The sequence below is a fragment of the Nostoc sp. DedSLP03 genome, from assembly GCF_034530815.1.
In the GTDB taxonomy this organism is placed as follows: domain Bacteria; phylum Cyanobacteriota; class Cyanobacteriia; order Cyanobacteriales; family Nostocaceae; genus Nostoc.
Genome location: NZ_JAVRCK010000048.1, coordinates 1 through 57,671 on the forward strand (window position 1 = coordinate 1; position 57,671 = coordinate 57,671).

A 57,671-nucleotide genomic window follows, 5' to 3' on the forward strand; every position below is an offset into this window, starting at 1 on the left:
GAAGTATAGGAAAATACCCGTGTTTAACTGATTCATCCCGCATTTATGCAACGCCGCTTAATTTACTACTTTTAGTTATCCCCAATTCTAGAATATTGAGAGTTTTTGCAGTCAACTAACCCATTTTTTGCACCACACTCAACATGAAATTAATCCGTTGCTCAAAGTCTAGATTTTTGATTAATGCGATAAATTCGTCTGTTTCACCAGGTAGTTGATAGTCGGACGGCACTGGAATGATGGTTCCATTTTCCATTCCTTGTGCCAGCAGTAACCAAACGTCTAATCTAGCGTTAGCAGTTAGAGCATTATAGGATTGACTAATATTGTTAGCTGCACCATTAATGATGTCGCGTTGTGCTTGCAGTTGCTCTTCATGAGACAACTCTAGAAATTGGTCAAACAGTGTTTGAGCAGGAACTTCGATCCTTGGAGGAGGTGCAGGCTTTAGCTGGTCTTTAAGATCGAGATAACCGAACCAAAGTAGGGCTAGCTGAGTATCTACATCAAAGCGTTGAAAAGTTTCTAAAGCTGGTCTTGTTGCTTCATCAATTGTGTAAGTCATAAAAACTCCAACTAAGTTAAAAGTATTCTGCTTTCAATACTTCATACAACTTAACGAACAAATATAGATAGATAACCCTACTTAGGGTAGGTATAGGACTTATTACATAAGACAGATAGAGATAACTGAAATTGCTAGTTACAAAAATGCCTGTTTCGATGTATGTGAAAGTTAAGTAACGTCTGTGACTCTCAGCGATCGCTTGAAGGGGTTCTTGATTATGTAGTATAAGATGTAGCAATGAATATTTGCGTCATACTGTAGTGCGATGGCGTACCCGCCCTTTCCGGTGGCGACATCAAAGGAAAACAAACAATCATGTTAGATTTGCTGATTCAAAACGGGTTAATTTTCGATGGCTTAGGCTCTCCACCTGTTCGCAGAGATATCGGCATTCAAAACGGCCGCATTGTCACCCTCACACCCTCCTTAACTACCCCAGTGCGTGAAGTGCTTGATGCTTCTGGGTTATGGGTGACACCGGGATTTATAGATATTCATACTCATTACGATTTAGAGGTAGAAATTGCACCAGGATTGAGTGAATCAGTGCGTCATGGTGTTACCAGCGTGGTTATTGGTAACTGTAGCTTGTCTGTTGCGATCGCCCAACCCCAAATCCTGGCTGATATTTTTCAGAGGGTAGAGACACTTTCCCATCGGCTGATTGCAAAATGGCTACAAAAGTCGGTTTTCTGGCAGACACCAGCAGAATATTTACAGCATTTGCAACAGTTACCCCTTGGCCCCAATGTTGCCCCAATGTTTGGACACAGTGCCTTACGCGCTTATGTGATGGGATTAGAACGCAGCTTAACGGTTCAGCCAACAAAATTTGAACTAAAACTGATGCAGCGCATAGCCAGAGATGCAATAGATGCTGGCTTTATTGGTATTTCTATTGATATGTTTCCCTGGCATCGGATGAGTGGAGAATGGCAAGGTTGTACAATTCCCTCTCAACACGCCAAATTTAAAGAATATGCGATGTTAGCAGATTTGTGTCGGCGGTGCGATCGTGTTTTTCAAGTCACACCCAACTTACAAAGACTCGCTTCCTTTGTCGATATTCTGCGTATGGGTTCAGGTATTGGACAAAAACCACTGCGCCTAACAGTCCTCTCAGCCTTAGATGCCGTACACGATCGCAACCTATGGCGAATATTTTCCCCTCTACTTTTTATTTGGAATCGGCTTCTAAATGGTAATGTGCGCTTTCAAACCCTAACGGAACCTTTCACCATTTACTCTGATGGATCTGTGACTCCCTTATTTGAAGAATTCTCCACAGGCGCACAACTCAATAACTGTCAGTCACGAGAAGAAAGACAACAACTATGGGCATCGGAAGTTTTTCGTCGTCAATTTCGCCAAGAATGGCTGAGTAAACGGCGTAAATCATTCCATCGTCGCTTGGATTTGATGGAAGTTATTCACTGTCCCGAAGCAAGTTGGCAAGGGTTAAGTTTTGCCCAAATTGCTCGTCAAAAGCAACAAGAACCAGTAGATTTATTTATCCACGCATTACAAAAATACGATACAGATTTACGCTGGGTGGCGACAGGAGCGAACGATCGCCTAAAACCCCGTTTAGCGATGATGCAGCATCCGCATATTTTGCCTGGTTTTACCGATGCTGGCGCTCACGTGCGTAACCTGGGCTACTATGATGGAGCTTTGTCTTTGCTCAAACAAGCATTTGCAACGAAGTTTCTATCACCGGAAGCTGCGATTTGCCGCGTTACCGGCGAACCTGCTGGTTGGTTTCGTCTTGATACGGGAGTTCTCAAAATTGGTGCGAAAGCCGATATAGTTTTACTCGATCCTAATGCTTTAAATCAGCCAATTAGCCCGCAAATGCAGATATCAGATCCCGTTTTAGATGGTGAACCTCGGATGGTTAAGCGCGGTTCAGATGAAATTGTGCAAGCAGTTTATATTAATGGAGTTCGGGTTGTTTGTCGGGGGAAAGTGAGCGATCGCTTGGGGCGTGAAAAGTTGGGAACGGTTTTGTTTCCTTGTTGAATTATTTCACGCAGAGGCGCAGAGACGCAAAGAGAGATAAAAAGCCTATAATTAATCATAAAATCAGGGATTTATGCTGTAAAATCACGTAAGTCCTAGTTGTTTATTTTGGATAAACTTTATTTGAAACATAAATATGCATGAGTTAGCATTAGACAATAGGAAATTAAAAGAATTAATTAAGAAGTGTAGACATTTCTCAATCAAGCCTCTTGACCTACCTAGCTATGAAAGAGGTATCAAGCAGAATCAAAACGTTAGGGAATTGCTCTCTGAGCTTGTCGATGCAGCTGTTCAAGATTTATTGGCTTTGTCAAGTGACGAAAAAAAAAGCTTAGTAAAAAGCTTTCCTCCTGCAATAGGGATGTTTTCAGATTTAGATACTTCTCAAAATGATGAAAAGGAATTAAGGAAAATTGCAGTTTATTACATTGTTGCTGAATTGCATCGCAGCAATTTTTCATTCAAAGCAATAGTTAATGAAAATATTGACAACAGTACAGTTTTCCAAATTTTTCCTGAACTTAAGGAAAGGTTAGACAAAGATAACTTGTTATTTCTTGATGGTGAACTGATAATGCATGATTATGGTATTGAGTACAAGGACTATATTATTCAATACCATCGTTTTTTACGGAGTAGATACCTTTCATACTCAAACTCAGGTTTTTTAGGGCGATGGATAACTTATTATCAAGAAACACAATCACTCAATCAATTCAGAATTGCAATAGATCACCACAGTACATTGAAATCAAAAGAAGAATACGATCAGATACTAGAATTCGATACTTGGTATGGGCCGGCATTTGATCCAGAAAAATTAGATGACCCGAATTATGTTGGGTTAACACTTTTAGGAAGAAATAAAAACTCCCTTTTTGAATATGAGTATAAATTACATCGAACTGAATTCTTCTGGAGTTTTAGAGATGGTATCAAAACATTTGAGACAGAAGAGATTTCTGATGATGGTCAGTGGTATGACTGCTACTACTTCAATAAGTATGTTCACAGTGAGAGAAACGTTACCCAGAAAGTTACTCGTCACGTTGATGGAGCCGTCAAAGTTTATTTTAAAACTGATTATGCAAATAGAAAGAGTGCAAACTTGCCAAATAAAGACAGTCACACAAAGATAAAGCTTTGGAGAATAGATGGCAATGTAGACCTTGAGAATTGGATTAACTTAATTACTTTTTTCTATAAGGGTAATGAGATGGTATACGAGTATTTTGATCCAGTTGGTTTTGAGGATAAATTTGAGTTACGTGTTAGAGATTTTGAAGCTTGGAAGAAGCAACAAGAGAGTTAAAGAATTATTGCTACCAAATGACTATTAAGGTATAAATTCTATTATTCGTTGGTAAGTATTATTGTTTTAGTTCATGTGGGAGGCTAAAACCATCAATAGTATAAATTCAGGGGATAGTTTAGATCAAAAGGAATCATAAGTTGCCGTGAAGGAAAGCATCTACATTGAAACCAGCATCTTAGGTCATTTGACCGCCAGAGCAACAGACAACCTCATTCTTGCTGCCAACATCAAGATCACACAAGACTGGTGGAATGAAAATCGTAGTTTATTCATTCTCTATGCTTCAGAAATTGTTGAGGATGAAGCAGCTAAGGGAGATCCAGCGATCGCATCTCAACGGTTGAGTATGTTACAATCCTTGATGCTGCTTGAACTAACAGAAGAGGCTCTAGAGCTTGCTCAAGCATTCCTCAGCCAAAGTAATCTCCCACCAAAAGCATCAAACGATGCTCTACACATAGCATTGGCAACAGTGTATGGCTTGGACTATTTGCTAACATGGAACTGCAAACATATGGCAAATGCCCAAATCCAACGCAAATTATCACAAATTAGCTCTGAACTTGGGTATGTTTTACCAGTCATTTGTACACCTTATGAACTCATAGGATATAACCAGGAGACTTAATCATGTACAAAAACGAAATAGTTGAAGAAATTCACAAGTACAGAGAAGATTACGCTCAATCCTTTCAATATGATTTGCAAGCTATATTTAACGATTTACAAAGAAAACAAACCGAACACAAGCATCGACTGGTAAGACTTCCAATCAAGCGGGGGTCTAACAAATCACTGCATCCGAACGCAAGCTAGATCCTACAACGAAGCGATCGCTGATTAGGAACGTTACTGCGATCGCTATTCTTGTAGCTTGGGTTAAGTAACGCAACCCAACACTAATATTATCGCTATGAAGAGAAATTTTATTCAATTCTATCCAACCACTGTTTTGGATTGCGTTTTGCATGAAAGCAAGCAAGTACAAAAACTGTATCTTGGTCAAAAACGTAGAGAATTATGTATGGAAATCGGCGGATTAATGCTCTTCTTACCTGTTTGTGGATGACTTGGGAAGCAAGGGGTTGTCGTCCAATTCCCGAAAGACAAGCATCAACAGCACGGACGAATTCAGAACCTAAACCTGGATTTTGAGATTCGTACCACTCAAAAGCATCCCGAATATCATATTCTGCTTCTGGCTGAATAATCAGGTTATAGTTCATTATGAGAATCTTAACCGTTTTTTAACCTCTTCCCAACTAGAACCAGTTGTAGGGTTTTTTTTGTAATTTTCTAAGCGTCGATCTAATTCCTGTTGTTGTGTTGAACTCAAGGGCAGTTCCTCTTGCTGTTCTAAGATACTGTCCCATAAATCTTCAGCCAGTTGGATACGTTCTGCAATGCTGAGTTCAGAAATATCAAATTTCAAGAAGGGATGGAGACTCATGAGTACAGAGTTATGGTTGAGCTTTCGCCTATTTTACAACATAGTGTGATACCTACGGCAGATGGAGCGATCGCTTTATTCAGCAATTGTGCCTCACAGATAATCACTTCTCAATAGACCTCTTGGCAAAAGTGCTTTTTGCTTTTTGCACTCTTAGGGGAAAAGGGTAAAGGTTAAAGGGGAAAGGGAAAATAACAAACCTTTCCCCCTTTCCCCCGCCTCTTATCCCCTTCTTGGGGTTCCACCTTCCCCTTTTCCCGACAAATGCCAAGAAGTCCAATAACTTGTAAAATTTAAACAGTGAATAATTCCTCGATTCTTATGAATGTAAAACTTCAGACCGACGAAGATAATCTACAGGAAAGCACTAGTATAAACATAAATAAAGAAACAGAAGACGAAAAAGTTCTATGTCCTCATTGTCAGCGCACTGCTACTAACGGTATTAAATGTAAAGGTATTTGTGTAGCTGACAATGACTATTAAAATATAAATTCTATTACTAGCTGGTAAGTATGATTGTTTTAGTTTATCTGGGAGGCTAAAACCATCAATAGTATAAATTAAGGAGATAGTTTGGATCAAAAGGAATTATAAGTTGCCGTGAAGGAAAGCATCTACATTGAAACCAGCATCTTAGGTCATTTGACCGCCAGAGCAACAGACAACCTCATTCTTGCTGCCAACATCAAGATCACACAAGACTGGTGGAATGAAAATCGTAGTTTATTCATTCTCTATGCTTCAGAAATTGTTGAGGATGAAGCAGCTAAGGGAGATCCAGCGATCGCATCTCAAAGGTTGAGTATGTTACAATCCTTGATGCTCCTTGAACTAACAGAAGAGGCTCTAGAGCTTGCCCAAGCATTCCTCAGGCAAAGTAATCTCCCACCAAAAGCATCAAACGATGCTCTGCATATAGCATTGGCAACAGTGTATGGCTTGGACTATCTGCTAACATGGAACTGCAAACATATGGCAAATGCCCAAATCCAGCGCAAGTTATCACAAATTAGCTCTGAACTTGGATATGTTTTACCAGTTATTTGTACACCTTATGAACTCATAGGATATAATCAGGAGACTTAATCATGTACAAAAACGAAATAGTTGAAGAAATTCACAAGTACAGAGAAGATTACGCTCGATCATTTCAATATGATTTGCAAGCTATATTTAACGATTTACAAAGAAAACAAACGGAACACAAGGATAGACTGGTAAGACTCCCAATCAAGCGGGGGTATAACAAATCACTGAATCAAAATGCAAGCTAGATCATCCTTATTAATGTAGGCAGCAGACTCAATAAATCAGTCTTGATTCTCATCAGCTTTTGAAGACAGTAGTCTTGAACCATTGTTTGTAAAGCGACAAGCCCATACGATATCTGAGGAAACTCACATCTTTTCATGAGTGAGATCAACTATAATCCTAAACAAAAGGTAAGAAATCGGATTAATAATCAAATTTTGGATCATCCTTTTACAAACTATTGGGATATTTTTATTCTTAAACATCAACATCCAATTAATATTACTTTACACATTTTAGGAATATTATTTTTTTACAGTTTACTCTTTTATACTTGGAAATTGCAAAATTTTTGGTTACTCTTCGGATTACCGTTAACTCAATTGTTGGGATTAACTGGACATTTTTTATTTGAGCGTAGCCATATTGATTTACAAGATGCTGTATTTTCTTGGCGGGCATCTTATTGTTTAGGTAAAATGTTATTTAGGATTTTGACGGGTAAATATCGAGATGATATTTGCCAACAACAAGAAATATTAAATAATTATCTATCAAACAATTATGAAAGTATTCAATAATTGGAATGTGATTGCTAAGGGTTGGTATATTGCCTGTCCTAGTCATGAAATCCCTAAAAAAACAGCAAAATCTGTAGAAGTATGCGGTCAAAAAATTGCCATTTTTAGAGGTGAAGATGGGCAAGTACGGGCTTTGGATGCTTATTGTCCTCATTTGGGAACAGATTTAGGAATTGGGAAGGTTGATGGTAATTGGATTCGTTGTACATTTCATCATTGGGCATTTGATGAAACAGGAATTTGTCAAAATATTCCCTGTCAATCAGAAATTCCTACTCAAGCTAAATTGCAAGCTTATGCAACAGAAGAAAAGTATGGATTTATCTGGATTTATCCAGATGCTAAAGCACCAGAGGGAGTGGCTGATTTTGATGAATTGAAGGGAAAAGAAATTGTTGCACAAGCTGATATTGCATTTGCCAGAAGTTGCCATCACCATATCTGTATGATGAACGGGATTGATGCTCAACATTTAAAAACAATTCATCATTTAGACATTAAAATGGATTTGTCGCTACATCGCAGTGAATTAGGCACACAAATAGACTTTACAATGTGGGGACAATTCCCTCAAACTACTTGGAGAGAAAAGTTAGGTCAAAGATTTCTTGGTTCTACATATCAATATTCAATGCGTTATGCTCATGGTTGCATTGGTTTGTTAACAATGATGAAAGATGTCAGGCTTTTTCCCCCACTGTATATGATATATGCTTATACTCCAATTTCACCTGGAAAAACGATAATTCAACCGATTTATGTAACTGAAAAACGTCAAGGTATTTTAGGGTATCTGCAAAGTCAATTTTTGTTATTTTGTACTCGGTTAGCTTACTATATGCTTAGAGATGAAGATGGCAAAATTTACGATAATATTCGCTTTAATCCGAATTTACTCCTTAATATCGATCGGCCATTAGCTGAATATATGGAGTATGTAAATCAGCTAGAACCGTCTCGATGGTCAAAAAATAGGGGTGTAAAATAGTAGACTGGGTTAGCGATCGCTTAACTCAACAAAAGCTTTGATAATGTTGCGTTTTGTTTCTCAATCTAAATACATCTTAATTATTTTGTATTTTGTAGAGTAGGCGATTTCCATTAACTCTTATTGAGAGAGTGCAAGATGTGAATACGGAATTGTAACGTAAATAACCATTCTGGAATCTGTCACATTACACCGTAAATTTACCATAATGGTCGATAAAGTTTTAATTAAATATAATACAAATCGAGTTTAAGTAATTTACGAGTAATGAAGAGTTTGCTGATTCCTGTTCAAAATTTGCAGCCAAGCGATCGCACCGCCATGTATGCGTTACTGCAAAATCACTTCCAAGGTATAACCTGGGATGGGTTTCAAATCGATCTAGAGCGCAAAAACTGGGTTTTGTTGTTGAGAGATGAAACATCCAATGCACTCAAAGGATTTTCAACTTTGATGTTATGCCAAACGACTTTTTTAGGAGAAAAAATTAGTGTGGTGTATTCTGGCGACACTATCGTCGATCCTAGTGCTTGGTCGAGTACAACACTACCACGTAGTTGGATTGCCGCCATCAATTTTCTTCGTCAACACTATGCAGAAAATAAACTTTACTGGCTGCTAATTTGCTCTGGTTTTCGCACTTATCGTTTTCTCCCTACTTTTTGGCAAGATTTCTATCCGCGTTATGATGTCACAACACCTACTGATGTTAAGCATCTAATGGATAATTTGGCACAGGAATATTATGGTAACTTATATCAAGAAGCAACTGGGATTGTCCGGTTTCCGCATCCCCAAATTTTACGGGAAGGGCTGATTGAGATTCCATCAGGACGACAAACTAATCCTCATATTCAGTTTTTTGAGGAAAAAAATACTGGCTATCGCTTAGGTGATGAATTGGTTTGTTTAACTGAAATTAAATATGACAATCTCACCCGTTCTGGACAACGGATGTGGAAGTCAGAATCATCATTAAAGTTTGTGCAAAATTGTGTTCTTATTTAATTTTTATGTTATCTACCAACCCACACTTAAACTTTAATAATCCAACACAATTTATAGAGGGATGGTACTGGACATTACCATCAAAAAAATTAAAGCTTGGCAAGGTAAAAGCTATAACTTTGCTAGGTAGAAATATAGCAATTTATCGGGGAGTTAGCGGTCAGGTAGTAGCTATAGATGCTTATTGTCCACACATGGGCGCTCATTTAGCAGAAGGTAAGGTAGAAGGTGATGGAATTCGCTGCTTTTTTCATAATTGGAAGTATGACAGTCGCGGAATTTGTGTAGATGTTCCTTCTCTCGGAAAACCGCTACCTGTGTGTATTAAAACTTGGCATACCGCGGAAAAGTACGGCATGATTTGGGTTTGGGTGGGAGAAGAAAAGCCAAGTTCGCTGCCTTTTGTACCAGAACTAGAACAAACAGATTGCGATTATATATTGGGGACTAAATTTGTCAAAAACTGCCATCCCAATGTCTTACTAATTAATGCAATTGATGCTCACCATTTCAATACAGTACACAATTTACCTTTAGAGATTATATTTGATTCTCAAAACCTCAACCCCAACGCTATTACCTTCAGCAACACTACACGAGGAGGGGATGATTCTTGGTTAATTCGCCTGATTCGTCCTCTATATCGTAAGGAAGTTACTTATAGTATGTGTTACTGGTATGGCAGTACTGGCACTGTGACGCTAGGCCCAGATTTTCTGCATTTCTACATTATATTTACACTGCGCACGATCGAAGGTGGTAAAACTGAAGGGCAAACCATTCTTGTTACTCCTAAACGTCCGGGATTTTGGGGATGGGTTTTAAATCGTGGTTTGTTATGGTTAACTCAGCAAGTTGGTAATTACTTTGCAAAAGGGGATACACAGGTATTTCAGACAATTCAGTTTGATTTAAAGACTCCTACTAAAGCAGATCGATCTATTCTGGAATTTATTCAGCACGTTAATCATCAGAAAGCTTTAACCTGGGCAACTTGGGACACTGTTAATTATCCAAATATTCAAACTGTATCAACACCTAACCCTGAACATGGATTCAAAATATAAAATTGTTGGTTTTGACCTACCATACACAAATTCTGATGACCGTTTGCGACGGATATTAACAGCAGCCTTATCTAATCAGAATAATTATCATAATTATCCACAATTAAATTATTGGGATGCTAAATTTTTTAACTTACATAAAGTCAAAATTTTTCAAGAATCTAATATTACTGAACAATCTGCTATTCTGGAACTTGCCAACCGCAGTCTGTTAGAAGAATCATATTTCATAGAAAAAGCAGGTGTTGGCTACATGGCAAAAATGGTACTGTTAGCCGAAACAGTTGAAGAACGAATGCTTTATGGACTGTTTACGGCTGATGAAGCTACCCACCTTCATCAAATTAGCCATTTTTTACCAGCAATGGAAGTAACTAATACGGACGATCCGTTTTTACGCTTACTATCAGAAGTGGTTGAAAGTGCAGATAAAACAGTTTTATTGTTTGTGCTGCAAGTCGTTTTAGAAGGATGGGGTTTAAGCCATTATCGGCGTTTAGCAAAGGAATGCCGCTATCCATTTTTAGCAGAAATTTTTGCCAGTTTTTTACAATCTGAATCCCGTCATCACGCTACGGGAACTACCTTGTTTAATCAAATTACTGTTTCAACATTCAGTCAAACAACAATTCTTGATGTATTGGCACAGTTTTTGTTTATGGTACAGGTGGGGCCGCAAAGCTTACTAAGAGCAATCGAACAAGTAAAAGGACATCTGACGCGATCGCAAAAAATCCAAATTTTAGAAGAACTAGATACAGAGACTCACAGTGGAACCCAATTACAAATATTGCGATCGCTCATGGGAGGAAAATCAGCCCAGTCTATCCTGCAAAATTTAGAAGAACGCGGAGCTTTTGAACCACTCCCCGCCCATCAATGTGTGTAATAAATCTCAATCTTATCTCTGCGTGAAATAAAAACGGATATGGAAAAAACTATTCATCGCAAATTACAAATTAACCACACTCGCAACAAACAGCAAGACCATACTGCTTTAATGGATGAAGCAGTTAACAATTTTCGCTATGAAGATTGTCAAAACGAGTATTGGAACCCAGAAGAGTTTTCCCTGCTATACGGTACACCTTTATGGGAACAGTCTACTCAACATCAGCGTATAATTTTGAACCAACTTTATTGGGTCGCTTACTACTCACAAATTGTTTCTGCGGAAATTGCAACTATCTTTTTCAATCAAACCAGTGCAGCCGGACTTTACGCCCAAGAAGATTTCCGTTTAATCTGCGATACCTTAGATTTGGAATCCGCCCAAGAGCGATCGCACATTAACGCCTTCCGTACAATTGCCAAACAGGTTGAACAAGCGTTATTTGGAGAACTTATCTTTACCTACCCCATGCGCGGCCCCTTTACAGAAACGATGGTTTATGCTGACACCAATGCTCTAAAAACTTGGTGGAAAAAAATTCAACTTCAATACTTTGGGCTAATTTCTGCGAATAATACTTTTTTAGCTTGTCAGTATTTCACTGTTCGGGGAGTGCGGACATTAAATGGCAAGTTAGTACAGCACAAACTCAGTAATTATTATCAAAAACATCCCCATTCTGAAGCGGCTCCCATTCCTGCTAAAGTCTCCTATTATCACTTCATGGATGAAAGTTTTCACTTCAATAGTTCGACAATTATATCTCACGATGTTATCACTTGTCTTAAACCCCCAACTGCATTTGAGCGACTCGTTGCTAATTTAGGATTGTGGGGATGCCAGCGCGATCATTTTCATTTTTCGGCTGTGATAAACGGGATTTTTTGGTACGATCCGGCGCTGTATGGCAAGATTTATCGGGTGTTGCGATCGCCTATTTTTGGTATGAGTGATAAGGATGCTAAGGAAATGATGCGGCGTTGTTTTACGGAAGAGTCAGAAGGATTACAGCGCAGTTTTTCAACTCATCAAGAGGCAATGAAATCTTATCAGGTGTATGTTGAAAAGCTCGATTATCTTTGGCAACGGAATCGGGATATGTCGCTGATGGCTACTAATTCAATTTCTCGATATTTGGCAACTCAAGAAAGGGCTTTTCAAGGTTTTGAACAGCAAGAATATTTGTTTATATCTCACGCAGAGGCACAGAGCCACAGAGAGGAATGGAATAGTGTTGTTTAGGTAAGATTGTTGCGTATTATGGCTGACTTCTGTAAAATATCGTTTCCAGGAAGTGATTTTATTCCTATCACTCTGGAATGTCATCAAAGTTTGTCTGAACATCTCACGATTCAGAATTCACCTGTTTTGTTTGGGTGTCGGACTGGTATTTGTGGCACTTGTTTAGTTGAGGTTATTGGTGATATTCCTCCTCCTCAACCTGATGAACAGGAAATGCTGGAGACATTAGCAGCTAATTATCCTCATGCGCGGTTAGCTTGTCAGGTTTATGTTACAGAGAATGTTGAAATTCGTAAGATTTAGATGGTGATTTAAAAACAACTAAAAGAGCAAGTATGGATTGGTTAAAGCGCGTCGCAGAAATTCGTAAAACTTGTAATGTGCCAGCACCAGCCCGAAATGTTGCTATTGCTAGAGTATGGGTAGATGAGACGTTTACCGAGCTATTCGCCTTTAGTGGTAAGCTATTGCGAGAGGGAGTGGTTGTTTTACCGAATCAACCGATGTTTAAAACCTTTAAAGTTACCGGCCACCGAAGAGATTTAGACTCAGAGTACAAAATATTAGAAGCAATCGCCCAAAAATATACAAATAATAGAGAAGTAAACGGTAAGATTGAGTTATTCACCGAGAGAGAGCCATGTGATTCGTGTGAGTATGTCATTAAGCAGTTTAGGCAAACTTTCCTGAACATTCAGCTAAATATATATCACGGAAACATTGCGTAAAGGAGTCGGTATAAATGTCAATTCGCAATTTACCCGAACCACTTCAGCTTATTTTTAACGAAAATCAGCTTTTACCATGTTCAGATTTGGAAATAATTCAATTTGAACAACAACAAGGTATTACTTTGCCCAGTAATTACAAAGACTTTCTCAAGTTGATGGGGCATGGTGCAGGTAAGTTTTTACATGGTTCAGATTGCTTTTACCAGCATCTACCGCAAATTCAAGAATGGGCTAAACAACTTTTGGTAGAGAATGATTTTCCTGAAGCTTTACCAGAGGATGCTTTTGTATTTTTCATGCACCAGGGTTATCAGTTTAGCTTTTTCAGGCTTTCAGAAGGTGATAACCCACCAACTTACTCATATTGCGAAGGGCAGGAAGAGACTTATTTTGTTAGAAGTCATGATACCTTTAGTGACTTTCTAGCGGTCGAAATAGAGCTTTATTTAAAATCTTCAATGTCTTTAGCGAGTTAGATATTTAGCACATCCAATTGACATCAGTTTTCTTTTTATCCAAGACTGTTTGATTTGTAGCAACGAAAAGCGAATTTAAAAAGCTTATTTTACGGTAATGTTCAAATTTGCAGACTGGAAGGATGAATTGGTTAAACTCAATTTAGAGACTTAGATAAAATCATGGAAACTGTAAATATAGATCGATCTGAAACGAATCTCTCACAGCTTTTGCTGCGGGTAGAGCATGGAGAAGAAATAATTATTTCTGATCGAGGCATTCCCATTGCCAAGTTGGTTCCGTTTCGCACTTCATCAAATCGCCGCGATAGTTTAGGACAGGATAAAGGGCGTTTTGTAGTGCCAGAGGACTTTAACGCTCCTTTACCGGATGAGATGTTGGCAGCATTTGAGGGCGGTGAGGAGTGAAACTTTTGCTAGATACGCAGTGTTGGTTATGGTGGTTTGCCCAACCAGAGCGTTTGAATGAGGAGGCGATCGCACATATTGTTGATGAAAACAATGAATTATGGCTATCAGTTGCCAGTATTTGGGAAATAGGTATAAAAGTTGCTATCGGCAAGTTGCCACTGCCAGATCCTTTAGACAGTTATATTTCTAGTCGGATGGTACAGTTGGGAATGCGATCGCTAGAAATTACAGCCATGAATTGAATATTTCAGGGTTGCTCATCTTTATCATCAGCTTGTGGCTCAATGTTTGTAATCTGAATTCTACTTCTATCTTCTGAACAAATTTCCGGTTGTTGTTGACAAACCGTTTTCACTAAATCAAAAGAATCCTTAGAACAAAATACAAATCGATTACTGTTGTAGATTTGTAATCTATTGTAATGTTCAACATCTTCTAAAGTAAGTGGAAAAAGTTTATTGTCTTGATTAGTGAATTTATGAAAGTGTTGTTTTTCCCGCATAATCAGAATAGCTTTATTATTGATAGGAAAAGCAATTTCAATCCCCTCAGAAGCAATACCACTAGAAGATAGATAAGGATGTCGAACAACTGGATGATCCGAGGTAAATAAAGGTTGTCCTGTGTCATTTACTCCGATTATCCAAATGTGGCTGTTGAATATTTGTGCAGCTTGTTCATAATAATTAAGGATAAATTTGGTGTGTATGACAGCTAAACCTTCATCGTACATTGAAGATACAATAGATGTACATTCATCAAAAATAAGAGATTTGATTCCAGAAACTAATTTTTGATCAATATCAACGGAAGCTAATTCCTCAAACTGTTTGATTTGCTCAAGAATTGTCTCTTCTAAAATATGGTTTGTCAGAGGCTCTGTTACTTGACGCATTTCTACTATAAACTTGCGAAACTCTTTTGTTCTGAGAAATTGAATAGCAACTACGCAAGCTAAGTCTTGCCTTTGATCTTCCGTTAAAACGTTTATTGAGTAAATTATTGTTGACTGATTAGGAGTGAGTCTTAAGCGATAAATTCCATCTATCTTTTTTTGAAGATGTTGGAATAATCTACTTTGTTTCGTTTCCAAGCCTGAAAATATTTCCTCAATAATCTGTATATTTTCTGGTTGCGTTGCACTTTGAGGAAAATCGTAAAAGGCTCGTTCACTTGCAATGTTTTTTACATGGGTTGGAAAACTGCGTTTATTAGGCTTGTCGAAGACAAAAATTTGAGACCTATCAGGGCTAAAGTTTTTCAGATATGACTGAGGGACGTAGTGCTGATTGATAACTTTCGGCATTTTATTCATAAAAAATAGATTTGAGTACAATTGCAGCTACATCACTATAATTAATGAAAACTTTCTCCGCTATATGTTTCCCTCGAAACTCCCCACCATGCAATTTGCAGATTTCTGGTATATTGTCGCCCTCAGCGAACAGTTACAACCTAACAAGGTATTATCACGCACCGTTTTAGGAGAATGGTTAGCGATATTTCGCGGTGAAGATGGACAACCCGTAGCTTTGCGCGATCGCTGTTTACACCGCAATAGCCGTCTATCATCAGGTAAAATTTGTGATGGTGCTTTACAATGTCCCTATCATGGTTGGGTATATGACGCGGTTGGAAATGTTATTGCTGTTCCAGCCGAAGGAGGTGATTTCAAACCTTCCCCACAGCGTCGAGCCAAGTGTTACGCTACCAAAGAACAAGATGGCTATGTTTATGTGCGGTTAGCCGATACGTCAAGCGTTGCCCCAAGTATTGAGACTGAACCCTTTTCTATGCCTCACTACGGACAAACGGGATGGGAGACGGTACGGGTAATTAACCGTTTTGCTAATAATGTGACTAATTGTGCAGAGAACTTTATTGATATTCCCCATACGGCTTTTGTTCATCCTGGGGTTTTCCGTACTTCCCGCCAACAAAAGTTAGAAATGACTGTAGAACGCTGCAATGGTTCGGTTTTGGTGGAGTATCGCAACGAAAACAGTAATTTGGGATGGTACAGCCGTTTTCTGAATTTGCAGGGTGCAGAGATCAAACATAGCGATCGCTTTTATATGCCAAATATTACCTCTGTAGAATATAAAATGGCACATAATCGCCATTTGTTCATTACCAGTCAATCTATTCCAGAAACCGATAATTCAACTCTGGTTTACACCGATGTCACCTATAACTATGGTATTTGGAATAAGTTAGCGCGTCCCTTTGTGCGGTGGACTGCTCAACACATTATCCGCCAAGATGTGGAAATTTTGGGTATTCAGGGGGAAGCGATCGCTAAATACGGGACACAATTTTATAATACGCCTGCGGACACAATTCATATATTTGTCGAGTCAATTATCGCAGCTATATCTCGTGGAGAAGATCCGCGTCTATTGCCAAATCAATCGGTAAAAGTTACATTTTGGGTTTAAAAAATCATATCATTTCCGCATAAATTAGTTATGATTTACCCAGTGATTTTTCCTTGTTTAATCCATCACAGCTAACACAGCTTTTGGCAATAACTTATCTTTAAACCAAACAATTCTGGCAGGGACATCATTTAATTTTACTCCCGCCTTTTCTAAATTAAGTCGTTCGGAAATTGCCAAAATCAAATCATCACGTCCAGCCCGCCGCACCTGAGAAAACTTCTTTTGTAAATATTCTGGTCGCCAATAACCAACAATTTCTAACAAGAAGGTGCGTCCATCAGGATGCACCAAGCGAAAATCAGGAATCATTACACTACCAGGAATTGGGATCAAATCAACTTCTCGCTCTAGTGCCCAACCACTTTTCAATGCATCCCATTTATCAGCAAAAGATGCTTCTAACATACTATCGTAGGGCTTACCTGGTGGATAGTGGGATACCAAACCACATTCAGAATTGAGAGTAAAACGTCCAGTTTTCCAGGTATTTGTATAAGCGTCACGGGTTTGGAGAATCGAAGAAAGACTCCATTTAGTAACGTGAAGTAAAGCCGGAATAAGTTTAGCGATCGCTAACCCATATCGCGTACTAGGATTAAATAAACTCGTCGGGCCGTCAATGGTAATTGTAAACCCGTGGTCAGCATCACCTTCAATATAAGCCATCAATTGAAACAACTTTAAATAGCGAAATAACAACTTATATTCTCCGGGAACATTTCGGTGAGCATTTAACACCAGTTGACTGGCCTTATAAAACACACCTTGCACCTGAGATAAGTTATATCTATTTAATAAATCTGGCGCTGTTGGTGCATCAAACACTGTCAAAATCTTATTCTCAGATAAATCAGCATATAGTCCATTCCGAACCTGTTCTAACAAAACTTCTCGCTCAAATTCTTGAGTTAACTCATCAGCAATTTTACTCAAAGTAACTTGGGTTGATTCCCGACTAGAAACCGACTTTGCAGCCAACGAAAATACCCGTTCTCTTAACATTTGTGGTTCCAAAGGACTAACTACCTCAAAAGTGCAAAAACTGCTTTTGAGAATATAAGCTAACCCCCGCTTCACCCGATAATCTGTAGAATCTCCTTCAAAATCAGTCAGTTGTCGCTCAAGCACACCTTGAGTCTTCCCCACTGCTGATTGAAAATAATTAATTAACTCAATCGCCAACTCCGAAGTTGCTCGATCAATCTTCAGTCTCTTCGGAATGATCTCTTCCCCGTTTTGGCGATGCATCAGTAAATCTGTCGGTAACATCTGCTGAATTTTGGATTTTAGATTTTGGATTTTGGATTTTAGATTTTGGATTTTGGATTGAATAATTAATTTCTAACTGTTCCGCAGCCTTCAAACTCGTTTCTTTCCCACTCCCATACACAACCTGTAACTTCCCCTTCCTCTCTTTTTCTCCCCCTGCTTCCCCTGCCTCCCCTGCTCCCCCTGCTCTCCTCTCCCCTCTCCGCCTAGCCGAAGTCCCCTCCTCACTCGTATCCTCTGCCACCACCTCATACAAAATCGCCTGCTTATTCTCAATATTTCCCTTCCGTAAAACCCTACCCAACCGCTGAGTATACTCCCTAGCCGAACCAGTGCCCGATAAAATAATTGCAACAGTTGCCGCCGGGACATCAACACCTTCATTTAACACATGAGAAGCAACCAAAGTATTATATTTACCCTCGCGAAACTTGGTTAATATCTCATGCCGTTCTTTCACAGGAGTTTGATGAGTAATTGCCGGAATTAGTAACTCTTGAGAAATGCGGTAAACCGTCGCATTATCCGCAGTAAAAATCAAAATTCGTGATGGATAATGTTCTGCTAATAAATTATTCAGAATTCGCAACTTTCCATCAGTACCCAAAGCGATGTCTTTCGCTTCTCGATGCGCTAACATTGCCCTACGTCCAGATTGCGATCTAGCACTCATTTGCACGAACATTTGCCAACCTTGCAAACTCCCCAAAGAAATCTTTGATTGCTTCAAAAAGTCATTGCGAGTTTGAATTAACTGGTTGTATCTTTCCCGTTCAAGTTGCGATAACTTTACCTTAATTTGGACAATTTCATGTTCTGCTAACGCCTTCCCTGCCAAATCTTCAGCGCGTTTGCGATATACTTCTTGACCAATGAGGATATTTAAGTCAGCGTGCTTGCCATCAGTACGTTCCGGTGTCGCGGAGAGTCCCAGGCGATAAGGTGCGATCGCATATTCTGCAATTACTCGATTAAAATCTGTTGGTAAATGATGACATTCGTCAAAAACAATTAACGCATATTGATTTCCCAACGTCTCAGCGTGAATTGCGGCACTATCATAAGTTGCAACTAAAATTGCCGTTCGATCCCGCGAACCACCTCCTAGCAATCCCACCTCAGCATCGGGGAAAGCCGCTACTAAATGTGCATACCACTGATGCATCAAATCCAAAGTTGGCACTACAATCAGCGTCGTGCGCGGCGTTGACTGCATCGCCATTTGCGCCAAATAAGTCTTTCCCGCCGCTGTGGGAAGCACAACCACCCCTTGTCTACCCGCTAGTTTCCAAGCTGCTAGCGCCTCAGTCTGGTGGGAATAGGGTTCCATTTCCAGAGTAGGAACCAAATCTACAGGATAAAATTGCTTGGCCTCATCGATAAAATTCACATCTTCCGCTTGTAGCGCTTCCACTAGCGATCGATATCTAATTGCTGGGATGCGGAATTTTTCAACTCTATCATCCCACGTAGCATAGTCCATCCAACCTTTACCGCGTGGTGGTGGATGCAAAATTAATGTGCCACGATCGAAATTTAATGTAGGGGTACGAGCCATTTGAGAGTGCTGAGTGCTGTTAGCGGTAGCTGGGCGTTTAGCCCGTGCTGAGTGAGGAGTTAAGAGTTAGAAGTTAAGAGTTATTTTCTCTCATCTCCCTCATCCCCTCACTCCCTTGATTACTAATAACGCAAAAAGTGCATGATTCATCCAATTAACTCCGACAAAACCAACTAGATGCGCTCATTAGTCACGGAATGTCCTATGGTAAACCAACAATAACCTGTCCGAATTTTACAAAGAACAGCGACAGAGCTTTTTGCTGAAACATCTGTAATTGCAGGCGCAGATTATATTAATAGCTGGGTTGACTTTTATTACTTTTTTTCTTTGGGTAAATTCACAATTAGAAGGCAAAATATATGCTTTTAAAATTGTCTATGACGGGCTACGCCTACGCATTTTCTAGCTGATTTTGGGAATAATCTTTTAGCTAGCTGCATAAAAGGAGAAGCCACATTGAGAGGAACACGTTCCCTTCTAGCGCCTTATGCTGTGGCACTATTGGCTGTTGGTAGCGTATTGCTATTAACACTATTGCTACAGCCACTACTCAAACCAAGTATTTTTCTGCTATTTTTTGCTGCCGTGGCGGTTAGTGCTTGGTATGGCGGTATGGAAGCAGGGTTACTGGCTACTGCTTTGTCTACTTTAGCCGTCAGCTACTTTTTCTTAGAACCAGTGTTTTCGCTCTTGGTTGTAAGTCTTGACAACATACTGCGTTTATGCTTATTTGTGCTGGTAACAACAATTATTAACTTGCTGAACTCAGAATTACGCACTGCCAAACAACATCTTCAAACGAGTTTGCAGAAACTACAGGTGAGCGAAGCCAGATTTAAAAGGTTGGTAGAGTCCAACATTATTGGGGTAATTGTAGCCAAGATGGACGAGGCGATGCCTACGGTGGTCACTGAGCTTTGTCGAAGTGCGGGCTACACCTACGCAGAAGCTAATGATGCTTTTTTACGAATGGTAGGTTATTCTCAGGAGGATTTGCTAGCAGGACGAGTCAGATGGTGCGACACGATCCCACCAGAATATATTGAAACTAACAACAGTGCGATCGCAGAACTCACAACTAAAGGCGTGTGTCAGCCTTTTGAGAACGAATACATCCGCAAAGATAAGAGCCGCGTTTCTATTCTGTTAGATTCTGCTTTATTAGAAAATAACCAAAATGATATTATTTCTTTTGTGATTGATATAAGCAAACGCAAACAAGTAGAACTTGCCCTTTCTAAAAGCGAAGAACGCTACCGTACTTTTTTAGAGCAGAGTTCAGAAGGTATTTGGTGCATCGAACTGGAAGTACCAATTTCGCTAGATTGTCCAGAAGATGAACAAATTCAACATTTTTACCAATATGTTTACTTGGCAGAATGCAATAATGTTATGGCACAGATGTATGGCTGTTCTCGTGCCGAAGAAATTATCGGTGTCAGATTAGGAGACTTTCTTGTTGCCTCCGATCCACATAATATTGCATACCTGCGTAACTTTATCCGTTCTAACTACCGACTAATTGATGCCGAGTCCCATGAAATAGATAAGCAAGGTAATTCCAAATATTTCTTGAATAATCTAGTGGGAATTGTTGAAAATGGGTTTTTAGTAAGAGCGTGGGGAACTCAACGCGACATCACAGAACGCAAACGAGCCGAAGCTGCACTCCGTCAACGAGAAGATGAACTGCGCCTAATTACCAATGCTGTGCCTGTCAAAATTTCTTATGTTGATAGCGAGCAGCGTTATCGCTTTAATAATAAAGAATATGAAGACTGGTATGAGCTTCCTGCTTCCGAAATTTCTGGTAAACATATTAGAGAAATTTTGGGAGAGTCGGTTTATCAATCTATTCTTCCTTATGTAGAAGCAGTACTTTCAGGAGAGCAAGTAACTTACGAAACCCAATTACCCGATAAAGATGGCACAAACCGTTACGTGAATGTCACTTACATTCCCCAGTTCAGTCAGGAGGGAAGAGTTGCAGGATTTGTTGCCCTTGTCACAGATATTACACTTCACAAGTTAGCAGAAGCAGCTCTCAAACAAAGCGAGAAACGGTTAAAAACACTTACCGAAAAAGTCCGCGTGATTCCTTGGGAGGTAAATGCCAATACTGGGAATTTTACTTACGTAGGGCCACAAACTGTTGAGATTCTAGGCTATCCGTTGTCAGACTGGTACACCGATAATTTCTGGGAAAAAAATATGCATCCAGAAGATCGGAAGTGGGCTATTCAGTATTGCCAAGAATCTTCTCTATCACTAAATAATTACGAATTTGAATACAGAATGTTGGCTGCTGATGGCAGAGTTGTCTGGCTTTATGACATTGTAAATGTAGTGCGGGATGAAAATGGCCCACAGTTACTGCATGGGTTCATGATTGATATTAGCGATCGCAAGCAAGCAGAGCAAGAACGCGAAGAACTGCTGAAACGCGAACAAGTAGCACGCGCCGATGCCGAAACTGCAAACCGAATGAAGGATGAGTTTCTCGCCACACTCTCCCACGAACTCCGTACACCCCTCAATGCTATACTGGGCTGGACACAGCTACTTAGAACTCGCAACTTCGATCTAGCTACTACTGGCCGGGCACTAGAGATAATTGAACGTAATACTAGATCCCTGGCACAATTAATTGAAGATGTTCTTGATGTATCACGAATTATTAGAGGCACACTCCATTTAAGGAGGGAGCGGGTTGAACTTGTATCGCTTGTAGAGGCGGCAATTGATACTGTGTATCCAGCAGCCCAGGCTAAAGAGATTAGCATCAAATGTAAATTCGACCCGAAAGTGGAGATAGTTGTGGGCGATGCCAACCGCTTGCAACAGGTTGTGTGGAATTTGCTCTCCAACGCCGTCAAGTTTACACCCAAAGGCGGCAGGGTTGATGTGCAATTAGAGTGTATTGAATCTTACGTGCAAATTCGGGTGAGTGATACGGGAGCAGGAATTGCTGCCGAATTTCTACCCCATGTATTTGAACGCTTTCGTCAAGCTGACAGTTCCAGCACGCGATCGCATGGCGGACTAGGATTAGGGTTAGCGATCGTCCGTCACTTGGTAGAATTACACGGTGGTACAGTGTTAGCCGAAAGTCCAGGAATTGGACAGGGGGCGACATTCATTGTCAGTCTATCAATGAAAACTATTTAGGATGGAGGCAGAAGGCAGGAGTTCTTTTATTTTGAATTTTGAATTTTGAATTTTGAATTTTGAATTGGTATTAGTGTTTCCCAATCTAAATCTGATGCTATTTGAGCAAGTTTATCTAAATCAGTCAGGTTATCTAGATAGGGTAAGCAGCCTAAAACTGGCGTGTTAGTGAGTGATTGAATCAATTGAGATGGTGTCCAGTCGGCTATTTCTGCATCCGTTCGTCTTTGTACGCAGTTCAAAACAATGCCTTTGAGATTGACGCGCGATTGTCTAGCTAATGCTACATTCGCCACTGCTTGAGCGATCGCACCCAATCTCACTGGTACTACCAATACTGTTGGTAAACGCCATTCCCCCGCTAAATCAGCTACCGTTAATTCTTCAGTTATTGGCGAACCTAAACCTCCCAAGGCTTCTACAAGTACAAAATCACGCTGCGATCGCAACTTAGACAAAGCTTGCCACACAAGTGCTAAATCTACTTGGCGATTTTCCTTTGCTGCTGCTATGGGAGGAGCCAGAGGTGCTTGAAAGTATAAAGGTGTGATTTCTTCAGCAGATTGTTCTAGCACGAATAGCTTTTGATACCACTCGCGATCGCCAATCCCCGACTGAATCGGTTTCATAATTCCCCAGTGACGCTGCGGGTAATATTTTTGCCAATAAGCTGCTAAGGCTGTTGTTAAAACAGTTTTACCAGCTTCCGTATCAGTTCCAGTAATCAGTAGTGTGTTTAACATTAATTTCTTTGGCCAGAAAATGGTTGGGTTCCATCAGTCGGCGGCAAAGTCGGCGCTTCAGTAATGGTCGGAAGTGGCAAGGGTGTTTCTGTGGGAATTGGCAAGGGTGTTTCTGTGGGAATTGGCAAAGGTGTCTCTGTAGGAAGTGGCAAGGGTGTTTCTGTGGGAATTGGCAAGGGTGTTTCTGTGGGAATTGGCAAAGGTGTCTCTGTGGGAATTGGTTTGACTGGTTTTTCTAATGCAACATTGAGATTGTAATTGCTTTCGGCAACACCTGAAAGCAGAGTTAACTTAATAGTATATCTACCAGTAACCAACAATGTGCCTTGATAAAATGTGACTTGTTGGGCAGTATTCTCAATTGGTTGTCCATTGGGACTTAAGACTGTTAGCAAAATGTTGCTTTCTGGGTCAATAAACGTGTTTAATTTAGTACCTTCTCGTCCAAAAAAGCTGTACTGGATAATTTGATTTGCTTTGAGAGTACCTTCAACCCTGGTTGGGTTAGATGTTGTAAGCTTGAGGCGCTTAGTAGATATAACAGGTGGCTCGTTAGTTGGTGTGAGTGTGGGTGTGGGTGTCGGTGTTAGTGTCGGTGTCGGTGTGAATGTAGTACCACTAGAAATTACTGGTGAAGGAAAATTTTGTGGAAGCGTCTCGTCTGATGTTTTTGACTGACTGCGGATGGAACTGACTAATGCCCAAGAACCAAATCCTGCTACGATCGTGACACCAATGGCAATTGCGGCGATCGCTAACGGATTATCCAAAATTGAGTTTGTGGGACTTGATGGAATTACAGGAGCGGTTTTCTTGGGCGAAGTTGCTGGTGCTACTAAGTCAGGACGGCGACTAACTGCCATTGTCTGCAAGTTAGACACATTCACATTCGGAGGATTGACTTCGTGTAAAGGTTGTAGTGCTTGAGATACACTAGTAGCACTTTGATAGCGATCGCTCGGTATATGATTCAACATTCGATTCAACACTAGAGCAAATCGCGGGTTCACTTTTACCCACCGCTGCCAATTCCAAGTTAGTTGGTTTTGATCGAATAGATCCTTTGGTTCTTTACCAGTCAGCAAAACAATCGCGCTTACCGCTAATGCATACAAATCACTACTAGGATAAGCTCCCCCTGTTTGCATTTGTTCGCTGGGAGAGTAGCCTAATTTTCCCACGGTGGTTTCTGGCAGGGGATTATTTGGCGATTGTAAACGCGTTGCCAGTTCCTTCACTACCCCAAAGTCAATTAACACAGGTTTCGCATCACTATCTCGCAAAATAATGTTTTCTGGCGAGATATCCCGGTGAATAATTCCTCGACTGTGAATATGCTCTAAAACAGGCAACAACAACTCTATTAGCTGCAATACTTCAGCCTCTGTGAAAGTTTTACCCACAGCTTGACGTTCAGCCAGCAGAGTGCGGTACGTCTGACCTGCAACGTAGTCCTCCACCAAAAATAAGCGTTGGTCTTGCTCAAATCTTTCCCGAAATTTTGGCACTTGTGGGTGTTCGATTTGATATAAAATGGCAGCTTCTCGGTGAAAAAGCTCTTGTGCCCTCTCCCAATCCAAAGCCGACCTTGCTGTTGAATTCAATTCTTTGATCGCGCAAAGTTCGTTAAAGCGCCTCTGGTCTTCTGCCAGATAGGTTCTACCAAATCCTCCTTGTCCGAGAATTTGAATTATGCGGTAACGGTTTTGCAAGACAGTGCCAACTGTAATCGGTGGTTGCATGATCGGTTGATTGAGTGTAGTAGCAACTGAGGAGGAAGTCACCCACAAAGATTAAGTCCAAGAGGCGACGGACAGTTACCTGCGGCAATATTCTACTATACTCAACAAGTAGACTGTACCAGAGCAAGGTTGTTTCCTACTGCATAACTCCTCAATTCAATTTCTCTGCCTGAGAAAACGATAAATTTTGAAATATTCAAAATTAACTTGAAAATCGAAGTTATACAAATCACTCATCTCTTTTTCAATCAATACCTGTGGAAAAATAAAAATTGCAATCGGCTAACTGTGCTTGTGTAAGCCAAGCTTCTGCACAATAAAATAGGTAGCGAGCGTCTTTATAAAGAATAGTGTTATAGCGTTTCCTAGTCTGCTGAGGTACAAATCTCTGCGTGCCTTTGCGCTTTACTTTGCGTCCCTTTGCGTTTGAAAATATTATCTATACCTCACGTAACTGGTAATCGCTATATTTCACTCAATAATAATTTATTTAGCACTACAAATCTTGATTTTGTCAATTCTTATTTAAGCTAGATGGCGTTTCTCTTCGATCCTAAATTTGGACTAGTGCATCAAAAAATTTGAAAATTTTTCATCTGCAAAGTTCTCAAAATTATGCCATTGAGCTATTTACCGAATTTATTCCCTCGGCGATCGCTCCAATATCCAAAATTACGATTCGTTTGAATCGCTGGGCAGAGGCAGTTCTCGCTGCACCCAAGTAGAGCGATCGCAACCACTCAAAAATCAGGTCAAAAATCAGGCATACCCAAAAGTCCTAATTTTATCTCAGCAATAATACGGTCACTAACTAGTTCAGATGTGATTGGTAGCTTATACTTGACAGAATGTTCGCAGACAAATTCAATATCATTGATATTGAACAATTTTTCTATATTCAACTACAAACTTTTAAGTAAAAATATTTACACCAAGTTACTTAAGTAAAATTACTTTTATTAAAAAGTATTTAAGTATCAAAAAAACATATTTATTTAATCTTTATCTAAAAACTTGCTAGTGCGTGGATAAATTTTGTCCACTGCCAGCTTTTTTTTTTAGGCTTTATAATAACTGTCACTTTTGTCAATGCGTAGATTATAGAGTAATAAGCTACTTTTTGACTACTTAGTTACAAGTGCTATACTGTGTGAGAACAAACTTTTTAATATCAACTAAAGTTGTCAATGCTTTACTGTCAGCTATCAATGAGGTAATTAGAAGAACTTAGCACACCAATAATGTTTAAGCAATTAGGCTTATTTACCTCAACCAAAAAATTGAACTATAGACCTAGTGCATCGACTTGATGTCAGTTAAGCTATGAATAGCTTGTTTGCCAAGAAGACTAGATAAGTAGCGAATAATAATTTCATGGAAAAATGTTTAAATTTTGTATGGAAGCTTCAACAAAACTTACAGATGTTTTTTTAGGCTATTTCTTGGTTAAATCTATTAAATCTCTAATGATAATATTACTATGAATGCACATAGAGGATCTGCTGTGCTCAGTTCTGCAACTTTCAAAGTGCAACCATCTGCAACAGGACTGAACGATAATCATCGCCTGCGGCTGTTTTCTGGCTCTGCCAATTTACAACTGTCTCAAGAAGTCGCTCGTTATCTGGGCATGGACTTGGGACCAATGATTCGCAAAAGATTTGCGGATGGAGAACTTTACGTTCAAATCCAAGAATCTATTCGAGGTTGTGATGTTTATTTAATCCAACCATGTTGTCAACCCGTCAACGATCATTTGATGGAATTATTGATTATGGTTGACGCCTGTCGTCGAGCTTCTGCGCGACAGGTAACGGCAGTAATTCCCTACTATGGTTATGCTCGTGCCGATCGCAAAACGGCAGGACGAGAATCAATAACCGCCAAACTGGTTGCTAACTTGATCGTGGAAGCAGGTGCCAACCGCGTTCTCGCAATGGATTTACACTCGGCTCAGATTCAAGGGTATTTTGACATCCCCTTTGACCATGTTTATGGTTCACCAGTATTGCTGGATTATCTAGCAAGCAAAGAACTGCCCGATCTGGTAGTTGTTTCTCCTGATGTTGGTGGTGTAGCACGAGCTAGGGCATTTGCAAAAAAACTGGATGATGCTCCACTGGCGATTATTGACAAACGTCGTCAGGCACATAATGTTGCTGAAGTGTTAAATATCATTGGCGATGTTAAAGGTAAAACAGCAGTGTTAGTGGATGACATGATTGACACTGGGGGAACGATCGCAGAAGGAGCGAGATTACTGCGTGAAGAAGGAGCGCGTCAGGTATATGCCTGTGCAACTCATGCGGTATTCTCTCCACCAGCGGTGGAGCGGTTGTCTAGTGGTTTGTTTGAAGAAGTTATTGTCACCAATACCATTCCCATACCAGAAAACAATCGTTTTCCCCAACTAGTGGTGCTGTCAGTAGCTAATCTCTTGGGAGAAACTATCTGGCGAATTCATGAAGATACTTCAGTTAGTAGTATGTTTCGCTAACTACATTCCCGTTACAGGGATAAATTACCCACATTGACCCCTTGATTGGGTGCAGTGTGGGTTTTTGCTTTTAATGTATCTGCCTTGTTGTCAGGAGAAATGGCAACGGTGTTATCTGTCCTGCAAGTAGGTTTAGCTGCCACTGAACATCAGGAATTTATGCAAAAGTTAAAATAATTCGTAATTCGTAATCAAGTTTTGTAACGGGGATTTGCTCTGCATGGGAACGAGAGACTCTCTACTTCCTTAACGATATAACCAAACTCGGAGCAGTGAAAGCAACTGCTCGGTATCTACAGGTTTGGTGATGTAGTCAGAGGCTCCAGCTTCGATGCACTTTTCTTTGTCACCTGGCATGGCTTTGGCAGTTAAAGCAATGATTGGTAGTGAGCGAAACTGTTGTTGTTGGCGGATGGCACGGGTGGTTTCGTAACCATCCATTTCCGGCATCATGATATCCATCAATACTATATTAATCTCAGGATTAGCTTGCAGTCTTTCTATGCCATCTCTGCCATTTTCGGCAAATAGCACTTGCATTTGATAGCTTTCTAAAAAGCTGGTCAGGGCAAAAATATTTCTGAGGTCATCATCTACAATCAAAATTTTCCGATTAGCCAGTACCGGGTCAGTTTGATGGAGTTGCTCTAGCATTTGCCGTTTTGGTGTGGGCAAATTTGCTTGCACCCGATGCAAAAAGAGAGCAGTTTCATCTAACAACCGCTCTGGCGATCGCACATTTTTAATAATAATTGTTTCTGCTAGTCCCCGTAGCTGGGTTTCTTCTTGTCGGCTGAGTTCTTTGCCGGTGTAAACAATTATCGGCAGTTTCAAAAGCCTAGGTTCAAGTTTTATCTGCTCAATTAAGGCAAACCCGCTCATATCGGGCAGACCGAGATCCAGTACCATACAATCAAAGTGTTGCGATCGCAAAATCGCGAGAGCTTCTGCCCCTGTACCGACTGCTGTACTCTGGACATCGCCATTACCAATCAGTTCGATAATACTTTGGGCTTGTACGGGGTCATCTTCTACAATTAAGAGATTTTTTACCTGACGCTCAATAAAGCCTTTAATCTCAGTCAATACCTGAGTTAGCGCTTCTGGAGACACGGGTTTTTGGAGATAAGTAATTGCTCCTAGCTGTAATCCCCGTTGTTGTCTTTCATCAACAGAAAGTATGTGTACTGGTATATGTCTGGTATCTGGTTTATGTTTGAGACGATCCAGCACCGTCCAACCATCCATCTCTGGCATGTGGATATCTAGCATAATTGCATTGGGTTTAAACTGTTCTGCCAGTGCTAGACCTTGTTTGCTTTGTAAAGCAACAATAGTTTTAAAACCCTGCTGACGTGCCATATCTAGTAAGATGCGGGCGAATTTATCGTCATCTTCGATAATTAGCAAAATGCGATCGCCTGGTTGAATTATTTCTCGGTCATCTGGAATCTCGTGGGGTAAGCTGGGAAGTACTTTCACTGATGGAGAGATATCCACAGTTGTGGGTCTGTTTTCCACAATTGGCAGTTCTTTTATGGTCGATGCTGTGCGCATCGGGGTGGTTGGCTCAAGGGGTGGTGTGGTGATATTTTGACTATTCTTTTGCTGTTGTTTGGGCAAGTAAAGGGTGAAAGTGCTTCCCTGTCCTGGCTGGCTGAGTAGTTCAATTCTCCCTCCCAACAGTTGAGCTAATTCACGGCTAATGGACAAGCCCAAGCCAGTTCCGCCGTACTTGCGGCTAGTTGTGCCATCTGCTTGCTGAAATGCCTCGAAAATGATCTTCTGCTTTTCGGCTGGAATGCCTATGCCCGTGTCGCTGACGGCAAAAGCGATTGTGGAATTATCAACTTGGAATATTTGTAACTTTACACCTCCCTGTTCTGTGAATTTAAAGGCGTTAGCTAAGAGATTTTTCAGCACTTGTTGCAGACGTTTGGAGTCGTTATAAATTGTCGGGGGTAACTTCTCATCCCGTTCAATGGTAAAACTGATTTCTTTATTGTGGGCAACTTGCCGGAAAGTCTGCTCTAGAGATGTTTCCAAATCTGCAAGAGCAATTTGCTCAATATCGAGCGATATAGTACCCGACTCAATTTTTGCCAAATCAAGAATGTCATTGATTAATTCCAGCAAATCAGTTCCAGCCGAGTAAATAGTCCGGCTGTACTCTATCTGTTTGTCGGTCAAGTTGTTAAGCGAGTTATCTGCTAACAGCCTTGCTAAAATTAATAAGCTATTTAACGGTGTCCGCAATTCGTGAGACATATTCGCCAGAAATTCTGACTTATATTTGGAAGACAGGGTCAGTTGTGCAGCTTTTTCTTCCAAAGACTTCCTCGCTCGCTCGACTTCCTGGTTCTTGCGGGCCACTTCCCGATTTTGAACTTCTAACAATTCTGCTTTTTCTTCTAGCTCCTCATTTAGTTGTTGCAATTCTTCGTTAGATTGCTTGACAAGAAATTGTGATTCTTCTAACTCGTGCGCCTGTTCTTCCAGGCGTTGATTGCTTTGTTGTAGTTCTTCTTGCTGGGTTTGCAGTTCTTCTGTTAGAGCAACAGACTCTTCAAGTAGTTGCTGTGTTTGCAATTGTGAGGCGATGTTATTTAAAAATACACCCAGATTTTCACTCAACTGCTCTAAAAATGTTAGGTGCAACTGGTTAAAAGGCCCAAAAGAGGCAAGTTCAATTACAGCATTTACCTCCCCCTCAAATAGTATGGGCAAGACAATAATATTTAGCGGTGGTGCTTCTCCCAAGCCGGAAGTGATGCGGATATAGTCACTGGGAACTTCTGTGAGGAGGATTCTTTGTTTTTCTAGGGCGCATTGTCCCACTAATCCCTCACCCAAACGAAACTGATTTGCTAGGTTTTTTCGCTCTTTATAAGCATAACCACTCAGCAACTTCAGCACAGGCTGGTCGTTTATGGAGTCCATCACATAAAAAACACCCTGTGATGCCCCAACTAGTGGTGCTAAATTCGACAATATCAGACTAGACACGCTTTCCAGATTTCGCTGCCCTTGGAGCATCTGAGTAAATTCAGCTAAGTTAGATTTGAGCCAGTTTTGCTCCTCATTTTTCTGAGTCGTGTTTCGCAGATTAACGATCATCTGGTTGAAGGTGCGCGTCAACACGCCAATTTCATCTTGGCGATCGCTATCTGGTAAACTTACCGATAAATCCCCATCCGCCATTTTTTCTGCCAAATCAGATATTTGCTTCAGGGGTACAGAGATATGTCTAGTCAGGGTGAATCCAATCAAAGCTAAGAGCAAAGAAAAGAAGGGAATACTATAGACAATGCTGGCGAGGGTTTGCCGACCAGCTGCTTGTGCCTTCTCAGAACGCTGTTTTAGCAGTGTATTCTCTTCATTTTTCATCGCCTGGATAACTTTCTGGATATTATCCATCAGTCGCTTACCCTGGTCTGTCAAAACAGCTTTCTGAGAAGCTTCTAAGCCTTGGCTTTGCCGTAGCTCTATGACATCTTTCATTACAGCCATCCTCTCGGTTAGTAGTGGCTGCAAAACATCAAGCCGATTTTGTTGGTTGCGGTTATCTGCCGTTAACCTTTGAAGTTCTTTAACTTTTTGATTCAGTACTTGAATGGCAGCGTTATAAGGTTCTAAATAGCGCTGTTCTCCAGTAATAATGTAACCGCGTTGGCCTGTCTCAGCATTTGTCAGTTGCAAGTTGAGGTCTTCTAGCTGACTTAACACCTCGTAAGTATGGCTTTCTTTGCGCGAAGTTTCAATTAGCTCATTGGTGCTTTGGTAGGAGATTAGACCAATGGTGGTCAGAGTTGCCAAACTCAAGACAAAACTTACTCCAATCTTGGGCCCAATCTTCAAACGGTTTAACATTACTCCACGCAGGTATTCAAATTATTTCTGTTTTGAGACTATTTAATTATGTTTTGGCTATGCAAAATCAATAGGGGATATTTAGTTTATCTAGGATATACCTAATTTTTTGCACACCAACTATTATCATTTGTATCCTAACTTTTTACAAATGTAATGATACTTAAGTAAGTATATAACTAAATACTAATATTTTTATTTAAGATTTTGACAATAAGCCATTCAATAGTATAACTTCTTTCAAAAGAAGCAATTACTTGATTATATTTTTAATTTAATATTGCTGGGGATAGGTAAAAATTTTTGCTTAGATGCTTAAATTTTCAATTTAACATTAGCTAAAAAATGATATCTTTAAAGTTATATTGTAATGGTTCAATAACTTTGAAATTAACAAAAAGACTGGATAGTAAAATTAAACAGCCTAATTAGTAAAATTCAATTAATTAAAACGTAATTTATCTAGACACTAGATATAGTGTATTTCGCAATTGGATATGACATCTATGCCATTATACATCAATCTACACAAACCGTAACCTTAGCGATCGCCAGCAGCATTTCCCAGGAAAGTCAAGGTTTTAAAAGACAACCTATACCCATAGAAGTAGATAAATTATAGTACAAAAGTATTGTTAGGAATATGCACAATCATGGTATGTTGAGAAATCTGGTGATATTAACTTGACGTTTAACTAGAAGTTGTTAATCACCTGGCGATCGCTTCTAGCTGCATCAAGCTCGGATTGACTATAAATACTAAAATGTTGAACCTTATTACTCTCTAAAATAGCTCTTGCACCTGCCACATAGATATCAGTGCCTTTTAGTACTAATAAGTAATGACCAAGAGTCAGATGATGCTCATAATATTTAGTCAGCTCATCAGAAATTCCTAAAGTAGTATATTTATCTTGGGAACTGCTGATATTCACCCCAGAAATATCACCCAGATTGCTTGTATTTTTCACAACTATTGATATTTGACTCATGGGGAATTCAGCGGTTCTCAATTCAGTAACCGCTGCTTGTGCGTCTTGATATCGATAAAAAATACCGAGTGCATATTTGTAGCGATTATTTGGGGTCGAGTATGGCTCAAAGACTCCCCATTGTTGAATATCGCGGCGATTAAAGATCCTCTTGGCAAGACGAATTTCTATGTCTATACCGGTTACTATCACCAAATAGTAACCTTTACAGACAAGATCGCTATAACCTTGTGCTTGCCTTTCAGAAATTCCTAAACTTAGGAACAAACTGGATAAACCACCTGCTAAAGTGGTAGCGATCGCTGTTACTTCCGCTCCGGCTAAGATGACTGGGCCTATACCAGGAATTACCAGGAGGACTATATCGACTGATAAGCCACTAGTACCCCCTAAAGTATCACTAGCAACGGCTCCAGCAGTATCTTTTAAGGATGTATTGCCAGTGTTTTTGATGATTTCAACACCAGCAATATCACTTTCTTCTTCTGTATTCCGTGCAATAACAGAAACTTTGTGCATTGGAAAATTAGAAGCTTTTAGTTCCTGAAGTACCAATTGTGCATCGGAATACCCAGCGAAAACTCCTATAGTTCTTCGCTCTTTCTCTAATGTCATTTTACTGGTTTATTGCAGTTAGAAGTGATTCCCAAGATTGTTACCTCAGTTTGAGGTATTTGAGGTAATTACACAGCGCGACGAGTTAGTAAACCCCAAAGGAAAATTAGTATCATTGCACCAATAACAGCAAATAAAATGCTTCCTAGAGATAAAGCTCCGGCAGATGCAGCTGCTGCCGAACCACTTCCTAGTAATACTTGACCCAAATAACCACCGAATACGGCTCCAAGGATTCCTAATATAATGGTAGAGATAATACCGCCACCTTGGGTTCCAGGATAAAATAACTTAGCTAACGCACCTGCGATTAAACCCAAAACCAACCAAGCAATAATGTTAGTCATCGAATTTCTCCTTCACTTAAAATCGGCTTTATTTGCATTTGACTATTTCATATTAAAGTTTACTTCTAAAATTTCCGATCTATCTAAAGAACTAATATCATAAATCTTTAGACATCATTTGAATATTCGCCAAGTCATCTTTGAGGATGAATATACAAATTAGTCACATTCTGTACATTCAACTATTTGTATAGCAGTCCTATTTGACATCATACAAGATGTAGATAAGGAAGCTAACCGCATTCTAGATGAGAGACGACGTGTAGCTAGCTTGCCTGTATGGGTAAGCGTAGGACTTCTTACAGAAGTGGGTTAAAGGGTAACGGTATGGAATTTTCCCTTCCCTTTAGCACCCCAACCGGAAAGCAAAAGTTACTTTTCAAGATGTCTGTAGTATTTCGTAGAGAAGGACAGAAAAGGAAAAAAAATAAAGAAATATAGACATTTCACATCTAGATTTCTGATTTTCAAAAAAGCGATATCAGTCGTTCAAGGTTCAGAACTGGAGACTATAGAAAGAGCTAGTTGATATAGTTGGCGACGGGGAAGGGAAGTAAATTTTGCTAACTGACGGCTAGCTTGCGATCGCGATATTCCTTGATTAATTAACTGTTTCAATTCGGCTATCAATTCTGCTTCTGTCAGTTGGGGCTGACTGGCTGGAATTCCCGCTACTACTAATGTATATTCACCTTGGGGTTCTCGTTGAGTGTAGTAAGCGATCGCTTCGGCAATTGTCCCCCGCCAAAATTCTTCATACAATTTAGTTAACTCCCGTCCTAGCACAATTTGGCGATCGCTTCCCCAAACAAGAGCTAAGTCTTGCAAAGTATCTCGTAAACGGTGCGGCGATTCATAGAAAATCAAAGTGCGAGATTCTGTTTGCAGAGATTCTAAATGTTCTTGTCTGTGTTGAGTTTTCGCTGGGAGAAAGCCTTCAAAGACAAATCGATCTGTTGGTAGTCCAGCTGCACTCAAAGCGGTAATTGCTGCACTAGCGCCAGGAATGGGAACTACAGGAATTCCCGCTTCAATGCAGGCTTTCACTAGTTCATATCCAGGATCGGAAATACCCGGCATCCCCGCATCGCTCACCAGAGCGATCGCTTTATTATTAACTAAATGCTCTAATAATTCTGGAATACGGCTGGTACGATTGTGTTCGTGGTAACTCACTTGGGGGGTTTTAACTTGAAAATGCTGTAAGAGTTTCCCCGTATGACGCGTGTCTTCCGCAGCAATGATATCCACAGTTTGCAAAATTCGTACCGCCCGAAAGGTGATATCTTCCAGGTTGCCAATTGGTGTACCGACAACGTAAAGTGTTCCTGGTTTTGGATCGGTTTGCATGAGCAAGAGTTAGGAGTTAAGAGTTAGGGGTTAGGAGTTAAGAGTTAAGAAGTCAAAATAATAATTTACGTCTAATACGAATTGAGTATTGACCACATTTCATACTCAAATTTTGTTTTTTTGACCCGATGAGAGTTTCTAATATCATGTCCGCCAAATTACCCATAATAAAAGAACTCCACCCCCAACCCCTCCGCGCCTGCGGGGAGAAGAGACAAAGCACAGCTTTGGCGGGGTGGGGTTCTTCGGGTTTAATAAGCAATCAAGCGGACATGATATAATTCATCAATTTTCAGTGATTTCGGGTATTTATGGTTTTTGAAGACGCGAGAAATCGCGTCTCTACATCTGGGTTTTGTTGCTTATCTTGCGTGCTATCTCATTTCAATAATCTTAGTCCACTAAGGGTAACTAATACTGTGGAACCTTCATGGCCAATGACGCCGATGGGTAGGTTAATATTTCCGAGAAAGTTGCCGACTAAAAGCAACATAATGAAACTCAACGCTACAACTATATTTTGTCTTACTATGGCTTGCGATCGCCTGCCCAAATGCATCGCTACAGCAATTTTTTCTAATCTGTCTGCCATCAGTACGATATCTGCGGTTTCCAATGCCACATCGCTACCAGATACTCCCATCGCTATACCTACAGATGCTTGCGCTAAAGCTGGTGCATCATTAATGCCATCGCCTACCATTGCCACAGTTTGATATTGTTGCTGTAAACGGCGGATAATATTCAGCTTATCTTCTGGTAAAAGTTGGGCATATACCCGATCGATTCCTACTGCTTTGGCGACACTGTAAGCAGTTTCCTGATTATCCCCGGTTAACATGACAATTTGTTCAACTCCCAGTTTCTTTAATCGGCTAATGGTTGCGGCTGCTTCTGCTCTTACTTCATCTGCAAGAGCAATTACACCCATCACCTCTGCCCCTCGGTCACTGAGCGTAGCCGAAGTGCTGCCCCCCTGCACCCCTGCTCTTTTTCCTTTCTGTGCTACCCAAACCACAGTTTTACCTTGTTGCTCCCAAGATTGAGCCTTTTTTCGCAGTTCTTCAGGTAAATTTGTGACATACTGCTGCACAAAAACGGCATTACCCACAATCACTTGTTGTTCTTGAGCAATTCCGACAATTCCTTGTCCGGGTATGGCTTGCACTTGGATTGCATCAACCAAATCTAAATCGCCCTTCGGGTTCAACGGTTTCGACTCGACGGGAACCGCCAATACTCGAACTGTTTCACTAGCCGCCTGTACAATTGCCTTACCGATGGAATGTTCTGAATAAGATTCCACACTAACGGCAGCTTTTAACACATCTTGTTGCGTGTATTCACTAGTGGAAAATACTTGAAATACCTGCACCTGTCCTGTTGTGAGAGTACCAGTTTTATCAAATGCGATCGCTCGGACTTTGCCAATCTTCTCCAACTGCGCCCCATTTTTAAACAAAATCCCCTGTCTTGCACCATTGGCGATTCCCGAAAGCAGCGTGGGCATAATTGCAGCCATCAACGCGCAGGGAGAAGCCACCACCAGGAAAGTAAGAGCGCGATAAATTGTTGTTTCCCAATCCCACCCCCAAAGAAATGGGGGTAAAGTTGCCAGCAATATCCCAGCTACTACAATGACTTTGGCATATCCTTTCTCAAAGCGATCGATAAACTCTTGGGAAGGAGGTGCTTCTGTTTTTGCTTGTTCTACCAAGCGAATTACACGCTGGATTAAACTGCTTTGGGCTGGTTTGTGTACTTTAATCTGCAATGCACCATAGCCGTTGAGCGTACCAGCAAATACTTCTGCGCCGACTGTTTTCTCTACAGGTAAAGACTCGCCTGTAATTGCAGCTTGATTGAGGGTGCTGTAACCAGATAAAATTATCCCATCAGTAGGAATTAGCTCTCCGGGTTTGACAACAATTTCATCACCCACTTTTAGCTGACCGATCGGAATTTCCTCTTCCCTTCCCTGAAGTAAAACCCTTGCTGTATCTGGTGTCAAACTCATCAAACTGCGGATACTCCGCTCAGTTCGCGCCATTGTATAGCCTTCTAATGCGCCACTGATAGCAAAGATCAGAATCAAAATTGCCCCATCAATAATTAAATGATATTCTCTTCGCCATAAGCCGAGACTAGCAGCACCAATGGCGGCGACAATCATCAGCAAATCTACATCGAGTTCTTTTTCTTTGAAGAGGGTAGTCAATCCTTCCCGCGCACTTTCGTAACCACCAATTACATAAGCGGCGGGTAGTAGCAGGAACGCCCATCCCAACCAACCGAGATGCAAGGCGAACCATCCGAAAAGTAACAGTAAGCCACATAAAAAAGCGGCTACGGTATCTGCGTGTTCTCTGGTGAATTGGCTAAAACGTTGGTGATAGAGCATGAGAAGTGAATTAATAAGGACTCTCTCACGCTAAACCTTGACATTGATGTTAATGTCAAGGCTTATAATGATTTTGAAACGCAAAGGGGCGCTGAGGGAAGCGCAGAGGTACGCAAAGTTAAATTTTTATCTTTGTTCTTGGAGCGTTTTTCAAAAGCGGGATGTGGGTAAATGCGGCGATTTAACTGTTACGTTTAAAATTGCACTAGTAGGAAAAAATCTATGCTAAAGCGAATATATATTGATAACTTTCGCTGCTTGGTCAATTTTGAGATGAATTTTGACTCGATTAACCTGTTTCTTGGTGGTAACGGAGTAGGTAAATCAACTGTTTTTGAGGTCTTGCGAAAAATTCAAACTTTTGTGAGCGGTGATTCTAAAGTAGAGGGAATTTTTAAATCTATTGACTGCACTCGCTGGCAGACTTTGCCAATTCAACGTTTTGAGCTAGATATTGCTGGAAATGGTGGATATTACAAATATGAACTTGCCATTAAACATACTCAAGAAAAAAGCCGTATTGAATATGAACGTCTTTGGTTTGATAACCAACCTTTGTTAAAATTTGAAATGGGTGAAGTTCAACTTTTTAGAGATAATTATTCAGAAGGGCCAAAATACTCATTTGACTGGTCGCAATCCATGTTGCCCTCATTAATGCCAAGACCTGATAACACAAAACTGACTTGGTTCAAAAAACGTATAGAAAGATTTATTATCGTCAAAATAATTCCTAGTTTGATGGTTGATGGTAGTGGAGATGAAGAAATACAATTGACTTATAGAATGGAGAATTTTGTTTCTTGGTATCGTTACATTTCTCAAGATCAGGGTAAGGTTGCTGAACTGATGAATGTTCTAAAAGATATATTAGATCGTTTTGTAAGTTTTAAATTTGAACAGTTCAGTGAAAATTATCGAATTTTAAAATTACGAATTTCAACAGATGAAGATAGGACAAAGATTATTGATTATCGCTTTGGTGAATTATCCGATGGTCAAAAAGTGGTAATTGCTCTATACACCATTCTCTATTGCACTGAATCTGAAGATTATACACTTTGCATTGATGAGCCAGAGAATTTTTTAGCTCTGCCGGAAATTCAACCTTGGCTAATTCAACTTTATGATTTTTGTATTGACGGAAAAATACAAGCTTTACTAATCTCTCATCATCCTGTATTAATTAATTATCTTCTAGCTTCACCCATAGGTTATTGGTTTGAGCGTCGAAGTAATGCACCTGTACGAGTGAAACCAATTAGTAATGAAGAAACTGAAAATTCGGGATTACCAATTTCAGAACTGATTGCGCGGGGCTGGCTGTATGACCCAGAATAGAGTACAGATAGTAATCTTGTGTGAGGATCTACAGCAGCAAGTTTTTGCATATCATTTTTTGAAAAAGCGAGGCTTTAATATAAATCCAAAAAACATCACAATTAGAACTTCCCCAACAGGTAAAGGTGCAGGAGAGCAGTTTGTTAGAAAGCATTATGCAGCAGAGGTTAAAGAATACCGGAGAAAAAACTATCGTTCAGGAATGCTAGTAGTATTGATTGATGCAGATACTGCGACAGTAAAGGCAACACTAAAAGAATTAGATGATGCACTGATAGAAAATTCACAGGAACTTCGTAAGCCTAATGAGAAAATAGCAATCTTTGTGCCAAAAAGAAATATCGAAACTTGGATACATTATTTACGGACAGGAGAAGTTGTTGAAGAAGAAGGAGAAAAATCAAAATATCCAAAATTTCCTAAAAATGAGGCAATTTGTAAACCCGGTGTTGAAGAATTAGCAAACCAGTGTTCTCAAGGGAGTTTAGATGAAAATGCACCGCCATCTCTTCAGGCGGCTTGTGGAGAATTACAAAGAATTTTGCCGTTATTAGAGTAAATTTATGAATGCTGGTTGCTTAACTATTAAAGAACTCACTGATGCAGTGGGCGGCGGTTTGACTCCGCGCATGGTGCGCCATTATCATCAATTGGGACTGTTACCGCAACCAGTGCGATCGCCAAGCAATTACCGTCTCTATACCCAAAAAGATGTCCTCCGGTTGCAACGGATTGTCGCACTCAAGCAGCAAGGGTTTCAGCTAAACCATATCCGCAATATTTTGGAAGTGGAACCAGAAGCCGACACAACGGTTAACCTTATGGGACAACTCCAGCAGCAATATCGCGCGGTGATGCAACAAATTTCTCAACTGCGACAAACTGCATCAGCATTAGAAGGATTATTGGGACGCGATCGCCATTGTCAAATTATCCAGGCGGAAGTTTTGGCGCAACTGAAGTTACTTGATGTTGAAACCCAAGCTGGATTGGGAGGATTGGAAAATCTCTGGAGTGGTTTGGATGCCGAAATTCATACCCATTCAGAAGCTTTTACTGAATCGCTACAACGTTTATTACCTGATTTGTCTCACCGTTCGGAAATTGAACAGCACTTAATTTCTCAGTTGGTTTTGGCTTGTGGCGATGTCAGTTTAGTATCCTTTGTGAAATTGAGTCGAGATGCGATCGCCGCTAGTCGAAAAGCTTTATCTGCAAGTTGTCAAATTGTTGTCGATACTCAAACGGTTGCTGCTGCTTTAGATCAAACCCGATTACTTCACTTGGGATGCCGCACCGAAACCTTGATTGATAACCCCCATATTACCACTGCCACAGAAGCAGAAGTTGCTTTTTGGCAGCATCGAGAATGGCGAGAAAAATTGCTGCAAGTAAGTAATGGTTGTGTGTTGATAGTTGGTTATGCTCCCTCAGTACTTCTGGAAGCTTGTAAAGCGATGTCTACGACGGGCTACGCCAACGCTAACCAAAAAATTCAGCCTGCATTAGTAATTGGAATGCCCATTGGCTTTAGTCATGCTCCCGCGGCCAAGCGACAACTGATGCAACAAGGGATACCTTATATTACAGTTGAAGGGACTTTAGGAGGTGGCGCATTAGCTGCAACTGCCCTAAATGCTTTGGTGGAGTCACTAATAGATAAGCCAGATTGTCATTGTTATCTCAAATAAGTGCTGAACAAGAAGTAGGGTACTTGCAAGTAAAAAAATATTCCATAGCAGAGGGACAAGGAAGACAAGGGGGACAAGGGGGACAAGGAAGAAAGAAGTCTAGTTGAGTAGACAAATTGGATAATTTATTTTTTGGAGTTCCCTAGTCATTAGACTTCTTGGCATTTGTAGGGAAAAGGGTAAGGGGGAAAGGGTAAAGGAAAAATAAAAACCTTTTCCCTTTAACCTTTCCCCTTTTCCCAACTCATAACTCATAACTCATAACTCAGACTCAGCACTACTAAAAATAATATTGTTAAATAATATTGAATTTGCTACACTTTACCAGTTTTAGTAATTCAATAATTCATAATCGCGGCCATCAACTACCAACTTGTGTATAAGTTGCAATATAACTTAGAAGAATTTATAGTAAACAGACTTTGGCAATTAGAGTATAAATTATCATGCTATCCAAGCTAGAGCGAAGTATAAATCAGCATAAGTGCTTTGAAGTAATTAGAACTAAAGATAACTCAGATGTATAATTAGCCCGTCTCCTCCATTATCTTTATAAAGATCGCGATTTAGGACTGGCAGGCTTTCTATTTTTTACTTTAATTAAGGGGCTTATGTGGCAACAAGAAAAAAAAGATACTTCGATAGTCAGACTGTTATTATGGGTTGCTTTAGCTACAACCCCGATGGCAGCATCTCTGGTGATATCAGCACCGATGCTGGCACAATCGACACCTGAAGCTACCTATTCGCCACTGCCACAAACAGTGCAGAATGAACCGATAGTGCGGATTGACGGTTCCAGTAGCTTGAGTGCAATCAACCAAAGCCTGAAAGAAAGTTTTGAAAAACAGTTTATTGGTAAAAAGGTTGAAGTTGCTGCTAACGGCACTGAGAAAGCGCTGAAAGATTTGCTAGATGGCAAAATCGATATAGTCGCAATGGGGCGCGGGTTGACGCCAGCAGAAAAAGCTCAAGGACTAGAACAAGTTCGTTTGCAGCGTGAGAAGATTGCGATCGTGGTTGGTGCAGATAATCCTTTCAAAGGAAGCTTGACTAATAGGCAATTTGCCCGGATTTTCCGGGGACAAATTACAAATTGGTCACAAGTGGGAGGGCCTTCAGCCAAGATTCGATTCATCGATCGCCCAAACACGAGTGAAACTCGCAATACTTTTCGTACTTATCCAGCTTTCAAAACTGCTGAATTTGCTACAGGGGCTAATGCTACCCAAGTAAGTGACGATAATACCGCAGAAATCATCAAACAACTGGGCAAAGACGGTATCAGCTATGTATTAGCTAATCAGGTGTCAAAGTTGAAAGATGTGCGAGTTCTGCAATTACATCAAGCCTTGCCAGCTGATGCGAGATATCCTTTCTCGCAACCTTTAGTTTACGTTTACAAAAAAGATCAGAGTTTAACCACAGTAGATTTTCTTGGCTTTACCCTAGCACCCGCAGGACAGCAGGCTATAGAAAAAGGTAGAGCTGCCGAAGCCGAGGCGATCGCAGCCAGTGTCTTACAACCTGCTGTTGCAGCTTCTCCAGGTGGCGAAACGACACCAGCGCCTACGCCTTCCCCTAGTGCCACTAGTTCTGCATTTGGCGAACAGCCCTTTGTGGCTGCACCTACACAAAGCGCTCCAATTGTAAATAAAGAAACACCATTGTGGTTGCTGCTACCTGTCTTTTTTATAAGTGTAGGTGGCTCTGCACTATGGTGGATTCTGAGAAAACCCCCATTGCCCACCCAAACAACAGACAATTTACCAGCATCAAATCCTCATCCACCCAATGGAGAAACGGCGGCGCTTGATGCCAGCACAGGTTCCTCCCTGAATGGAACGACGCTGGAGGAACAGACAGTACCGCACTTCCCAGAGCAAGAAAACCCCGATCGCACTCCCTTCAACATCTACGCTCAAACACAATCCGATCTGAACCAAAATGCTACTCAGGAGACAGCAAATTTAGTACAAGAAACAAGTAATGGTACTTCTAACCTCTATGAAGGCGCGACATCGGGCGTAGCGAATGGTCCAGAAAAGAATAACTTAGGAGCCGCAGCTTTAGGTGGTGCAGCTATAGCAACAGGTATCGGGACGGCTACCTGGTCTACCTTTAGCAATAAAGAAACAGAACCAAATGCCATTGATGAGACAGCTAACCAAAGTAATTATACGGAGACATACACTCCGGAGTCTGATGAAATTGCATGGGATATAGAAGCTCCGGCGGCTGTAGTAAATACTTCATATCCTTACCCAGGTAATATTCCAGAAGAGTTGTCTGATGGGGAACTGCCTTCATCTGAGGTGACAGCCCCACTCCCGGAATTACCAGATGTGCCACAAGCATCATCTGATTTTGGATACTGGGACACAGCAATTAGTGAAGATGAGGCAGAGGAGGAACTTCAGGCAGAATTGAACTGGCTAGAGAGTATCACCTCAACTGAAGATACAGCCTCAATAGATGAATTGCCCTTAGTGGAATCCGACGAAACGACAGCCGATGTGGAAGCATCAGAGACAGATACATCTTCACTGCTCGATTTACCGGAATTTCCAGAAGATGTATTGAGTCAAGATGCATTGAATGTGGTAGCGGATGCAGCCGAACCCACTTTAAGTTTCCCAGAGTCAGAACTTCCTGCCGAGCCGACTGTTGGGGAAGCTAACTCCACAGATTTGGCCGCAGCCGCAGCTTTAGCAGCAGGCGCGGGAGTTGGCGCTTGGGCTAGCACTTTCGGAGCGGATGCTCCAAATGAGACGATTGCAGTTGATGCTGATGAAGAAAGTAGTATTGTGCTCACACCGCATACTTATACATCGGCTCATGTCTCTTGGGAGATTTCCCCAGCCAAGAAAGCAGAACTGTGGCAACAAGGCGGTACTCAATTGGCAGTGCGGCTGTATGATTTGACTGGCATTGATTTGAGTTATCAAACTCCGCAGCTGGTGAAGCAGTATGAATGTGCAGAGGCAGCACACGATCGCTTTGTCGAAATTCCCCAGACCGATCGCGACTACATCGCTGAAATTGGCTACCTCGCTTATGGCGAACACTGGTTATTCATTGCCCGTTCTGCAATTGTTCGTATTTTCAGTCCTGTGAATCCAGATCCGATAGTTGATGATCTGGCAATGGCAGGCGAAACAGCTAATGGTTTGGTAGATACTCAAGAAGAAAGCAGTATTGTCCTCACACCAGATAGTGATGGATCGGCTCATGTCGCTTGGGAGATTCCCGAAGCCAAAAAAGCAGCCCTGCGGCAACAAGGCGGCTCTCAATTGCTCGTGCGGCTGTATGATGTGACTGGCATTGACTTGAGTTATCAAACTCCGCAGCTGGTAAAGCTGTATGAATCTGAGGAAACAGAAAACGAAGGATTGGTGGACATTCCCCAGAGCGATCGCGACTATATAGCTGAAATTGGCTATCTTGCTGATGGCGATCGCTGGTTATTCATCGCCCGTTCTGCGATCCTTCGTGTCTTCGGCCCTGTGAATCCAGATCCCGTAGTTGATGATGTCGCAATTGCGGATAAAACAGATGTTGATTTGGTAGATACTCAAGAAGAAAGCAATATTGTCCTCACACCCCGCACTTCCCAATGGGCTGAAGTCTCTTGGGAAATTTCCGAAGCTAAAAAAGCAGCACTGCGACAACAGGGCGGCTCTCAATTGGTAGTGCGACTGTATGATGTGACTGGCATTGATTTGAGTTATCAAAATCCTCTGTTTGTCCAGCAGTATGAATGTGAAGAGACAGCACACGATCGCTTTGTGCAAATTCCCATCAGCGATCGCGATTACATAGCTGAAATTGGCTATGTCGCTGATGGCGATGCCTACGGCGGTAAACTACGCTGGTTATTCATTGCCCGTTCTGCGATCGTTCGTGTCTTTAGTCCAGTGCCCACAGAGCCGACAACAGATTCCACTGTTGAAAATGTTGTACCATTAGTCAGCGAAACCGCTGTTGGCTGGGCAAATGTCGAAGCAGAAACAGCCCCAGAAGAAAGTAGTATTGTCCTCACACCCCGCACTCCCAAGTGGGCTTATGTCTCTTGGCACATTTCCAAAGCTCAGTCTGAAGCACTACAACAACAGGGCGGTTCTCAATTAGCAGTGCGGCTTTATGATGTGACTGGCATTGACTTGAGTTATCAAAGTCCTCAACTTGTCCAGCAGTATGAATCTGAAGAAGTAGCACGCGATCGCTTTGTGGCGATTCCGGTGAGCGATCGCGATTACATGGTTGAAATTGGCTATATTGCTGATGGCGATCGTTGGTTACTTATAGCTCGTTCCGCTAACGTTCGGGTATTCAGTCGTCCCCACGGAGATTTTTGGTTTGTGGCTGATGCTGAGTTAATTATTCACGGAGCAACTCAACCAAATACAAATGTAAACATTGGCGGTCATGCCATCAAAATCAAACCCGATGGTACTTTCCACCTACGTCTTCCCTTTTCAGATGGTTTAATGGACTATCTCATCACGGTAGCTGCTGATGGAGAATCCACAAGAACTATTCATAAGAAGTTCTCTCAGGAAACTTCCGAAAGCTAACATTAGCCTGAGTTCGATGAACCCTCACCCCAGCCCTCTGCCACGGGGAAAGGGAGGAGCAACGAGAAATTAGGATTTTGGCTCCCCTCTCCGTGTCGGAGAGGGGTTGGGGGAGAGGTCAAAAAAGGCTTATCGAACTTACGTTAACATTACTCTGAGTTATCCCCTCTAACCCGATTTTCCCTTTTTAGGGAGTATAGGAAGGGGGGATTTTATTATGCCAATTTTTCCGCTAATTTCCTTTTCATCCCCGTTAGGGGAAGTGGTTATGTAAAGTCCAAAAAATGCGTCATCTTCTATAAGGGACACATTACTTGTTTCCATCCCCGTTAGGGGAAGTGGTTATGTAAAGCGTACTATTTTACCACCGTTGAAGACTCAAATCTCAAGTTTCCATCCCCGTTAGGGGAAGTGGTTATGTAAAGTCTAGGTTCACACGAACTAGAAGAGAAATAAGTTTCCATCCCCGTTAGGGGAAGTGGTTATGTAAAGTTTCTGGTTCACAAGAACCAGAAGATACTGAAGAGGTTTCCATCCCCGTTAGGGGAAGTGGTTATGTAAAGTAGCTGTTGGTTTTACAAATGCAGGTGCAGAATTAAATGGTTTCCATCCCCGTTAGGGGAAGTGGTTATGTAAAGCATTAATCATGGATTTTTCTCTATACGATAGAGGGTTTCCATCCCCGTTAGGGGAAGTGGTTATGTAAAGAGTACAACATATAGCAATATATTCAAAGCAAAAGTTTCCATCCCCGTTAGGGGAAGTGGTTATGTAAAGCACAACAAGAACCAAAAATGCCCTAAAAGCATTTCATTTTCGTTTCCATCCCCGTTAGGGGAAGTGGTTATGTAAAGAGTTACCTTTTGGAAACCTTACTAGGACAGGGTTTGGAACCCCCTAATCGACGCATCTCTGGAAAACCGGAAAAAACTTTCCCAAATCGCTCCATTTTGCAGCCTGAAAGCCTTACTGCATAAGGCATCGACGCATCTCAACGAAGTTATAGGGTTTTCAAGGTTCGGGCGAGATGCGTCGATAAGCTTCAACACACTCCCTAAAAGTAAAATATATTACTTAAAATTGTCAAGGTTTTAACAAAAATTTAGCATTGGGTATCTGTTGATCTGGAAAAATTACTTGAGTTAGACATTTCCTAAATGCTAACGTCTACAAGGTGACACAGGATTTGGAGCGATTTTTTTAACTATGAAACATAGACATAAAGTAGCTTTTAGCTTGACATCGCTGATTGGTCTTAATTTAATCTCTAGCTTAGTCATATTTGATGAGGCGATCGCCGCACCACCGAGAACCCCAGATAAAAGTGTGAGTTGCGAGATTTTAGTTGTGGGTGGTGGACTTTCCGGTGTCGCCACAGCTTACGAAGGTTTGCTAGCAGGGCGAACAGTTTGTCTGACGGAAATTACAGACTGGCTGGGAGGGCAAATTTCTGCTCAAGGGACATCTGCGTTAGACGAACGCCCAACTCAACGAGCTTTGAAATTCTATTCTCGCGGCTACCTAGAATTGCGAAACCGCATTGGGCGTAAATACGGTAAGCTTAACCCCGGTGACTGCTGGGTAAGTGAATCGTGTTTTCTTCCCCGCGATGCTCACACTATTTTGACCCAGATGCTTAAAGATGCCGAAAAGCAGGGCAAAGGGAAATTGCAATGGTTTCCCAACACAGTAATTAAGGATTTGGAAATCGCTGCTGATGGCAAAATAATTAATAGTGCGATCGCAATTCAACATCAACCACCAAAAGGCGCACCACCTCTCAATACTTTTACGTTATCTCAAAGCATTGAAGATGCTTATCGCTACGAAAACTCGTCTCGGTTTACCAAAACGATTGTTCGTTTTATCCCCAAAGCAACGGAAAAGAATGCTCCTAAATGGTATGTCGTAGACGCTAGCGAAACTGGAGAAATTATCGCCCTTGCTGATGTTCCTTACCGATTAGGTATTGATGCTCGTTCTTACCTAGAACCTTCTGCTTCCAGCGCTAATAATGACCCCTATTGCCCTCAAGGTTTTACCTACACCTTTGCAATGGAGTCCACCAAGGAACCGCAACCGCAGACAATGCCTGCATTTTATCCCGAATATGCACCATATTTCAGCTATGAATTAACGCGACTGGCTAGCTTTGATTTAGTTTTTACCTATCGTCGCATCTGGAGTCCAAAGAAAGGGAAACCAGAAAAATTCGGCGGTGTCAGTTTTGATGCTCCGACACCAGGGGATATCTCGATGCAAAACTGGACTTGGGGTAACGACTACCGCCCCGGAACAGCCCAGGATAACTTAATTTATACCCGCCAACAATTACAAGCTACCGGACAGTTAGAACCAGGGGGTTGGATGGGAGGACTGCGGACAGAAACTCTCCGTAAGGCTGAGGAAAATGCTTTATCTTTTTATTACTGGCTAGTAGCTGGAACTACAGACTCTCAACTAGGGGATGGTGTCAAGAAGCCGCAAACTAATAACCGCTTTGTTTCCGGTTTAAATTCACCAATGGGGACAGCGCATGGTTTATCAAAATATCCCTATATGCGAGAAGGACGGCGGATTATTGGCCGCCCCAGTTGGGGACAAGCCGAAGGCTTTGGGATTGGAGAAATTGATATTTCCCGCCGAGATTATAATGATGAGTATTACTCCAAGACTCTGCCAGCAGATATGTATCGTCGGCTACGAGCAGCAGTTGCAGGTTTAGAAGCAATATCAGTAATTGACGGTAAAATTCCACCAGACAAAGCAATGCGACGGACTCGTTCTACCATCTTCCCCGATGCTGTGGGTATTGGTCACTACGCCATAGATTTCCATCCTTGCATGGTGAATAGTCCCCCAGAAGCCCCTGGAAACACAGAACGTCCCGGCGAAAGACGTGGTGCAGGTCAAGCTTACCCCTTCCAAATTGCTTTGAGAGCAATGATTCCCCAAAAAATTGATAATTTGATTGTAGGTGGCAAAAGTATTGCCACTAGTCATATTGCCGCTGCTGCCTATCGAGTACACTCATTTGAATGGTCATCTGGCGCAGCTGCGGGAACTGTAGCTAGTTTTGCACTCAAAAATGCGATCGCACCTTACCAACTAGTTGATGATTTGCCTAAACAAGAGCCACAACTAGAAGCACTCAAACGGCTTTTGCAACAAAATGGCAACCCTACCGCCTTCCCAGATACATCTATTTTTAACGAAAACTGGGATAATTGGAAATAGTTTGTCATTGGTCATTGGTCATTGGTCATTGGTCATTGGTCATTGGTCATATCAAGTCCGGTTAATCACTTATTACCGAATCTGTGCAAAACAAAAGCCTCTTCTCCCAGCAAGAACTGCGGTATAAATGATAAGTCTTTAGCCGGGCACGATATCATTGGTCATTGATTAAGGACAAATGACAAATGACAAATGACAAATGACAGATGACAGATGACAAATGACAACAGAGTACTAAACAATGAACTAAACTAATTACTTGTAGTGTAGTTTTGTAAAATTATCTTGACCAATTGTTTTATGGTTATGACACTTTCAGCAGATGTTTACGGGATGTCCACAGCACCAACTATAGCTCCTGAACGGTCTAATCAAGTTATCCGTAAGACTTATCCAAATTACAAAGTGATTGTATTAAACGATGATTTTAATACATTCCAACATGTGTCTGAATGTTTGATGAAATATATTCCAGGAATGACTGGCGATCGCGCATGGGATCTGACTAATCAGGTACACTATGAAGGTCAAGCGATCGTCTGGGTCGGGCCCCAAGAACCTGCAGAACTCTATCACCAGCAGCTGCGCCGAGCAGGTTTGACAATGGCACCTCTAGAAGCAGCTTAATTATTATGGGCAAACCCTCCGTAGATCCTCTCCGCACGGCTTCTCTACGAGACGCTACGCGAACACAAAAAGCTGCCAGACTGGTTTGGAATCACTCAACACACCTTTCTGGTCTGATCCCCATTTTAGAACGTCTTTGTCAGCAGGATGGTATCCAAACTGTGACGCCGGGGGTGATTGGACGATCGAAGGGTCACAGTCCAAAAATGCAACTACGCGTCTCAGTACCTATTCGCGGCGGCTATAAAGTCATTGCGCGGCAGGGGAAAACGGTACAAGAGGTGTTTATTTTAACAACTTTGTCCCAAGAGCAATTAGAAGCTGCATTAGCGATCGCGATGAAATGTTAATTATACCCAATGCCCAATGCCCCATACTTCGGCTACGCTCAGTACAAGTGCCCCATGCCCCATGCCCAATAACTATTCCTCAACTCGATGTACTGCAAATTTGTGTAGTGGTAGACTAACAATACAAGAAAAAGTTAAGAAATATGACAGAGCCGTAGTTATTTTCAAAGTCATGACTACAGATTCCCAGCCAGGTAAAACTATTTTTTCGATGCCAAAAGCTACACAGTAAACTAGCCAGTAACTAAAGCTCATTCTAAACAGAATTCGCTCTGTTTCTTCCATCTCATTTGTTTGCTGCTTACCATCCCACAGTAACAACAGTCCAATAATGCAAGCGACAAAGGAAACAGCAACTACAAATTCGTGACAAAATATATTTAACGAATGCATTTGTGTTTATTCCCACATTTTTTCAGTTGAAACTCAGTCTAAAGGAATATTCCTTGCAGATATACAAATTATTTACAAACCTCAATAGATTAAAAACTACTGAGTGAAAAATCTTACTTGCAACTCAGCACTCGTAACTCCATTAAGGGACTGACAAATAAAAGTCCAATCAAGCCCCTAAATTTATTTATGGGGATTTTATGCCGTGAATGCGTGAATGCGTGAATGCGTGAATTCCCCGTTCGCGTAGCGTCTCGTAGGAAAGGGGTTGACGTTATCAGAAACAGACTTGCGTTGTATGACAATACAGTTCAATGAAGAGTTATTTGAGTTGAAAGTCCCTTGGTATTTCAAGACGCAATAATTCGCATCTCTACATCCAATACTTTTCGGATAAACCCAACAATCTTTTTTTGGTCTGGGAGAAAGATTAATGGGTTTGCGGGAAAAGGTAAATTCAACCTTTTCCCTTTTCCCTTTCCCCTTTAACCGAAAAGTATTGTCTTTACATCTGAATTTTGGGCTATTCCTGATACATATTTACTTGCACTGTAAGATTTAATCGGATAATCTGAGCAATCGAGATTGTTTTTCAAGAAAACCAATGAACAAATTTATACTGAGTTTGCTTTCTTCTCCAGTGCTGATTAGCTCTCTTCTCTCTATGGGAGTAATGCTGAATCACGCACAAGCTATGGAGCCAGAACCAGGAGTCAAAAGCACAGATCGTCTATCTTGTATACGCAATAAACATAAAGTAGGTTTAGTATGTGCCAGGGCTTCTGTATTGGCTCAAATTCCTAACTATCAGCGTGAAATAGAGTTTTCTAAAGAAGATGCTCCCATGCTGGAGTTCAATGATGAAGAAAGCAATGTAGCAATCGACTTATTTGGTTGTGATTGTCCTGCTTGTATAAATTCTTTGCGTCAGATGCGCGGGGCAACACCCTTGGTATATTAGTAAATCATTGATCTTTGAAGACGCGATAAATCGCGTCTCTACATCAGGGTTTTGGTTTAATCTGAAAATATATTGATTCGCCTCCCTCTCCTCGCGGCAGAGCCGCCAAAAGCAGCATTTCCAGCAAGAGGCTGGAAACCAGGTTTTAAAGGAGTTTTAGCTTAAGTTGACACCAATGGCTTTTCGACCCACCCCACAAGATTGGATAATTTATTTCTTGAAAGTCCCTTAGCTCGATTTTTCGACTCGCAAACCAAAGTATGTCAAAACAAGTTCGGTTGAGCCACTATTGACAACTTCGTGTACTTCTCCCGGTTCGATGGCTACGCAGTTTCCCGGAAGCAAAGGGTATTCTGTACCATCAATGTGAATGACTCCTAAACCAGCTTCTACAAAGAATACCTCGCACATATCTTGATGCGCGTGTGCTGGTGCGGTTTGTCCAGGAGCAAAACGTGCTTGAGAAAAGTTAGTTAGGTGAGGTAAATCGCCGAAGCGTAACATCACCTTTTTCTTGATTTCGGCATTGTGAGAAACCGATTCTTCAGGCAAGTCTTTCAGGGAAGTGGTAATCATTCGGGTCTTAAATCGTTAGATAATTCCACAATACCCCTAGACCCATCAATCCTGACTCGTTGACCATCTTGCAAGATCCATGTAGCACCGCGAACATCCATCACGGCGGGAATTCCATACTCACGAGCAACGATCGCACCGTGAGAAAGTCTTCCTCCAGCTTCGGCAATTAATCCTCCAGCCTTTAATAATAATGGTGCCCAGCCGGAATCTGTATAAGGTACTACCAGAATCGTCTCTCGATCGACTTCTGGAATCTCTTGTAAATTTCGCAACACTTTCACCCTACCTTCGGCTTGCCCGTGACTGGCTCCAATACCTTGTAAAATTTGGTCAGAGTAAAGTTCAGAGGGAGCTAAGGGGTGAGGAGGTGTATTGCCATAGACTAAAACAGGTATTTGAATAATCTCGCTATCTTGCAGAAATTGCGATCGCCTAAATTCCACTAACTCATCTAACTGCTCGATCAAGCTGGAATTTTCATCTCCAATTAGACGCCGCACTTCATCAAAGTTGAGAAAAAAGATATCGCCTGTTTGCCTAAGTAAGCCAGACTTTAACCAAATCTTTTCTAAAGCCACAAAACTCCAACGCAATTCAGCTAAAAGTCGTGAATAAACTTCAGTGACTCGTCCTTTGATATCTACGCGCCGTTGCACAAAAGAGCGTTTGCGCTTACTGGCAAAGATACTATTAATCGCATCTTTAGCACCTGCTTGTGGTTCGTTCCCCTGCATTAACTGCACAAACATCTGCTGAATCATTTGGGGATTTTCCCGCCAAGTGGGAACGGAGATATCGGTTCCTACTTCACTTAAGTAGCCGTAATCTTGCAGCAATTCGTTAAATTCTTGGAGGATCTTTTCTCCTTCGGGGGATTGCTTTAATTGTTCAAATACTTGCTGTGGCTCAAACTCAACCAATACCTGCTTGGCATCTGTAGCGATCGCACTGAGCGATCGCAATGCCGCTACCTCTGGGGTGACGCTATGATCGATTTGCTTATCCTTTACCCGAAAAATCGCCTGTCTTAGGGCAGCACTTAAAGGAGCTAAAATGCTGTAATACGTTCCATGACGCAGCAACTCCAGAATAAAATCAACTCTTGCCAACAACGCGGGTGGTTCCAAGCTATCTATATCTGACTGCGCCAACTGCGACAACCCAGGAATGAACCGTTTGTGATAATCTTCCTTGAAGTCCTTTTCTAAACTTAATTCTCGCTTCAGCAACTTCCCTAGTCCTGGCAAGTTTTCCCAAGTTGACTGCAAGGAAGGTTTACTTAATTTAGCTCCTCTGGTTAAAAATTCCAGACTTTCCGGTGGCAGTCCCATACGAAGAAAAATATCTCCTAAGAGGGACGCATTAAAGTAGGCTCTAGAATAGTGCAGAGTTGCTGTTTTGGTGAAATCTAACCCCAAAGCGCGATCGCCCAAAACTAAAGTAAAAAATTCTCCCCAAACTCCACAAGTTAAGGGACGATTAATTGACCATGTTAAAGGGTGAATTACTCCGGGAATCACTTCGGCGGCGATTTTGCGCGTCCAGATGGGCAACAGAGTCGCGATCGGTCGAGATTGCAACACCCAAAGCGTTTGCCCATCATAACTCCACTCGATATCTTGAGGAGTGCCATGATAACGTTTTTCGAGTCGGTAAGCAAGGTAAGCAACTTGCTTAATTAATGATTGTGGGACTCGTCCTTGACCCTCTAATTGTACAGAATAAGAATTTTCTGTTTCAACGACAAAAGCGCGATATTGTTCTGGTGTGACTTTTCCCGAAACAACTTGCGTCGGGCTGCCTGGAAGGGCTTCAATCACGATCGCATCGCCTTGCTGGGTAATGGGATCGCGACTGAAAGCAACGCCAGAATACACACTCTGGACTTGTTGCTGAATCAACACAGCCATTGCTGTATCATTTAAGCCGCGATCGCGGCGATATTGAACAGCTGAGGGATGATTGTAAGAAGCTTGAACTTGAGCGATCGCTTCTTGTAATCCCTTTTGGCTAGTAACATTTATAACTGTTTCATACTGTCCAGCAGCAGAAGCGTATTCTGAGTCTTCTCCAATAGCGGAGGAACGCACCACCAAAGGAGATAATTCTGATGGCTGGAGAAATTCTGTTAACCCTTCTGGATTGTCGATGGGGGCTAGCACCCATCCCTTCGGCACTGGATAGCCCCAGCGCTTAATTTGAGATAATGTTGCTGCCTTTTCTCCGACAATGGCAGCATTCAACTCTTCATCTAGAGAAACCATTGTGCGTTCGCCGCGTAAAAACTCCAACATCGCAAGAGATTCAGTTTGTGCCTCTTGGGCTGGCAGTTTCATATCATCAGCAATTTTGGTGTAAATCCAGCCCATTAAACCAGCTAAGGCCACAGCAGCAAGTATTCTGGGAATATCGCTAAAGTGCAGAAGTGCCACAAACAAAGGAAAAAGTAGCAAAACCCCAAATTTGACTAACTTTCTTGATTGCAGAATTGTAAAACTAATACCTGCAAAGAAAGATACAAATATCGCTACCAGTGGATCGTGTACGACAAATCCCCAGACAACATTTGTTGTACCTGCTCCTCTGCCTATCCAGTATCTACCAATTACCAGAGCGATTAGGGCAAGCAATTCCCAAGACGATCCATCTGGGAAGAAAATGCGGGTGAGTAAGACTGCCGCAACTCCTTTAAAAGCTTCTGACAAGACTGCCAGAATTCCGACAATTTTACCCCCATGATAAAAGGCAGCTGATACACTAATGTTTCCTGTACCAACTTCTGATAACTGCTTCCGCGTCAGGGCGTAAGTTATCCATGCAATCAGGGGTAATCCGCCCAAAAGGGGGCAGATAATTAAAATAGCGAAAACACCCCAAGGTTCAAACATTCTGGAATTTGGATTTTAGATTTAAATTTTCCATCTAAAACCTCAAATCTAAAGTTTTGCTGAAATTTTTGATGGTTATAAAAGGGGCTTTTATCAAAGAGAATTCAGGAGTCAGGAGTCAGGAGTCAGAATGGATGGGAGTATGGCTAGGAGATGAACACGGGCTTTAAAAACAATCCAAATTATAGATTTATAAGTCTACAATCAGCTAGTAGTTTGAATCCCCCAAGGAAAAGCATTCTGGATTCTGGATTCTGGATTCTGGATTCTAGATTCTTTTTTAATTACTAGTTGCTAAATGGACACTTGGCTAAGACGGAAACCGTTTAAGACAAGTGTCCTTCTAGACTACTAATGGTTTTAGTTTAGCGCATAGGCAGCTTGCAGCGCCCAGATTACGAGAGCAGCGATCGATCCCAGAAGCAACACGGTAGAGATAGTGACTACTTTTGGGGAATCTGCACCCTTAAATTTCATAATTCCGCGATTTAAGTCGGACACAGCTTCTAATCCTCTGTTGTTGGAGCATGAAATATTTGTCCGTCTTGATTGTAGTCCTTCTCTTTGCGGATGACGTTAAATTCACTTTAAAAATTTAGAAGTGAAGAGGAGGCAGGGGAGCAGGGAGATGAGGAGATGAGGGAGATAAGGGGACAAGGGAGACAAGGAGATAAATAAAACTCCTAACTCTTAACTCCTAACTCTTAACTCCTAACGCCCAATTCCCAATCCCCCAGTATCATTGAAAAGCAACTCAGTATAAGAGGGTGTGAGTAGGTGAAAATAGCACTGAGCGTAATTTTGGCGGTGGTTGTGGGATTGTTTGTGGTAATTGAGATTGGACTGCGATCGCTGTTTGGTTTTGGTAATCCTTTGATTTATATTGGCGATGAGCAAATTGGTTATTTGTTGGCTCCTAATCAACGTACTCGTCGTTTTGGGAATCGCATTGAAATTAATGAATATTCTATGCGAGGTAGTCCGATCAAAAAGATACCTGCACCTACTGGGCTGCGAATTCTCCTCTTAGGTGATTCTATTGCTAATGGTGGCTGGTGGACTGATCAGACTAATACAATATCTAGTTTGATGATGCGTTCTCTAGCATCATCTACTAATAGTAATGATCGGGAAGTAGAAGTATTAAATGCTTCAGCTAACTCTTGGGGGCCAAGAAATGAATTAGCTTATTTGGAGAAGTTTGGCACTTTTAACGCGCAAGCAGTGGTGTTATTAATTAATACTGATGATTTGTTTGCTACTCCTCCTACTTCATTACCAGTAGGACGCGATCGCAATTATCCAGATCGCAAACCTCCCCTGGCATTAGTGGAAGTATGGCAGCGTTATATCGTCAAGCAAAAGCCAATACCTGAACTGCAAGCCGTGCAAAATGAATCAGGCGATCGCGTGGGGATTAATCTGGAGGCGATCGCTAAAATTCAAGCCTTGACTCGCCAATCCAACAGCAAATTTCTGCTGGTGATGACTCCTTTACTACGAGAAATTGGTGAACCAGGCCCCCGCGATTACGAAATTAAAGCACGGCAGCGCTTGAGTGATTTTACCAAAGCACAGCAAATTAACTATATAGACTTTTTACCAAATTTCAATTCAACTACCAACCCCCAAGGTTTGTTTCACGACCACATTCACCTCAACTTGCAAGGTAATAAATTTGTCAGTGAAGTTATGGAGCGATCGCTTTTGGAAATATTGGGCGAAACATCACTGCGTCACTAATATTCGTGTTTGATATCAAGTCCGGCTAATTAGTTTTAATTCCCGAATCTATGCAGAAAGCCTCTCTGCCTCTCTGCTCCTCTGTTCTTCGGTCACTGAGCGTAGCCGAAGTGCTGCCCCTCTGTTCCTTGGTCACTGAGCGTAGCCGAAGTGCTGCTCCCCTGCCCTCCTAATGATAAGTCTTTAACTGGACATGAGATTAGCTAGATTTCTGACTATCTCTAACCAAATTATTTAACTCTTCCTGCATTTGACTTTGAACTATTTCATAACAAGCATTCACATAGTTACGATCTCTAGCTGCATCTTGACCATATCTTTCAAAAATAATTGGATGACAGATACGAGTGTGAATCTGCACAGGTAAAGGAATATTTGGCAGAGGGCCAATAGACAAGCCCCAAGGCAAACCCAAGTAAATTGGGAAAACACCAGGGTCTAATTGATATAACCACGGCAATCCCCACTGATGCAATTGTTTGACTAAATCATAGCAATCACATAAGACTATCAACGTATCATGAGCGCCTACCGAGATTACAGGAATAATCGGAACTTCTTGTTTTAAAGCTAGCTTGACAAAGCCCTGATGACCAGCAAAATGAATTTTATAGCGTTGGCTATGAGGACGAAACATATCATATTGTCCACCAGGATATACTAGAACGCTAGCACCGCGATCGAAAGCCGCACTAGCCATTTTGGGATGTGCAAGAATTGCTCCGAATTTCTGAGCTAATCCTGCTATTTCTGGACTCACTTTCCAAGCGTAAGGGTGCATTAGACCATACACCAAACGCTCGGTTCCAAATCTCGAAAACCAATCATACATCATCATTATTAAATCTGGAGAAGCCATTCCCCCATTATGAGAGCCAACCAGTAGTACTTTCCCTGTTGTTGGGATGTGATGCCATCCATCAGTTTTTACTTGAAAGTAATAACGGTAAAACCATGAGCATATAGGCATCAATGATTCAATAAACTGAGGATCTCGCTGTGTTAATGACTGATGAATCTTTTTCGAGAATTCTGATGTTAAAGTCTTGTCAGCGCTGACAGAAATATTCTCTACCTGTTTGGGAAATTCCATAATTAATCGCCTATCTTACATCAATCTTGCAAGTATTTCTGCAAGTGAGCTAAATTTCAATGCACCAAAATTTTCGGCGTTGCAGAACAGAGGGATGAATTTAGGCAGGCAGGGGAGGCAGGGGGTGCTTCGGGAGCAGGGGGGGAGATTTTATAATTTGCGAAATCATCCCGCAATTATGCAACGCCAAATTTTCTTTACTTTCTAAACAAAATTGATACTAGTCTTGGTGGTTTATTTTGATCTTGTTCATGCCACCACTCTTTGAAGTCTTCAAGTTGGAAGCCATGAATTTTCGCTGTGTTAAAAAAGTCCGATAGATGATGCACAAATGCCGGAATTTCAATGGACTCTTGCTGTCTTTGAAAATTAGCTTTTGTTCCTTGATATTGCTTGAATGGATGAAGCTCACAGATGAAAAAGTATCCTCCTTTAACTAAGACACGAGATGCTTCTGAAAATATCAAGCTGAGGTCTTCGATGTGTTCTAAAACAAGATTACAAGTAACTAAATCGGCGGACTCATTATCACAAGTCCATTGCTTAGTAATGTCTTCGGTAATAAACACTACATTCGCAGACCTCACTTTCTCTTTTGCCTTTTCGATCATCTGTGCTGAAAAATCGATCGCACAAACTTTCAGAGCAATTTGTGAAAGTAAAAACGTATTTTTACCTGTGCCACAGCCAATTTCTACGACTGATTTACACTTCAAACCCAGCAAGGTTTCTCTGGTGACGATTCGATCGAGATCGCGCGTCAGATTTTCGTCAGCATCGTATGTGGCTGACCAATTATCGTATGCTGCTTGAATACTCATATAGCTTCATTTTGCCAAGCAAAGGGTATTATACATATTGATTATTTCTATTTCACCGTGCGATCGCCCAGTGCAATCGTCAACGCTGCCGCAAGTGCCGCTATTGTCCGAACGTGGTTCCAGAACGTCCAATTGGTAAGATATCTAGCCCATAGGTTTGCGCCTTCAGTACTATCCGGTTTGGCGATCGCTAAGGCATCATTCAGCGGCACATTGAATGCGATCGTCACTATAACGGTGCCAATCAAATACAGGAGGCTACCGACAAGCAAATAGGCAGCACCAGGTTGATGCCACTTTAACACCGAGGAAATCGCTAGAAAGATGCAAGCCATAGCCGTTCCAAAGAGTGCCAACATGAACAAC

The 57,671-nt window shown here is 41.3% G+C and carries 48 protein-coding genes, 1 pseudogene and 1 CRISPR repeat array (1 of these 50 running past the window's edge); of the genes and pseudogenes, 29 read left to right on the forward strand and 20 right to left on the reverse strand.

The annotated features are described in order from the left end of the window. Window positions 1-115: 115 nt before the first annotated feature. Window positions 116-565 carry an orange carotenoid protein N-terminal domain-containing protein gene (locus RM368_RS22105; RefSeq protein WP_322696026.1) on the reverse strand — a complete coding sequence of 150 codons (450 nt, stop codon included), beginning with the start codon at window positions 563-565 and terminating at the stop codon, window positions 116-118. 318 nt (window positions 566-883) lie between these two features. On the opposite strand from RM368_RS22105, the gene RM368_RS22110 reads away from it, so the two are divergent. The 3 genes from RM368_RS22110 (at window position 884) to RM368_RS22120 (ending at window position 4,536) form a co-directional block, all read left to right on the forward strand. Further along, window positions 884-2,590 carry a D-aminoacylase gene (locus tag RM368_RS22110; RefSeq protein ID WP_322696027.1) on the forward strand — a complete coding sequence of 569 codons (1,707 nt, stop codon included), beginning with the start codon at window positions 884-886 and terminating at the stop codon, window positions 2,588-2,590. Window positions 2,591-2,726: 136 nt separating this feature from the next. Beyond that, entirely contained in the window at window positions 2,727-3,905 is a 1,179-nt protein-coding gene (locus tag RM368_RS22115) for a hypothetical protein (protein ID WP_322696028.1), read from the forward strand. Window positions 3,906-4,050: 145 nt separating this feature from the next. Then, window positions 4,051-4,536 (forward strand): type II toxin-antitoxin system VapC family toxin, encoded by a 486-nt coding sequence (locus tag RM368_RS22120; RefSeq protein ID WP_322696029.1) that lies wholly within the window; start codon window positions 4,051-4,053, stop codon window positions 4,534-4,536. A 156-nt stretch (window positions 4,537-4,692) separates the two neighbouring features. On the opposite strand, the gene RM368_RS22125 is transcribed toward RM368_RS22120, so the two are convergent. Genes RM368_RS22125 through RM368_RS22135 form a run of 3 tightly spaced genes read right to left on the reverse strand, consistent with a single transcriptional unit; the run spans window position 4,693 to window position 5,358 of the window. Then, on the reverse strand, window positions 4,693-4,842 hold the full coding sequence (locus RM368_RS22125; RefSeq protein WP_322696030.1) for a hypothetical protein: 150 nt from the start codon (window positions 4,840-4,842) through the stop codon (window positions 4,693-4,695). After that, a complete protein-coding gene (locus tag RM368_RS22130; RefSeq protein ID WP_322696031.1) occupies window positions 4,835-5,134 on the reverse strand; it encodes a type II toxin-antitoxin system RelE/ParE family toxin in 300 nt (99 codons plus the stop codon). Before RM368_RS22130 ends, RM368_RS22125 begins: the two co-directional genes overlap by 8 nt. Next, window positions 5,134-5,358: an addiction module protein gene (locus tag RM368_RS22135; protein ID WP_322696032.1), complete on the reverse strand. Its 225-nt coding sequence runs from the start codon at window positions 5,356-5,358 to the stop codon at window positions 5,134-5,136. Before RM368_RS22135 ends, RM368_RS22130 begins: the two co-directional genes overlap by 1 nt. A 603-nt stretch (window positions 5,359-5,961) precedes the next feature. Between RM368_RS22135 and RM368_RS22140 the strand changes: the two genes are divergently transcribed. The 12 genes and pseudogenes from RM368_RS22140 to RM368_RS22195 all read left to right on the forward strand — a co-directional run. Continuing rightward, on the forward strand, window positions 5,962-6,447 hold the full coding sequence (locus RM368_RS22140; protein WP_322696033.1) for a type II toxin-antitoxin system VapC family toxin: 486 nt from the start codon (window positions 5,962-5,964) through the stop codon (window positions 6,445-6,447). Window positions 6,448-6,770: 323 nt separating this feature from the next. Further along, window positions 6,771-7,193 carry an Mpo1-like protein gene (locus RM368_RS22145; protein ID WP_322696034.1) on the forward strand — a complete coding sequence of 141 codons (423 nt, stop codon included), beginning with the start codon at window positions 6,771-6,773 and terminating at the stop codon, window positions 7,191-7,193. Next, complete coding sequence (locus RM368_RS22150; protein ID WP_322696035.1) at window positions 7,177-8,181, forward strand: aromatic ring-hydroxylating dioxygenase subunit alpha; 1,005 nt, start codon at window positions 7,177-7,179, stop codon at window positions 8,179-8,181. Before RM368_RS22145 ends, RM368_RS22150 begins: the two co-directional genes overlap by 17 nt. Window positions 8,182-8,448: 267 nt before the next feature. Then, window positions 8,449-9,189: a hypothetical protein gene (locus tag RM368_RS22155; protein WP_322696036.1), complete on the forward strand. Its 741-nt coding sequence runs from the start codon at window positions 8,449-8,451 to the stop codon at window positions 9,187-9,189. A gap of 5 nt (window positions 9,190-9,194) precedes the next feature. Further along, window positions 9,195-10,256 carry an aromatic ring-hydroxylating dioxygenase subunit alpha gene (locus RM368_RS22160; RefSeq protein WP_322696037.1) on the forward strand — a complete coding sequence of 354 codons (1,062 nt, stop codon included), beginning with the start codon at window positions 9,195-9,197 and terminating at the stop codon, window positions 10,254-10,256. Next, window positions 10,240-11,145 carry a ferritin-like domain-containing protein gene (locus RM368_RS22165; protein ID WP_322696038.1) on the forward strand — a complete coding sequence of 302 codons (906 nt, stop codon included), beginning with the start codon at window positions 10,240-10,242 and terminating at the stop codon, window positions 11,143-11,145. The genes RM368_RS22160 and RM368_RS22165 overlap by 17 nt, the downstream gene beginning before the upstream one ends. A 39-nt stretch (window positions 11,146-11,184) precedes the next feature. Beyond that, window positions 11,185-12,390, forward strand: coding sequence for a P-aminobenzoate N-oxygenase AurF (locus RM368_RS22170; RefSeq protein WP_322696039.1), 1,206 nt, complete (start codon window positions 11,185-11,187; stop codon window positions 12,388-12,390). Window positions 12,391-12,408: 18 nt separating this feature from the next. Then, a complete protein-coding gene (locus tag RM368_RS22175; RefSeq protein WP_322696040.1) occupies window positions 12,409-12,693 on the forward strand; it encodes a 2Fe-2S iron-sulfur cluster binding domain-containing protein in 285 nt (94 codons plus the stop codon). A gap of 32 nt (window positions 12,694-12,725) precedes the next feature. Then, the gene (locus RM368_RS22180; protein ID WP_322696041.1) at window positions 12,726-13,118 is read left to right on the forward strand and encodes a deaminase domain-containing protein; all 393 of its coding nucleotides are present in this window, start codon (window positions 12,726-12,728) and stop codon (window positions 13,116-13,118) included. A gap of 14 nt (window positions 13,119-13,132) precedes the next feature. Next, window positions 13,133-13,597: an SMI1/KNR4 family protein gene (locus tag RM368_RS22185; protein ID WP_322696042.1), complete on the forward strand. Its 465-nt coding sequence runs from the start codon at window positions 13,133-13,135 to the stop codon at window positions 13,595-13,597. Between the two features lie 162 nt (window positions 13,598-13,759). Continuing rightward, complete coding sequence (locus tag RM368_RS22190) at window positions 13,760-14,005, forward strand: type II toxin-antitoxin system Phd/YefM family antitoxin (protein ID WP_322696043.1); 246 nt, start codon at window positions 13,760-13,762, stop codon at window positions 14,003-14,005. After that, window positions 14,002-14,241, forward strand: a pseudogene (locus RM368_RS22195) (type II toxin-antitoxin system VapC family toxin); the annotation flags it as partial. The gene RM368_RS22190 and the pseudogene RM368_RS22195, both read left to right, overlap by 4 nt. Window positions 14,242-14,255: 14 nt before the next feature. On the opposite strand, the gene RM368_RS22200 reads toward RM368_RS22195, so the two are convergent. Further along, window positions 14,256-15,323 (reverse strand): DUF4238 domain-containing protein, encoded by a 1,068-nt coding sequence (locus tag RM368_RS22200; protein ID WP_322696044.1) that lies wholly within the window; start codon window positions 15,321-15,323, stop codon window positions 14,256-14,258. Between the two features lie 88 nt (window positions 15,324-15,411). Here RM368_RS22200 and RM368_RS22205 point away from each other — a divergent pair, with 88 nt between their 5' ends. Continuing rightward, window positions 15,412-16,446, forward strand: coding sequence for an aromatic ring-hydroxylating dioxygenase subunit alpha (locus tag RM368_RS22205; protein WP_322696045.1), 1,035 nt, complete (start codon window positions 15,412-15,414; stop codon window positions 16,444-16,446). A gap of 57 nt (window positions 16,447-16,503) precedes the next feature. Here the strand turns inward: RM368_RS22205 and RM368_RS22210 are convergent, their stop codons facing one another. Next, a complete protein-coding gene (locus RM368_RS22210; protein ID WP_322696046.1) occupies window positions 16,504-17,718 on the reverse strand; it encodes a DUF790 family protein in 1,215 nt (404 codons plus the stop codon). Continuing rightward, window positions 17,648-19,276, reverse strand: coding sequence for a DEAD/DEAH box helicase (locus RM368_RS22215; RefSeq protein WP_322696047.1), 1,629 nt, complete (start codon window positions 19,274-19,276; stop codon window positions 17,648-17,650). The genes RM368_RS22210 and RM368_RS22215 overlap by 71 nt, the downstream gene beginning before the upstream one ends. A 459-nt stretch (window positions 19,277-19,735) precedes the next feature. Between RM368_RS22215 and RM368_RS22220 the strand changes: the two genes are divergently transcribed. After that, on the forward strand, window positions 19,736-22,447 hold the full coding sequence (locus RM368_RS22220; RefSeq protein WP_322696048.1) for a PAS domain S-box protein: 2,712 nt from the start codon (window positions 19,736-19,738) through the stop codon (window positions 22,445-22,447). 26 nt (window positions 22,448-22,473) lie between these two features. On the opposite strand, the gene bioD is transcribed toward RM368_RS22220, so the two are convergent. Next, a complete protein-coding gene (bioD, locus tag RM368_RS22225; protein WP_322696049.1) occupies window positions 22,474-23,190 on the reverse strand; it encodes a dethiobiotin synthase in 717 nt (238 codons plus the stop codon). Beyond that, window positions 23,190-24,932 (reverse strand): protein kinase domain-containing protein, encoded by a 1,743-nt coding sequence (locus tag RM368_RS22230; RefSeq protein ID WP_322696077.1) that lies wholly within the window; start codon window positions 24,930-24,932, stop codon window positions 23,190-23,192. The genes bioD and RM368_RS22230 overlap by 1 nt, the downstream gene beginning before the upstream one ends. Window positions 24,933-25,513: 581 nt before the next feature. Between RM368_RS22230 and RM368_RS22235 the strand changes: the two genes are divergently transcribed. Together RM368_RS22235 and RM368_RS22240 are read left to right on the forward strand one after the other, a co-directional pair. Then, a complete protein-coding gene (locus RM368_RS22235) occupies window positions 25,514-25,657 on the forward strand; it encodes a hypothetical protein (RefSeq protein ID WP_322696050.1) in 144 nt (47 codons plus the stop codon). Window positions 25,658-26,412: 755 nt separating this feature from the next. Then, window positions 26,413-27,429 (forward strand): ribose-phosphate pyrophosphokinase, encoded by a 1,017-nt coding sequence (locus RM368_RS22240; protein WP_322696051.1) that lies wholly within the window; start codon window positions 26,413-26,415, stop codon window positions 27,427-27,429. 246 nt (window positions 27,430-27,675) lie between these two features. Here the strand turns inward: RM368_RS22240 and RM368_RS22245 are convergent, their stop codons facing one another. Beyond that, window positions 27,676-31,299: a response regulator gene (locus tag RM368_RS22245; RefSeq protein ID WP_322696052.1), complete on the reverse strand. Its 3,624-nt coding sequence runs from the start codon at window positions 31,297-31,299 to the stop codon at window positions 27,676-27,678. 478 nt (window positions 31,300-31,777) lie between these two features. On the opposite strand from RM368_RS22245, the gene RM368_RS22250 reads away from it, so the two are divergent. Further along, on the forward strand, window positions 31,778-31,921 hold the full coding sequence (locus RM368_RS22250; RefSeq protein WP_322696053.1) for a hypothetical protein: 144 nt from the start codon (window positions 31,778-31,780) through the stop codon (window positions 31,919-31,921). 73 nt (window positions 31,922-31,994) lie between these two features. Here RM368_RS22250 and RM368_RS22255 read toward each other — a convergent pair whose 3' ends face one another. The 4 genes from RM368_RS22255 to RM368_RS22270 all read right to left on the reverse strand — a co-directional run bounded on the left by RM368_RS22255 (window position 31,995) and on the right by RM368_RS22270 (window position 37,004). After that, on the reverse strand, window positions 31,995-32,906 hold the full coding sequence (locus tag RM368_RS22255; RefSeq protein ID WP_322696054.1) for a hypothetical protein: 912 nt from the start codon (window positions 32,904-32,906) through the stop codon (window positions 31,995-31,997). Window positions 32,907-32,974: 68 nt separating this feature from the next. Further along, window positions 32,975-33,253 (reverse strand): GlsB/YeaQ/YmgE family stress response membrane protein, encoded by a 279-nt coding sequence (locus RM368_RS22260; RefSeq protein WP_322673642.1) that lies wholly within the window; start codon window positions 33,251-33,253, stop codon window positions 32,975-32,977. 489 nt (window positions 33,254-33,742) lie between these two features. After that, window positions 33,743-34,603: a 16S rRNA (cytidine(1402)-2'-O)-methyltransferase gene (rsmI, locus tag RM368_RS22265; RefSeq protein WP_322696055.1), complete on the reverse strand. Its 861-nt coding sequence runs from the start codon at window positions 34,601-34,603 to the stop codon at window positions 33,743-33,745. Window positions 34,604-34,982: 379 nt separating this feature from the next. Further along, window positions 34,983-37,004: a heavy metal translocating P-type ATPase gene (locus RM368_RS22270; protein WP_322696056.1), complete on the reverse strand. Its 2,022-nt coding sequence runs from the start codon at window positions 37,002-37,004 to the stop codon at window positions 34,983-34,985. A 222-nt stretch (window positions 37,005-37,226) separates the two neighbouring features. Here RM368_RS22270 and RM368_RS22275 point away from each other — a divergent pair, with 222 nt between their 5' ends. The 7 genes from RM368_RS22275 to RM368_RS22305 all read left to right on the forward strand — a co-directional run bounded on the left by RM368_RS22275 (window position 37,227) and on the right by RM368_RS22305 (window position 48,827). Further along, on the forward strand, window positions 37,227-38,345 hold the full coding sequence (locus RM368_RS22275) for an AAA family ATPase (protein ID WP_322696057.1): 1,119 nt from the start codon (window positions 37,227-37,229) through the stop codon (window positions 38,343-38,345). Next, a complete protein-coding gene (locus tag RM368_RS22280; RefSeq protein WP_322696058.1) occupies window positions 38,332-38,904 on the forward strand; it encodes a hypothetical protein in 573 nt (190 codons plus the stop codon). The genes RM368_RS22275 and RM368_RS22280 overlap by 14 nt, the downstream gene beginning before the upstream one ends. 4 nt (window positions 38,905-38,908) lie before the next feature. Then, entirely contained in the window at window positions 38,909-40,036 is a 1,128-nt protein-coding gene (locus RM368_RS22285) for a precorrin-8X methylmutase (protein WP_322696059.1), read from the forward strand. Window positions 40,037-40,647: 611 nt separating this feature from the next. After that, window positions 40,648-44,613, forward strand: a complete 3,966-nt coding sequence (locus RM368_RS22290) for a DUF4912 domain-containing protein (protein WP_322696060.1) — start codon at window positions 40,648-40,650, stop codon at window positions 44,611-44,613. Between the two features lie 240 nt (window positions 44,614-44,853). Next, window positions 44,854-45,467: direct repeats of the CRISPR family, unit length 36 nt; unit sequence GTTTCCATCCCCGTTAGGGGAAGTGGTTATGTAAAG. A gap of 352 nt (window positions 45,468-45,819) precedes the next feature. Beyond that, complete coding sequence (locus RM368_RS22295) at window positions 45,820-47,850, forward strand: FAD-dependent oxidoreductase (protein WP_322696061.1); 2,031 nt, start codon at window positions 45,820-45,822, stop codon at window positions 47,848-47,850. 300 nt (window positions 47,851-48,150) lie between these two features. Beyond that, window positions 48,151-48,477: an ATP-dependent Clp protease adapter ClpS gene (gene clpS, locus RM368_RS22300; RefSeq protein WP_322673636.1), complete on the forward strand. Its 327-nt coding sequence runs from the start codon at window positions 48,151-48,153 to the stop codon at window positions 48,475-48,477. Between the two features lie 5 nt (window positions 48,478-48,482). Next, a complete protein-coding gene (locus tag RM368_RS22305) occupies window positions 48,483-48,827 on the forward strand; it encodes a DUF2103 domain-containing protein (protein WP_322696062.1) in 345 nt (114 codons plus the stop codon). Between the two features lie 72 nt (window positions 48,828-48,899). On the opposite strand, the gene RM368_RS22310 is transcribed toward RM368_RS22305, so the two are convergent. Beyond that, window positions 48,900-49,220, reverse strand: a complete 321-nt coding sequence (locus tag RM368_RS22310) for a hypothetical protein (RefSeq protein ID WP_322696063.1) — start codon at window positions 49,218-49,220, stop codon at window positions 48,900-48,902. A gap of 604 nt (window positions 49,221-49,824) precedes the next feature. On the opposite strand from RM368_RS22310, the gene RM368_RS22315 reads away from it, so the two are divergent. Then, window positions 49,825-50,181, forward strand: a complete 357-nt coding sequence (locus tag RM368_RS22315) for a hypothetical protein (RefSeq protein ID WP_322696064.1) — start codon at window positions 49,825-49,827, stop codon at window positions 50,179-50,181. A 228-nt stretch (window positions 50,182-50,409) separates the two neighbouring features. On the opposite strand, the gene RM368_RS22320 is transcribed toward RM368_RS22315, so the two are convergent. Both RM368_RS22320 and RM368_RS22325 read right to left on the reverse strand, forming a co-directional pair. Next, window positions 50,410-50,757 carry a cupin domain-containing protein gene (locus RM368_RS22320; protein ID WP_322673208.1) on the reverse strand — a complete coding sequence of 116 codons (348 nt, stop codon included), beginning with the start codon at window positions 50,755-50,757 and terminating at the stop codon, window positions 50,410-50,412. Then, a complete protein-coding gene (locus RM368_RS22325) occupies window positions 50,754-53,648 on the reverse strand; it encodes a glycerol-3-phosphate acyltransferase (RefSeq protein ID WP_322696065.1) in 2,895 nt (964 codons plus the stop codon). Before RM368_RS22325 ends, RM368_RS22320 begins: the two co-directional genes overlap by 4 nt. 777 nt (window positions 53,649-54,425) lie before the next feature. Here RM368_RS22325 and RM368_RS22330 point away from each other — a divergent pair. Beyond that, window positions 54,426-55,391 carry an SGNH/GDSL hydrolase family protein gene (locus RM368_RS22330; RefSeq protein WP_322696066.1) on the forward strand — a complete coding sequence of 322 codons (966 nt, stop codon included), beginning with the start codon at window positions 54,426-54,428 and terminating at the stop codon, window positions 55,389-55,391. A 199-nt stretch (window positions 55,392-55,590) separates the two neighbouring features. Here the strand turns inward: RM368_RS22330 and RM368_RS22335 are convergent, their stop codons facing one another. The 3 genes from RM368_RS22335 to RM368_RS22345 all read right to left on the reverse strand — a co-directional run. Beyond that, on the reverse strand, window positions 55,591-56,484 hold the full coding sequence (locus RM368_RS22335) for a lysophospholipid acyltransferase family protein (RefSeq protein ID WP_322696067.1): 894 nt from the start codon (window positions 56,482-56,484) through the stop codon (window positions 55,591-55,593). Between the two features lie 197 nt (window positions 56,485-56,681). Continuing rightward, window positions 56,682-57,305, reverse strand: a complete 624-nt coding sequence (locus RM368_RS22340; RefSeq protein WP_322696068.1) for a class I SAM-dependent methyltransferase — start codon at window positions 57,303-57,305, stop codon at window positions 56,682-56,684. Window positions 57,306-57,352: 47 nt separating this feature from the next. After that, on the reverse strand, window positions 57,353-57,671 hold the 3' portion of the coding sequence (locus RM368_RS22345) for a DUF1772 domain-containing protein (protein WP_322696069.1). The gene runs 32 nt beyond the window's last position; only the last 319 of its 351 coding nucleotides appear in the window; its start codon lies beyond the right edge, outside the window; the stop codon is at window positions 57,353-57,355.

Coding starts and splice junctions, on each gene's coding strand:
- RM368_RS22105 (WP_322696026.1), bottom strand. CDS start 565: ATGACTTACACAATTGATGAAGCAACAAGACCAGCTTTAGAAACTTTT.
- RM368_RS22110 (WP_322696027.1), top strand. CDS start 884: ATGTTAGATTTGCTGATTCAAAACGGGTTAATTTTCGATGGCTTAGGC.
- RM368_RS22115 (WP_322696028.1), top strand. CDS start 2,727: ATGCATGAGTTAGCATTAGACAATAGGAAATTAAAAGAATTAATTAAG.
- RM368_RS22130 (WP_322696031.1), bottom strand. CDS start 5,134: ATGAACTATAACCTGATTATTCAGCCAGAAGCAGAATATGATATTCGG.
- RM368_RS22135 (WP_322696032.1), bottom strand. CDS start 5,358: ATGAGTCTCCATCCCTTCTTGAAATTTGATATTTCTGAACTCAGCATT.
- RM368_RS22145 (WP_322696034.1), top strand. CDS start 6,771: ATGAGTGAGATCAACTATAATCCTAAACAAAAGGTAAGAAATCGGATT.
- RM368_RS22150 (WP_322696035.1), top strand. CDS start 7,177: ATGAAAGTATTCAATAATTGGAATGTGATTGCTAAGGGTTGGTATATT.
- RM368_RS22155 (WP_322696036.1), top strand. CDS start 8,449: ATGAAGAGTTTGCTGATTCCTGTTCAAAATTTGCAGCCAAGCGATCGC.
- RM368_RS22160 (WP_322696037.1), top strand. CDS start 9,195: ATGTTATCTACCAACCCACACTTAAACTTTAATAATCCAACACAATTT.
- RM368_RS22165 (WP_322696038.1), top strand. CDS start 10,240: ATGGATTCAAAATATAAAATTGTTGGTTTTGACCTACCATACACAAAT.
- RM368_RS22170 (WP_322696039.1), top strand. CDS start 11,185: ATGGAAAAAACTATTCATCGCAAATTACAAATTAACCACACTCGCAAC.
- RM368_RS22175 (WP_322696040.1), top strand. CDS start 12,409: ATGGCTGACTTCTGTAAAATATCGTTTCCAGGAAGTGATTTTATTCCT.
- RM368_RS22180 (WP_322696041.1), top strand. CDS start 12,726: ATGGATTGGTTAAAGCGCGTCGCAGAAATTCGTAAAACTTGTAATGTG.
- RM368_RS22185 (WP_322696042.1), top strand. CDS start 13,133: ATGTCAATTCGCAATTTACCCGAACCACTTCAGCTTATTTTTAACGAA.
- RM368_RS22190 (WP_322696043.1), top strand. CDS start 13,760: ATGGAAACTGTAAATATAGATCGATCTGAAACGAATCTCTCACAGCTT.
- RM368_RS22200 (WP_322696044.1), bottom strand. CDS start 15,323: ATGAATAAAATGCCGAAAGTTATCAATCAGCACTACGTCCCTCAGTCA.
- RM368_RS22205 (WP_322696045.1), top strand. CDS start 15,412: ATGCAATTTGCAGATTTCTGGTATATTGTCGCCCTCAGCGAACAGTTA.
- RM368_RS22210 (WP_322696046.1), bottom strand. CDS start 17,718: ATGTTACCGACAGATTTACTGATGCATCGCCAAAACGGGGAAGAGATC.
- RM368_RS22215 (WP_322696047.1), bottom strand. CDS start 19,276: ATGGCTCGTACCCCTACATTAAATTTCGATCGTGGCACATTAATTTTG.
- bioD (WP_322696049.1), bottom strand. CDS start 23,190: ATGTTAAACACACTACTGATTACTGGAACTGATACGGAAGCTGGTAAA.
- RM368_RS22230 (WP_322696077.1), bottom strand. CDS start 24,932: ATGCAACCACCGATTACAGTTGGCACTGTCTTGCAAAACCGTTACCGC.
- RM368_RS22240 (WP_322696051.1), top strand. CDS start 26,413: ATGAATGCACATAGAGGATCTGCTGTGCTCAGTTCTGCAACTTTCAAA.
- RM368_RS22245 (WP_322696052.1), bottom strand. CDS start 31,299: ATGTTAAACCGTTTGAAGATTGGGCCCAAGATTGGAGTAAGTTTTGTC.
- RM368_RS22255 (WP_322696054.1), bottom strand. CDS start 32,906: ATGACATTAGAGAAAGAGCGAAGAACTATAGGAGTTTTCGCTGGGTAT.
- RM368_RS22260 (WP_322673642.1), bottom strand. CDS start 33,253: ATGACTAACATTATTGCTTGGTTGGTTTTGGGTTTAATCGCAGGTGCG.
- rsmI (WP_322696055.1), bottom strand. CDS start 34,603: ATGCAAACCGATCCAAAACCAGGAACACTTTACGTTGTCGGTACACCA.
- RM368_RS22270 (WP_322696056.1), bottom strand. CDS start 37,004: ATGCTCTATCACCAACGTTTTAGCCAATTCACCAGAGAACACGCAGAT.
- RM368_RS22275 (WP_322696057.1), top strand. CDS start 37,227: ATGCTAAAGCGAATATATATTGATAACTTTCGCTGCTTGGTCAATTTT.
- RM368_RS22280 (WP_322696058.1), top strand. CDS start 38,332: ATGACCCAGAATAGAGTACAGATAGTAATCTTGTGTGAGGATCTACAG.
- RM368_RS22285 (WP_322696059.1), top strand. CDS start 38,909: ATGAATGCTGGTTGCTTAACTATTAAAGAACTCACTGATGCAGTGGGC.
- RM368_RS22290 (WP_322696060.1), top strand. CDS start 40,648: ATGTGGCAACAAGAAAAAAAAGATACTTCGATAGTCAGACTGTTATTA.
- RM368_RS22295 (WP_322696061.1), top strand. CDS start 45,820: ATGAAACATAGACATAAAGTAGCTTTTAGCTTGACATCGCTGATTGGT.
- clpS (WP_322673636.1), top strand. CDS start 48,151: ATGGTTATGACACTTTCAGCAGATGTTTACGGGATGTCCACAGCACCA.
- RM368_RS22305 (WP_322696062.1), top strand. CDS start 48,483: ATGGGCAAACCCTCCGTAGATCCTCTCCGCACGGCTTCTCTACGAGAC.
- RM368_RS22310 (WP_322696063.1), bottom strand. CDS start 49,220: ATGCATTCGTTAAATATATTTTGTCACGAATTTGTAGTTGCTGTTTCC.
- RM368_RS22315 (WP_322696064.1), top strand. CDS start 49,825: ATGAACAAATTTATACTGAGTTTGCTTTCTTCTCCAGTGCTGATTAGC.
- RM368_RS22320 (WP_322673208.1), bottom strand. CDS start 50,757: ATGATTACCACTTCCCTGAAAGACTTGCCTGAAGAATCGGTTTCTCAC.
- RM368_RS22325 (WP_322696065.1), bottom strand. CDS start 53,648: ATGTTTGAACCTTGGGGTGTTTTCGCTATTTTAATTATCTGCCCCCTT.
- RM368_RS22335 (WP_322696067.1), bottom strand. CDS start 56,484: ATGGAATTTCCCAAACAGGTAGAGAATATTTCTGTCAGCGCTGACAAG.
- RM368_RS22340 (WP_322696068.1), bottom strand. CDS start 57,305: ATGAGTATTCAAGCAGCATACGATAATTGGTCAGCCACATACGATGCT.